The organism is Hassallia byssoidea VB512170, from assembly GCF_000817785.2.
In the GTDB taxonomy this organism is placed as follows: Bacteria; Cyanobacteriota; Cyanobacteriia; order Cyanobacteriales; family Nostocaceae; genus Hassallia; species Hassallia carrinoi.
Genome location: NZ_JTCM02000015.1, coordinates 1 through 57,671, shown reverse-complemented (window position 1 = coordinate 57,671; position 57,671 = coordinate 1). Strand labels below are relative to the sequence as shown.

Annotated in this window: 36 protein-coding genes and 1 tRNA gene (1 of these 37 running past the window's edge); 16 read left to right on the top strand and 21 right to left on the bottom strand. The window is 42.1% G+C overall.

What is annotated here, in order from left to right; genetic code table 11:
• From PI95_RS10060 to PI95_RS10035, 6 genes are all read left to right on the top strand, one after another.
• Positions 1 to 1,366 carry the 3' portion of a GMC family oxidoreductase gene (locus tag PI95_RS10060; RefSeq protein WP_039752448.1) on the top strand. Its footprint begins 197 nt before the window's first position, so only the last 1,366 of its 1,563 coding nucleotides appear in the window; its start codon lies beyond the left edge, outside the window; its stop codon occupies positions 1,364 to 1,366.
• 1,027 nt (positions 1,367 to 2,393) lie between these two features.
• Positions 2,394 to 3,518 (top strand): HMA2 domain-containing protein, encoded by a 1,125-nt coding sequence (locus PI95_RS10055; RefSeq protein ID WP_039752447.1) that lies wholly within the window; start codon positions 2,394 to 2,396, stop codon positions 3,516 to 3,518.
• Between the two features lie 34 nt (positions 3,519 to 3,552).
• The gene (locus PI95_RS10050; RefSeq protein ID WP_052325727.1) at positions 3,553 to 4,365 is read left to right on the top strand and encodes an HMA2 domain-containing protein; all 813 of its coding nucleotides are present in this window, start codon (positions 3,553 to 3,555) and stop codon (positions 4,363 to 4,365) included.
• Positions 4,366 to 4,631: 266 nt separating this feature from the next.
• Positions 4,632 to 6,866 (top strand): heavy metal translocating P-type ATPase, encoded by a 2,235-nt coding sequence (locus PI95_RS10045; protein WP_039752445.1) that lies wholly within the window; start codon positions 4,632 to 4,634, stop codon positions 6,864 to 6,866.
• Between the two features lie 71 nt (positions 6,867 to 6,937).
• Entirely contained in the window at positions 6,938 to 7,246 is a 309-nt protein-coding gene (locus tag PI95_RS10040; protein WP_039752444.1) for a DUF5132 domain-containing protein, read from the top strand.
• 130 nt (positions 7,247 to 7,376) lie between these two features.
• The gene (locus PI95_RS10035; protein ID WP_039752443.1) at positions 7,377 to 7,979 is read left to right on the top strand and encodes an HMA2 domain-containing protein; all 603 of its coding nucleotides are present in this window, start codon (positions 7,377 to 7,379) and stop codon (positions 7,977 to 7,979) included.
• Positions 7,980 to 8,268: 289 nt separating this feature from the next.
• Here the strand turns inward: PI95_RS10035 and PI95_RS10030 are convergent, their stop codons facing one another.
• On the bottom strand, positions 8,269 to 10,617 hold the full coding sequence (locus tag PI95_RS10030) for a WD40 repeat domain-containing protein (RefSeq protein ID WP_039753878.1): 2,349 nt from the start codon (positions 10,615 to 10,617) through the stop codon (positions 8,269 to 8,271).
• Positions 10,618 to 11,254: 637 nt separating this feature from the next.
• On the opposite strand from PI95_RS10030, the gene PI95_RS10025 reads away from it, so the two are divergent.
• Both PI95_RS10025 and PI95_RS10020 read left to right on the top strand, forming a co-directional pair.
• The gene (locus tag PI95_RS10025) at positions 11,255 to 11,878 is read left to right on the top strand and encodes an HMA2 domain-containing protein (RefSeq protein WP_039752441.1); all 624 of its coding nucleotides are present in this window, start codon (positions 11,255 to 11,257) and stop codon (positions 11,876 to 11,878) included.
• A gap of 100 nt (positions 11,879 to 11,978) precedes the next feature.
• Positions 11,979 to 13,049 carry a phosphatase PAP2 family protein gene (locus PI95_RS10020; RefSeq protein ID WP_039752440.1) on the top strand — a complete coding sequence of 357 codons (1,071 nt, stop codon included), beginning with the start codon at positions 11,979 to 11,981 and terminating at the stop codon, positions 13,047 to 13,049.
• Positions 13,050 to 13,480: 431 nt separating this feature from the next.
• Here PI95_RS10020 and PI95_RS10015 read toward each other — a convergent pair whose 3' ends face one another.
• The 6 genes from PI95_RS10015 to PI95_RS09990 form a co-directional block, all read right to left on the bottom strand.
• Positions 13,481 to 14,602 (bottom strand): DNA methyltransferase, encoded by a 1,122-nt coding sequence (locus PI95_RS10015; protein WP_039752439.1) that lies wholly within the window; start codon positions 14,600 to 14,602, stop codon positions 13,481 to 13,483.
• A complete protein-coding gene (locus PI95_RS10010) occupies positions 14,599 to 15,972 on the bottom strand; it encodes a DNA double-strand break repair nuclease NurA (protein ID WP_039752438.1) in 1,374 nt (457 codons plus the stop codon). The genes PI95_RS10015 and PI95_RS10010 overlap by 4 nt, the downstream gene beginning before the upstream one ends.
• Before the next feature lie 3 nt (positions 15,973 to 15,975).
• The gene (locus PI95_RS10005) at positions 15,976 to 18,093 is read right to left on the bottom strand and encodes a helicase HerA domain-containing protein (protein ID WP_039752437.1); all 2,118 of its coding nucleotides are present in this window, start codon (positions 18,091 to 18,093) and stop codon (positions 15,976 to 15,978) included.
• Positions 18,094 to 18,255: 162 nt separating this feature from the next.
• On the bottom strand, positions 18,256 to 18,708 hold the full coding sequence (locus PI95_RS10000) for a MerR family transcriptional regulator (RefSeq protein WP_039752436.1): 453 nt from the start codon (positions 18,706 to 18,708) through the stop codon (positions 18,256 to 18,258).
• Positions 18,709 to 19,033: 325 nt separating this feature from the next.
• Positions 19,034 to 19,105: transfer RNA gene (locus PI95_RS09995), tRNA-Cys, on the bottom strand.
• Between the two features lie 365 nt (positions 19,106 to 19,470).
• Positions 19,471 to 20,061 (bottom strand): chromophore lyase CpcT/CpeT, encoded by a 591-nt coding sequence (locus tag PI95_RS09990; protein ID WP_039753877.1) that lies wholly within the window; start codon positions 20,059 to 20,061, stop codon positions 19,471 to 19,473.
• Positions 20,062 to 20,437: 376 nt separating this feature from the next.
• Between PI95_RS09990 and PI95_RS09985 the strand changes: the two genes are divergently transcribed.
• Entirely contained in the window at positions 20,438 to 21,682 is a 1,245-nt protein-coding gene (locus PI95_RS09985; protein WP_039753876.1) for a tetratricopeptide repeat protein, read from the top strand.
• Here the strand turns inward: PI95_RS09985 and PI95_RS09980 are convergent.
• From PI95_RS09980 to PI95_RS09940, 9 genes are all read right to left on the bottom strand, one after another.
• Positions 21,664 to 21,903: a hypothetical protein gene (locus PI95_RS09980; protein WP_163518758.1), complete on the bottom strand. Its 240-nt coding sequence runs from the start codon at positions 21,901 to 21,903 to the stop codon at positions 21,664 to 21,666. The two genes, PI95_RS09985 and PI95_RS09980, sit on opposite strands and share 19 nt — an antisense overlap.
• A gap of 3 nt (positions 21,904 to 21,906) precedes the next feature.
• Positions 21,907 to 23,172, bottom strand: coding sequence for a glycosyltransferase (locus PI95_RS09975; protein WP_039752435.1), 1,266 nt, complete (start codon positions 23,170 to 23,172; stop codon positions 21,907 to 21,909).
• Positions 23,173 to 23,546: 374 nt separating this feature from the next.
• Entirely contained in the window at positions 23,547 to 23,735 is a 189-nt protein-coding gene (locus tag PI95_RS09970; RefSeq protein WP_039752434.1) for a hypothetical protein, read from the bottom strand.
• 202 nt (positions 23,736 to 23,937) lie between these two features.
• Positions 23,938 to 25,191, bottom strand: a complete 1,254-nt coding sequence (locus PI95_RS09965; protein WP_039752433.1) for a glycosyltransferase family 2 protein — start codon at positions 25,189 to 25,191, stop codon at positions 23,938 to 23,940.
• A gap of 26 nt (positions 25,192 to 25,217) precedes the next feature.
• Positions 25,218 to 25,685, bottom strand: coding sequence for a DUF2141 domain-containing protein (locus PI95_RS09960; protein ID WP_039752432.1), 468 nt, complete (start codon positions 25,683 to 25,685; stop codon positions 25,218 to 25,220).
• 98 nt (positions 25,686 to 25,783) lie between these two features.
• The gene (locus PI95_RS09955) at positions 25,784 to 26,773 is read right to left on the bottom strand and encodes a glycosyltransferase family 2 protein (RefSeq protein ID WP_039752430.1); all 990 of its coding nucleotides are present in this window, start codon (positions 26,771 to 26,773) and stop codon (positions 25,784 to 25,786) included.
• Positions 26,774 to 26,787: 14 nt separating this feature from the next.
• Positions 26,788 to 27,792 carry an NAD-dependent epimerase/dehydratase family protein gene (locus PI95_RS09950; RefSeq protein ID WP_039752428.1) on the bottom strand — a complete coding sequence of 335 codons (1,005 nt, stop codon included), beginning with the start codon at positions 27,790 to 27,792 and terminating at the stop codon, positions 26,788 to 26,790.
• Between the two features lie 180 nt (positions 27,793 to 27,972).
• Positions 27,973 to 29,151 (bottom strand): ABC transporter permease DevC, encoded by a 1,179-nt coding sequence (gene devC / locus PI95_RS09945; protein ID WP_039752427.1) that lies wholly within the window; start codon positions 29,149 to 29,151, stop codon positions 27,973 to 27,975.
• 163 nt (positions 29,152 to 29,314) lie between these two features.
• Positions 29,315 to 30,517, bottom strand: coding sequence for an ABC exporter membrane fusion protein (locus tag PI95_RS09940; RefSeq protein ID WP_039752426.1), 1,203 nt, complete (start codon positions 30,515 to 30,517; stop codon positions 29,315 to 29,317).
• A gap of 1,644 nt (positions 30,518 to 32,161) precedes the next feature.
• Here PI95_RS09940 and PI95_RS09935 point away from each other — a divergent pair.
• The 7 genes from PI95_RS09935 (at position 32,162) to PI95_RS09910 (ending at position 48,930) form a co-directional block, all read left to right on the top strand.
• Complete coding sequence (locus tag PI95_RS09935; protein WP_039752424.1) at positions 32,162 to 37,627, top strand: type I polyketide synthase; 5,466 nt, start codon at positions 32,162 to 32,164, stop codon at positions 37,625 to 37,627.
• A 103-nt stretch (positions 37,628 to 37,730) separates the two neighbouring features.
• Positions 37,731 to 39,464, top strand: coding sequence for an SDR family NAD(P)-dependent oxidoreductase (locus PI95_RS09930; RefSeq protein WP_039752423.1), 1,734 nt, complete (start codon positions 37,731 to 37,733; stop codon positions 39,462 to 39,464).
• A 388-nt stretch (positions 39,465 to 39,852) separates the two neighbouring features.
• Positions 39,853 to 41,220 carry a beta-ketoacyl synthase N-terminal-like domain-containing protein gene (locus PI95_RS37155; RefSeq protein WP_039752422.1) on the top strand — a complete coding sequence of 456 codons (1,368 nt, stop codon included), beginning with the start codon at positions 39,853 to 39,855 and terminating at the stop codon, positions 41,218 to 41,220.
• Positions 41,213 to 44,569 (top strand): PfaB family protein, encoded by a 3,357-nt coding sequence (locus PI95_RS09925; RefSeq protein ID WP_039752421.1) that lies wholly within the window; start codon positions 41,213 to 41,215, stop codon positions 44,567 to 44,569. Before PI95_RS37155 ends, PI95_RS09925 begins: the two co-directional genes overlap by 8 nt.
• Before the next feature lie 78 nt (positions 44,570 to 44,647).
• Positions 44,648 to 46,315, top strand: coding sequence for a PfaD family polyunsaturated fatty acid/polyketide biosynthesis protein (locus PI95_RS09920; RefSeq protein ID WP_039752420.1), 1,668 nt, complete (start codon positions 44,648 to 44,650; stop codon positions 46,313 to 46,315).
• A gap of 8 nt (positions 46,316 to 46,323) precedes the next feature.
• Positions 46,324 to 47,844, top strand: a complete 1,521-nt coding sequence (locus PI95_RS09915; RefSeq protein WP_039752419.1) for a thioester reductase domain-containing protein — start codon at positions 46,324 to 46,326, stop codon at positions 47,842 to 47,844.
• An 84-nt stretch (positions 47,845 to 47,928) separates the two neighbouring features.
• On the top strand, positions 47,929 to 48,930 hold the full coding sequence (locus PI95_RS09910; protein WP_039752418.1) for an NAD-dependent epimerase/dehydratase family protein: 1,002 nt from the start codon (positions 47,929 to 47,931) through the stop codon (positions 48,928 to 48,930).
• Between the two features lie 16 nt (positions 48,931 to 48,946).
• Here the strand turns inward: PI95_RS09910 and PI95_RS35795 are convergent, their stop codons facing one another.
• The 5 genes from PI95_RS35795 to PI95_RS09870 form a co-directional block, all read right to left on the bottom strand.
• Positions 48,947 to 55,018, bottom strand: a complete 6,072-nt coding sequence (locus PI95_RS35795; protein ID WP_236117013.1) for a GAF domain-containing protein — start codon at positions 55,016 to 55,018, stop codon at positions 48,947 to 48,949.
• Between the two features lie 217 nt (positions 55,019 to 55,235).
• Positions 55,236 to 55,445 (bottom strand): hypothetical protein, encoded by a 210-nt coding sequence (locus tag PI95_RS37455; RefSeq protein WP_507236759.1) that lies wholly within the window; start codon positions 55,443 to 55,445, stop codon positions 55,236 to 55,238.
• Between the two features lie 93 nt (positions 55,446 to 55,538).
• Positions 55,539 to 55,982: a XisI protein gene (locus tag PI95_RS35785; protein WP_039752415.1), complete on the bottom strand. Its 444-nt coding sequence runs from the start codon at positions 55,980 to 55,982 to the stop codon at positions 55,539 to 55,541.
• Positions 55,970 to 56,386, bottom strand: a complete 417-nt coding sequence (locus tag PI95_RS09875) for a XisH family protein (RefSeq protein WP_039752414.1) — start codon at positions 56,384 to 56,386, stop codon at positions 55,970 to 55,972. The genes PI95_RS35785 and PI95_RS09875 overlap by 13 nt, the downstream gene beginning before the upstream one ends.
• Before the next feature lie 9 nt (positions 56,387 to 56,395).
• Positions 56,396 to 57,671: hybrid sensor histidine kinase/response regulator (locus tag PI95_RS09870; protein WP_236117012.1), on the bottom strand; the 1,276-nt coding region annotated here is incomplete at its 5' end.

The following is a 57,671-nucleotide window of genomic DNA, read 5'->3' as shown; positions in this document are numbered from 1 at the left end:
AGAACCGTATATAAATAACCGCAAAATCTATTGTCCGCGTGGGAAAGTTTTGGGTGGCACCAGTTCGATTAATGCCATGATTTATATCCGAGGCAACCGTCGCGATTTTGACCAATGGCAAGAGTTAGGCAATCCGGGTTGGAGTTACCAAGATATGTTGCCATACTTCAAAAAATCTGAAAACCAGCAACGCGGAGCATGTCAAGTTCACGGTGTCGATGGAGCGTTGAGCGTTACCGATGCAATTGCCCCTGCTGTGACTTCACACAAATTTGTCGAAGCTGCTGTTGCAATCGGATATAATAACAACCCCGACTTCAACGCAGAGCAACAAGAAGGTGCGGGGATTTATCAGTTAACTATTAAAGATGGTAAGCGACACAGTACGGCGGCTGCGTTTTTGCTGCCAATTCTCAATCGTCCCAATTTAACAACCCAAACAGAAGCGTTGGTGACTCGGTTATTGTTTGAGAAAACGCGCATCGTTGGGGTAGAATACATGCACCAAGGGACGCTGCACCAAGTCAGAGTAAACCAGGAAGTGATTTTAAGTGCTGGTGCTTTCGATTCACCAAAATTACTAATGCTCTCCGGAATTGGCAATGCAGAACACCTGCAAGCATTAAGCATTCCCGTAGTAGTTGATTTACCAGGTGTCGGTCAAAACCTCCAAGACCACATAATGGTAGCTGTGGCACACCAAGCAACTCAGGATTTGCAACCTGCTGCAACTAGTAATATCGCTGAAGCTGGATTATTTTTGCATAGCGAAAGCAATTTAGATGCTGTACCAGATTTGCAGTTGTTCTCAGGTCCGGTTTTGTGGGCGCCTCCTGCTTATGCTCGTCCTGGTTCGGGATTCGCTAGTACAGCTTGTCTGACCCATCCCCAAAGTCGCGGTAGTGTAAGTCTGCGTTCTGCTTCTTTTAAAGACGCACCTGTAATTCGGATGAACTTTCTTGAAAGTGAATCTGATGTGCAAAAGCTAGTTGCAGGGATAAAAATAATTCGTGAATTGTTCGGTACAAGTGCTTTTGATGAATTTCGAGGTGAAGAAGTCGCTCCCGGTGCTGACAATAAGAGCGATGAAGCACTGCAAGCTTATGTCCGAGAAACTTGCGATAGTGATTACCACCCTGTCGGCACTTGCAAGATGGGAATAGACCCAATGGCGGTTGTAGACCCGGAATTGCGAGTATATGGGGTTGAGGGATTGCGTGTTGTCGATGCATCAATTATGCCAAATATTATTACGGGAAATACGAATGCACCAACAATTGCGATCGCTGAAAAGGCAGCTGATTTAATTAAAGGTGCCAGTTATGTCTCACAGCAAGAATTGGAGTTAACAAAGCTGTCATCCTGATGGCGTATAAACTTAATTTACGTAGGGGCAATTCATGAAGGGTCCCCTACTTTAGTTTTGCGCTCATTCCTGTGTAATATCATGTCCGCATAATTAGTTATGATTCACACAGTCATTGCACCCCACCCCGATCAGCCCCTCCCCGCTTGCGGGGAGGGGAGACGAAGCGTAGCTTTGGCGGGGTGGGGTTCTTCTGGTTTAATAAGTAATCAACCGGACACGATATAAGTAGAATACATCGACCTGTTATGCTATAACATCGCGATGTTATGTTATTGCATCGCGATGTTATGTTATTGCATCGCGATGTTATGTTATTGCATCGCGATGTTATGTTATTGCATCGCTGTGTTATGTTATTGCATCGCGATGTTATGTTATTGCATCGCCCTGTTATGCTATAACATCGCCCTGTTATATCATGTCGGGTTAGTTGCCTATATTGTAGAGACGTTCCACTGGAACGTCTCTACGACGGTTGCAATGTTTTTATTAATATTAATTAAGCGGACATGATATTATGCTATGGCATTGAGGCGAAATTTGATGAAAAGGCTTTAGCGATCGCCACTTTCTCCTTCTGCGATCGCCTGAAATAGTATTCGGACTTACGCACTCATGTTGCCTTACCAATTGAATTTACGTAGGGGCAATTCATGAAGGGTCCCCTACTTTAATTTTGCGTAAGTCCTAAGTATATTTGCATTTAATAACTCGCAACTTCGGTTAATATCAAAACTGAGCCGCAAACCGAATTAAAACCTCTTTCTAAAGAGTCTCAAGATTAAAAAGTAGAATTATCAGGATATTCAAATAATAATAGTTACAGCTTTACTAGATCTACACCATTTTTTGATTAATTGAACACTACTTTAGACATACTTACTGAGCAAGAATATCAACAGCGAATTCTTAATAATTTTTTATATAAAATAATCCGGAAGAGATAGATTTAACCTGAAAGTTACGTTACATTTAATTTATTGTTAACCTATTGGCTTGATTTAGCTATTGGGTAATGGGGTAAATGACTAAAAGTATCAGCAATCACAAAAAATTAAATCTGTCCGCTAAAATATCACCTGACATCTCTACACAACAAAGCAATGAAGTTAATCAGAGTACAACTAAAACTATAAAACAGTCAACGGGGTTACAGCCCTCAGGTGGCTTGCAAATAGTTCATGTAACTACCGGACGGGTGCGACTTTGCACTACTGACAGTAGTCTTAACTCGATATTAGACAGCATTGCCCAAGATTTACGCTGCTTAGATGGAGTCAGAGAAGTTTGTGTGAATGAGCAAACGGGCAGTTTGATAATTAATTTTGATGAAGATAAGCTGTCATTGCCGCAAATTTTAGCTAAAAACTCGAATTTTGACATCCAACCGCAAGCAAAGTCTGATTCAGCTAGCAATCTAGATCCTTTTGCCGCTTGGAAATCGCTTTCATTTTGGAAAGAACAGGGCATTTCCTTAATTCCCATGATGACAGGCTTGGCGGTAACAAGAGGGTTGGGAATTTATGGCTGGGTATCGATTCCAGTCTACATGATTGCAGCGGATGCAACTCGTGGTGTAATTGGTTATCTTGGTCAACTTTCGACATCAGAAAAAAACAAAAATTATCATTCCAGTTCTGCGATAAAAAGCGACATAAAAGACGAATCGAAATTATCAATCCAAGAAGAAAAGTCAACAAATGTTGATAAACCTAATGAAGTGATAGCACCTGCAAAGATTGACTACAGCGTAGTCCATGCAATTAATGGACGAATTCGGTTGAATGTGCCGAAAATCGCTGTCGATCGCGCTTATGGACGGCGACTTGAGAGATTAGTAAAAAGCGATGCTCAAGTTACAAGCGTGCGAGTAAATTATGATGCAGCATCGATCGCGATCGCTTATCAGCAGAGTGAGATACCATTATCTCATTGGGTGAGTTTGATAGAGTTGGCGCTAGAGACAAAGCCGCCAACATACCAACAATCAGAAATTAGTCAGACTGCGGAAATTACAGAGACAACAACGGCAAATCAAACAAATTTAAAAGTTAGTCAGTCAACATTATCCAGTCCGTGGACTAACCTAAAACCGCCAGCGATGTCTTTCTCCTTAGGTATTATGGCGAACTTACCTTTAGAAACGTAAGACACAGTTTGAAGCGGAATACTCAAGGTAAATTATGGCTGGTTTAACGTTGGAAATGCGATCGCATCTAGATAAAAAACAAGGGCAAATAGTCACAGACGAGATTAATTGCCCAGTAACGCCGCCTGCAAAGGTAGTATATAGCATTACTTATGCACTTCCCGGACAAGTGGGATTTTGCATACCTCAAATTAGCGAAGATCCAAAATATCTGCAACGCCTTCTAACTTTACTTGCCGATGAACCTTTGGTAATAAGTCAGCAAATCAATATCAATAATACTACCGCCGGGTCAATTGTCATTACTTACAATTGTGGTGTAATGTCAGATGTTGAAATGCGATCGCATCTTTGCAATTTGATTCAGTTTGCTGGTAATGTAGAAGTGCTACCAGCAACTGCAAACCAATTCAAATTATACCCAGTTGCCAAGAACCTAGAATCCAGACAGGATACAAAGCCAAAGTCCTCTTTGGATGCGTCAGTGTCTAAAACTAAAAGCAACTCGGTATCCTCTACTCATTCTCAGCCCGTAATTCAACAAACAAAGCAACCGGCAAAAGTAGCTTATAGCGTTGCTCATGCAATTCCCGGAAGAGTGCGGTTTCGCATACCTCGAATTGCCAGCGATCCAAAATATGTCCAACGCTTAAAGGCATTACTCAAATCGGATTCTACAGTTACGAGTGAGCGAGTTAATAGCGCTGCTGTGTCGATTGTCATTACCTATAAAACTGCAATGATGCGGGATTCCCACAAGCGAGTGCAAAGCTTCTTGTCAGCAGCAGTATCCCATCTAGCCAGTCTAATTCAATCTGCCAACGATCCCGCAGCTGCGATAAGTTAGCTAACCCTACTAGCAAAATTTGACAAATAACCTGTTTATAGCTACTCCCTTCCCGCTACAAAATTACCTATCTTCTTTTCCTTCCTCCTTCGTGTACGAGCGTGTCTAGCCTGCGGCAACGGCAAAGCCGAACGCGGTTCGTTAAATAGGTATTCTTCGAGCGGGAAGGGAGTAATCAATCTTGCGGGATTGGTGGCTAATTTGCTTTCTTTACCTCAGCAAAGAGCCTGATTTTCAGTTTCACAATATTGTATCAAAGAAAACTAATGGCAAAAGTAACACTGGAACTACCATCACCCCCAACTCAAGTGACTGTGGTGGAAGGGAATGGTAAAGTTTCTTCAATTGACAGTAATGGACATCAAGGACAGTTTCCCAACGTTACATACAGCGTTGTTCATACAATTCCGGGAAGGCTGCGGTTTCGCGTGCCTCGCTTACGCTGTGATGCAGATTATGCCAAGCGTCTAGAAGTATTGTTAACAGCAGATGCGCTGGTAAAGAATGTCCGTGTCAAGCCGGCGGCAATGTCAGTTGCAGTTACTTATAAATCTGCTAAAGTTGACGATGCGAAAATGCGATCGCACCTTGACGATTTGATTCAGGCTGCAAGTGAAGTAGTCGTGAAAAATACCGTCACATCAACCGATAATGAGACATCTTGGCCCGGTTTACAACTTTCTGCTGTTGCGACTACTTTAGCAGTGTTGGGGGGACCTTTGGGATTACCAATCCCACCGTTAATAGTAGCGCTGCCGATCGCTCTTGCTACTTTACCCGTTGTTCAACGAGCATGGCAAGGTATTACGGTAGAGCGAAAACTGAATATTGACTTTTTGGATTTGATGGCGATCGCTATTACTACCTTCCAAGGTCAATTTCTCACACCATCGCTAATGCTCAGTTTAATTGAAGTCGGCGAAAATATACGCGATCGCACCGCTCGTTCTTCCGCTCAACAAACTTTAGATTTACTTAGTTCTCTGGGACAATTTGTCTGGGTAGAACAAAATGGTGAAAAGGTACAAATTCCCATTCAAGATGTCCAGCGCGGGGATACAGTCATTGTTTACCCTGGCGAACAAGTGCCGATTGATGGTAGCATTTTGCGAGGTAAAGCGCTGCTAGACGAGCAAAAACTAACTGGCGAATCGATGCCAGTCTTGAAAAAGAAGGGACAACCAGTTTTTGCATCAACGCTGGTACGGGAAGGACGAATTTATATTCTCACAGAACGGGTAGGCAATGATACCCGCGCCGGACAGAGCATTAAGTTAATGCAAGAAGCGCCAGTCCACGATACCCGCATGGAAAATTATGCCACGAAATTTGCTCAAAAAGCAGTTGTGCCAACTTTGCTACTTGGTGGGGCAGTATTTGCCGCAACTCGCAATCCCTCACGGGCAGCCAGCGTCTTAACTTTAGACTTTGCTACCGGGATTCGAGTATCAGTCCCAACAACAGTTTTAGCAGCGTTAACTTATGCTGCGCGGCGGGGTATTCTTATCCGTAGCGGACGGGCGTTAGAACAACTAGCAGAAGTTGATACAATTGTCTTTGATAAGACAGGGACACTGACTAAGGGAGAAGTCGATGTTGTCAGTGTAGAAAGTCTCAATCCGGCAACTTCAAGATTGCGGGTATTAGAATTGGCAGCAGCCGCCGAACAGCGTTTAACTCATCCAGTCGCAGAAGCAATTGTTCGCTATGCCGAAGCCGAGCAAGTAGCAATTTTACCGCGTAGCAAGTGGGACTATCAACTAGGTTTGGGCGTGCAAGCTTTGATTGATGGAGAGACAGTTTACGTCGGAAGCGATCGCTTTTTGCGCTTGAGTGGCGTTGACACCGAAGCGCTAAACGGTCAGCAAAAATCAGCAGATTCAGCGATTTATGTAGGCAGCAACGGTCAACTTCAAGGTATTATTAAATATAGCGATCTTCTGCGTCCGGAAAGCCGAGAAGTCATTACAGCACTTTCAAAAGAAGGTGTGGAAATTCACATGCTAACCGGCGATAATAAGCGAACCGCTACCGCTGTTGCTGCTGAACTTGGTATATTGCCATCCGCAACTCACGCAGAAGCTTTTCCAGAACAAAAAGCAACAGTAGTCCGCCAACTGCACGAACAAGGCAAGACAGTTGCATTTGTAGGCGATGGCATCAACGATTCGCCAGCATTAGCCTACGCTGATGTATCCGTATCCTTTGCCAACGGTTCTGAAATAGCCCGCGAGACAGCAGACTTAGTGTTGATGCAAAATGACTTGCATGGTTTATTAGAAGCTATAGCGATCGCTCGTCAAGCCAAGCAATTAATTCGCCAAAACACAGGTCTTGTTGCCATTCCTAACTTAGCGGCAATAGCGATCGCCGTTCTCTTTGGTCTTAACCCCTTAGCCGCAACAGTAGTTAACAATGGTTCAACCGTAGTTGCCGGAGTCAACGGTTTGCGTCCAATTCTTAAAAGTCGCAAGAATAAAACTCTACCATCAGCAAGATGATACAACTATCTTGACAAGAGTACCTTAAAAAGCTTTCCCAGATTTTTTAATTAACCAGGAGGAAATTGAATATGGCACCTAAAATTAGTGATTTCGTGGAAGACGCAGGCGCTCCCGGTATTATAGCCGGAATTGGTGCAGTACTTTTAGCACCTGTTTTGTTGCCGATTGTAGCTGGAGTTGGTAAACCCTTAGTCAAGTCAGTCATCAAAGGTGGAATTGGTCTTTATGAAAGAAGCAAAGGAACCATTGCAGAAATGGGGGAAACCTGGGAAGACATGGTAGCCGAAGCGAGAGCGGAACTTGCTGAAGAAAAACAAACCCCAGCGTTTGAAGCTAGTGCCACCCATGCGGATAATGTCCCAGATAATGGTGCATAATTCCTGAAAAAGATAGGGGTGTAAACTCCTCAAGAATCCCGGTTTCTTCAACAATCCCGGTTTCTTGAAGAAACCGGGATTCTGAGACTTGCAAAAAACCCACCATAGTACAAGTCAAAAAGGCAATTGCATGTTAACAAATGGTTATAGCACTTCCAATAAAATGCCGGAAATTATAGACAAAGCCAGCTTAAAAACACCAGTAAAACCGATATCCACAAAAGTTGTCAGTTCGACTCCCGGAAGATTGCGATTGAGAGTAGCTCATTCCCATCGTCAAGTAGAAAAGATGCAACACATCGCCGATGTTTTGTCAGCAAATTCTCACATAAATCAAGTTAAAACTAATGTTTCTCATGGCAGTATTGTCATCAATCACGACGGTGAAGATGGCAGCCTAGAAAATGTGCTAGCGACACTTAAAGATTTAGGAATAATTTTTGCCGATGTTACCGAGGGTAACACCGAAGCAGCAGCAGGAATATCATCAGCGGTTGTTGACTTAAACCAGCGTGTCAAACAGTCAACGCATGGTGCTATCGATCTGCGGTTTCTTTTTCCTTTAGGATTAGCTAGTCTTTCGCTGCGGCAATTACTTAATAAAGGCTTGCAAATAGAAACTATTCCCTGGTATGTTTTAGCATGGTATGCTTTTGATAGCTTTATCAAGTTGCACGGAACTAGCCAAAAACAATCAACAAACGATTCAAAGGGTGTAGGGGGTAGGGGGTAGGGTGTGGGGAACCCACGTTTTAAAACGTGGGATTGGAGCAGTGATGCCGTTTTTCTCGCGCTACGCGTCCCCTTAAAACATCTTTTTTTTAAATGGGCTTTAAACCCACATGCGTAAGTTTTTATTTAAACCCCTACACCCCACACCCAACACCCCACACCCTTGGGCTGAACCTGGACAAAAATGGACAGCCAACATCTGTAAAATGTCGTGGGGGATCGAGGATCTAGTAAACAAGGCTGTCCATTTTTGTCTATTGTTTGTGAAACCCTATTCTTTGTAAAAAAGCTTAGTTAAACCGCCAAATTTTGATGGTTTTATCAGAACTACCACTAGCAAGAAATTGACCATTAGGACTAATAGCAATAGAGTTTACTGCCCCAGAGTGTTCTGTGAGAGTTTGTAGTAACTCTCCCGTGCGTAAAAGCCAAATTTTGATGGTTTTGTCTGCGCTACCGCTAAAGAGAATTTCTCCATCAGGACTAACAGCTAACGATCTTACCTCTTGTGAATGTCCAGTCAAAGTGTGCAGCACTTTACCTGTAGCTAGATGCCAAATTTTGATGGTTTTGTCTGCGCTACCGCTAAAGAGAATTTCTCCATCAGGACTAATGATTACTGATTTCACCTCACCTGAATGTCCGTTAAGGGTGCGTAATGGATCTCCGGTGCGTGGGTTCCACAGCCTAATTTTGTTGTCAGAACTAGCACTAGCGAGGATTGTACCATCGGGACTGATAGCAGCGGCATTAACTGCGGATGAATGCCAAAGGGTACAAATGCGATCGCCTTTATGTAAGTTCCAAATTTTGATTTTATTACTGCCGCTAGCCAGAATTTGTCCGTCAGGACTGATTGCGATGCAGTTAACCGGTTTTTGATGTCCTAAGAGAGTGTGAAGTAATTTCCGAGAATTGAGGTTCCATACTTTGACATTACTTTTGGGATGTTGGCAACTACCAACAGCGAGAAAATGTCCATCGGAACTAATAGCAACAGAGGAAATTTCTCCTAAATCTTCTGTGAGGGTGCGGATAAGTTTGCCGGTGTTGAGATTCCATACTTTGATGGTTTTATCCGCACACCCGCTAACTAAAGTCTCATTATCAGGACTAATGACGACAGATGTCACTTTTTCTGAATGTCCAGTTAAAGTGTGGCTGAGGATAACATGTTCTAGTGTAACTTGGTGTTTGAGGTTGGCGACGCAATTCAAAATTGACTCAACATCAGCAATACTCTGACTATCACCGACTGCGATAAAATATTCTCTTAACTTTTTGACATATTCCTCATCTTTAATGCTGACGGCTGATTGCATTGCCTGAAGCGGATTGATAGAATGTTGTGGTGATATTTGGTGTAGTTGCAACCATGTATTCACAGAATAATTGAGCTGTTCGTTTGCCCAAGAGCGTAGTTTACCGCCGTAGGCATCGCTTAAATGAGATAAACTCTGAGCTAATTGCAAAGCCAATTCTGGAATCCAGTAACAACGCTCATTTTCCAGAGCTTGGTAAACTTGTTTGTAACCAGAGGCGATAACCTCTACTGATTGTAAATCAAAAGTATCTGACAGCAAACTCGGCAGCAACTCTGGTAGTAGCGGAGGTACATCGCGATCGACCAGGTGGTAAGCATCCGCTACCCACCCAGCAACCAAACAGTGATAGGTAATCAAAACTTGGCAAAGTTTTTCAAAGTCTTGACGATTGACTTGATATTGTAAGGATAACTTACTAATATCAATTCCTTTAGCATTCCATTTTTCTACCTTCTCTAAAATTGCTAAATTAACAACATTATCCTTACCAATATGATTAATATCCTCTAAACTTTCTCCTAATGCTATCAGTTCATCTCTAATTTTTTTCCATTCTAAGGCTCGGATTTTAGCAGACTCTTCCAAAATTTGTCGATAAGGTAAACGAGCGATCGTTTTATAGTAATAATTATTTTGTCCCAAACCCCAGTAAGCGATACGAAAATTTAAATAATCTCCATCCTTTTCTGACTCTAAAATCAAAATAGGCTCTGTTTTCAACATTCCAAACAGAGCCTTAATACTTGATTCACTGTGAAAACGTTTACTGTCCCAAGCTCCTGCTAAAAACTCTGTTGGTCTAACTGGACTGTGTAGAGAGTAATGCTTGTTGAGGAAATCTCGTAATCCTTCAGCTAACGTTAACTCAATTTGAGGAATTCTTTCATCTCTATTATCGTCAAATTGGTCAAAATGTACTTGAGGAGGAGCGATAAAGATTTTTAGTGGAGTCCGTCCATAATTGGTGCGATCTAAAATTTGTGAAGGGTATAATCTTAAAGACCAGTTATCAAGAATTTTATTGACTTCTGGCAACTTGAGTGCTGTTTCTCGCTCTTGCGCGGCTATTCTTAATCGCGTCTCGCGATCGTAAGCTACTAATTGCTGTTGGAGAATTCTTTCTTGTTCAAAATCTTCAACATCACTACTTTTTTGAACTGAAGTATTTAGAGCTTTAAGTAATTCGGGAATTGCCTCAATCGGTTGATATTTACTCAAAGATAGACTCGCTTGACTTCTCTTTTGTACTAACTCTGCAAGAACAGGTGCAAACTCTACTACCAGTTGAATTAGTAACCCTAACCCTTGTTGCATAAACATATACCTAGGCATTAAATAAAATAAATAAGCAACGCTTGCATGAAATCAGGACAATACTCTTATCCAGGAAATTCATACATACTCTCGATCTTACTACTTGAGAGTATAGTAACCCAACCGTGAAAAGTTAAAAGCCTTACATGTCAATCCGTTTATGTACTGAACTATCTGTAAATAAAAATGATAATTATCTAAGAGGGGGAGATACGAGCATTTATCAGAAAGGCAGCTATGCTGAGAGGATGTTTGGAAAGTCGCAAAGTTTACAAAAAGATCCCTCTCCAAACCTCTCACGCCACATCGCTCAACGGGGGGGAACCCCCGCACGCGAGTGGCTCCCCCACGGGGGGAGAGGCTTTGAAACCCCCCTTCCCTCTTAGGGAAGGGGGGCTAGGGGGGTTAGGTCTCTTTGTCAAATCTAATACTTTCACTCGCATCCTCTGAGGGCAGTGTTAAAGAAACTTAATTAACCTAATAGCAGCGACTAGATTCACTACGGGGATAGATGTTTTCACACAGAAGAATAGCTATGAATAAAGTGAACTGAATGCAGTTCAATAAAACGTCTTAGAACATCAATCAAAAACTTTATAACCCTCGGTTATGTTTTTTTAAATAAAAATATGACAGTATGACTTCTAGAAAACGGTCTAATTCTGACAAAAGTGCTATTGTTAACCTGCCTTTAGCACCGGAAAGAACAACTAAAAGCGTAGCTAATAAAACAGTGCCACCCCAAAAGATTTTCTATAGCATTGTCCATGCAATTCCTGGGCGCATACGTTTTCGTATTCCTCTGTTAGCCATAGATTCTGAGTATGCTAATAAACTCAAATTAGCGATCGAATCTGACCCAAGGGTTACAAATGTCCGTGCTAACCCGGTAGCTGCATCGATTGTCATCAATTATCAAGTAGGCGTAATTTCAGATAATCAAATGCGCGAGCATCTGATCAGTCTGATTCAAACTGCCCAAGATGTGGTTGTGCCAAAACAGGTAACGGCAAAATCAATTATCTTAACCATCTTTGATGCTGTAATTAACTTAATTGACAGTACACGCAACATCAACCAAGCGCGTAATGCCATTGTACATCAAAGGTTTAGGACAGACGTTTGGGAACGGATACTTTCTACCTCAAGAACCATAATCAAGAGGCTAAAATCTGCCACCATATTTATCTTGCCCAACAAGCGAAGGCAATTGCACAGCAATGTCAAGGTGGACTCACAGCGTTTGAAACTGCAACCTTGAGCGCGAAGCTGACGTTGTGTAGCTGCCAACACAGCGATCGTTGACATTAAGGTATCACCTGTTAAATTCAGATACGGTTTGACATCAATTAAGTAAAAAAATGGGTACTCCTCATTTGCATAAACTTCTTAATCAAAATCATTTGGTTCAAGCAATACATACTGCTGTTAAAGGAAGAGCTAGATATAAGGTAAATGGGCTTCATTATTCGGAAGCTTTCAAAAGATATCTTGAATCGAGATTATTAGAGCAGGAAATAATCTTGCAAGCTCGTGCTAATAGTTACACAGGAAACGTTCTTGTTATTTTCCATCCAGATAAGAGTTTAAAGGCGATCGCGCTGCTCATTCAAGAAATTGTCTTAGATTATCGGAAAAAATGCAGTAAATCACTTGCTGCCACACAAAGCCAATCAGTTGCCGCAGTCATTAAAGACAGTAATTTGCATTTTTTTGATACTAAAGAAAATACTGCTTTCCAAAAGGGTAATAACCGAAACATATTTGATTTTGCCAGATATCAAATATCCATGCAACGACAATTAGACCAAACAGGCAGTCAATTTATTCCGGTATTGGGGGCTGTTTGCGCCCTTGTATGCGGCACCGGACTGTTGTACGCATATAATCTTGACGAAGCCATTTTGCTCTCGATCCAGAAGCTGCATACACCACTGCTCGATCGCCTGTTGCTTAGTATCACTTTTCTGGGCGATCCGCTCTTTATGCTGATATCTTCTTTCGGGCTAGCAATTAGTCCCTTATATCATAATCGTCGCTGGCAAGCAACTATCTTGGGTATAGCTGGAGTCGGTGCAATCTTGCTAAATTGTTTGATGAAAATATTATTTGGTAGAGCGCGTCCAGCACTGTGGAAGCATATTATTAATGTGGGTCAACACAGTTTCCCCAGCGGTCATGCAATGGTTTCAATAGTGATTTACGGTTTTACCGGCTATATTCTGGCTCTTGAGTTTCCTCAATGGCGCTTGCGGATTTATGCTTTGACAGTTGTCTTAATTGCTGCGATCGGTTTCAGTCGGCTTTATCTTGGAGTACATTGGCTGACTGATGTGACAGCTGGCTATGCGGCAGGTTTAGTGTGGTTGATTGTTTGTATTCTTAGTTTGGAATCGCAGCAAAAAAAGCGATCGTTACTAGAAGCAGGCTGATCGGTAGGTTCTCCCCCAAGGCTATTTCATTATTTCTACCCGATCAAAAGCTTGCCTTGACTTTTTGAATTAAGGCGATCGCTTTTGTTTTTGCCTTTCGTACCAACTTGCGCTCAAAATCTGGCGTTTGATAAACTTCCTGGGGGTTGATGCTGATAGGTTAGAGCAAATCAAGCACCTGCTGGGGTGGGAATGAAAATGGAGCCAATTCGGTTATGTGCAGCTTATTATGCCGAGTCGCCTTGTCACAAAATTGAATAGCAGTTTAAGGATATCCAGGGGTGTAAGCGGCGTCAGTTACGGCTACTTTCGGAATGTCCAAATTGTAGTGCTAGGTTCAAGGTTCCGGCGTTGTGGGTGGATGGTTGGTGTCAGCGGTGTTTTATGCCGTTTAAAAATATGCCTTACTTGCAAAAACCTTACTAAATATCTCAAGACTGCATAATAATATCAATTTCACCAGGTTTTTTTGATTTATCACCAAATAAGGCTGTTTGTGTATTCTTTTTATATGGTTGAGACACTATTTGAATAGATTTTTCAGGGAATACTTCACGCAATACTTCCAATGTAGTTTGTTTGGTAAAATCCCTCGCATCAGTTCTGACATATACCGTTGCTTTGCTATCCATAATTTCAGCACATTGGCTGAATACTTGTTCCAATAGTTCACGATATGCAGTTTTGGATTCAAATCGATTTTGCCATTTATCACTAATCCAAATAGGTGTATCTGGGCTACCAAGCATCCACAAACGTAGCCATTGGTCATAGTGGTAATTGGTTAGCTTGTAATATGGAGGAGATGTAAATAGAAGATTAAAAGGTTTTTGTATACTGCAAGAAACTTTATTTTTTAGTTTATCAATTAGAGAAGTGCTATCTCCCAGTATAACTTTGCCATTTATTAAGTTAGGAATTCCCTTAGCATAACGCCATTCAACACGTTTTAGTAAATACTCAACTGGGTCTAGTTCTGGAGGTGTTAGCTGTTTTTTTTTCCACCAATTGATTGAATAATCTGGACTCATAGATTTGCCTTGGCGCATCTGATTTGATAGTGATTGCTCTCTCCTTCCATGTAGGTGAACTAATATTATAGACATGAGCGTTGCGTCAACTCTACTACTCTTCCAACAAAGTTCATCACGAGCAGCCAATAAATAACCCAGTACATTTGGCGAATAACAAAAATGAAAAAACTCCGGCAGAGCTTCTAATCGTTGCCTTTCAATAGAACTAGCTAAACTACCAATATTTTTAATTCTTTTAATGACATTAACTTTTAATGCTGGTTTCAGTTTTACAAAACCATAAAGCCAACCAACAGGATTGATTTCAATACCAATACCTGAGCGTTCCATTGCTGCTGCTGCATAAACACTTGATGCACGGCCTGCGAATGGATCTATAATTGCATCTCCAGGCTTTGAATAGTTTTCAACAACATGAAATGCAAACTCTTTAGGAAACATAGCGTAGTATGGGCCTAAGCCCGACCATCTACCTATGGCTGTACTTAAGCTTAGTTTATTGGTGGCTTCATTAATCATCTTCCATTGTCCGCCATAAGTTCTTTTGCAAGTTTTTCTAAAACTTTATTACCAAGACGGAGAGGAATAGCAGCTTCTGCATTTGCTGAAACTAAAGGAACCAGTGCATTAGGGAAACGAGAAGAAACCAACTTATCTAAAAGTCCTACTGCATCTGCAAGACGTGGATAATGAGATTGTTCAGCTTGAGTCAAATCTCTATGTTGAGGAGCAAGAAAAGGTAAAGTCACTACAAGACGCGCTCCACATTTAGTTTTATAAAAAAACTTGCGTCCAAAGTAAGTAGCATCACCATAAGGTCTTGTGCTATCAGAAAAAATAATATTTTGTTTGATGTATGAGTCTGTTAATAAGCCAACTGATTGACAGGGAAAGTTCCCAAAGCCACCATTTTCTTTTCTGTCCAAATTTTCAAAATGTTCTACAAAGGTTCCTGTTTTTTCTACTCCAAGGATAAGAATATCTTTTCCCTCTGTAAATCGCTTGGCTACAGTATTAATCCGACATAATTCTTGATATATAGCTTGACTAATCCATGCTGGTTGTCCAAAAACAGCTAATTGTCCATCTAAGATAATTGCTAACCTACGTAAACTAGAAAGCCATTTTTTAGACTCTAATGTTCTTAAAATATGTACCATCCACAATCGTTCCCAGACTTGCATTATCTCACCAAATATAGCACCATTAGTCCCTGCCGGATTCATCCTTTCATGTATACGTAAAGCATCAGTAGAATATAAAGAACGTGCTAGTTCACATGAGCAAGTATATTGACCGTCCCCTCGCAAATAATCATTTTTTTGTGGACAATCTTCGTAAGGACACTTTTGAGTTTGCCCTGTTTGGTCTGTTGTGGGTTTATATTTTAAAAGGGCTTCATAAGTATCTAGTAAAGATTCCCCATCTTCACACATTCTTACTGCGCTTAAAACCTCAAAGATTGATTTTCTTAGTGAGTCTTTAGCTGATTTTTCGCCTTCACTAATCACATTACAACCTGGCAAAGCGCAATCAATAGACTCAGCTTTTTCTATCGTTTTAAATTCTTTGGGATTAACAGGGCGCTGTTGATCAAGCTTTTGCATCTTGGCAACATCCAAAATTACGCAAGCTACCGTAACATAAGATGCTTCTGCTCCAGGAAAGCCATTTTTGATATTAACCTCAGCATGGCTACCATCTATTGCTATTAATCGCTCTGGTATCCAATCACCTGCTTGAATTTGTATTGGTTGGAGTATTTGTAGAGAGTTGGTATTATCAGATGGAGTTCTAACTTTGTAGCTACCGAGTAACTTTTGAACACGTTCACTTTCTACAAGACGACGTAAAGGTTTATATTGTGCGAATTCTCCTTCGTATGGCACTGTCTATACCTCAAACTTTTTAATTTGTACTGGAATAACAAAAAGATTGCTTAGTGTTTTAACTCGAAGAAATCCTTTGTCTTGAGCGCGACGTATTGATGACTCAAAATCTTCAAAGTCGTAGTATTTACGGAGTTCTCTAGTCTCGTCTGTATTATTGAGATGTCCAATAAACCAGTTTGCTGTATTCTTGAGAATATTCTTTTGGATACTACTCACTTCTTGAGTAGCGTATACCATGCCAATGTGATATTTTGCTCCCTCTTTTGCTGTGCGTACCCACACATCTTTCAAATCCATATCTGTTCCTGCTGGCAAAAGGTTATGAGCTTCTTCTAAGTAAATAATTATTTCGGGTATATTTTTGTCTGCTTGGCGAAAGAGGCTTTGGTTTTCACGAAAAATATGCCACATTAATCTATCAGCAGATGATTTATTAATATCTGGTTCGCCACTGGATTGGTCAATAATTACTAATTTTCCATCTTTCAAATGTTGATATATTTCCACTACATAATCAGTGGTTGTAGTACTGGTGTGTTGATTACGGACTTTGCCAATTTGTCTAGAACCGTTAGGACGAACAAACATTTCGAGCAGTTTTTTTAAATCTTCATCTGCCCAAGGATCTCCAGAGGCTTTTGGGCGTTCTGTTATATACCAGTTCTCAAACTCCTGATAACTACCACCTTTATCAGTCATGAAATTGTAAAGATACTCAAATGCTGTTGCCAACTCTGACCATGTAGGTTTTTCTTTCTGAAGAATTTTCGCAGCTGACTCATAATTAGCATTTAAAATGTGTCTCTCACCAGTATCACCTACTATTACTGCACTTTCTTCTAAAGCTGATATCAGTTCTTGATTAAATAACTTTTTAGTTTCCGGTTGAATATTTTTAGGCGCTTCAAAACCTGCTTTTTTGAGCAAAGCCCGGTAAACTAGTACACGACGTTTATATCTTGTCATAGCCCTGTAGTCATTTTCATCAGGTTGCTCAAAAACTACCTGTCGAAAATTTTGAATGTATTTTGAACCATCAGAAACTAAGGTAGCATCAATAATTTCCTTGCCGATTTTAAGATTTTGTTCAACAAAAAAATTCAAAAGCATCAACTTACGTTTTGGGTCGTTTTTATGCGGCAAAATTCCATATGTTACAACATCTTCTTCTTTGCCAAAAAAATGAGACTTCCATACGTTCTTTATTGCTGAAGGATTTTTCTGTTGGTTTGCATCTTGTTCATTTTCATTCGCGTATTCACCATTTGGGTCAAAAACTATCTGACCTATACGAAGTGGATGCTCATTTGAAAATCTCAAATTAAAAACAGACTGAATAATAATTTTTGTAGTATTCGATTTCCCAGTTCTAGTCATACCAAACAAAGCTGTTTTTTGCCCAAGTAAATCTTCTGGGATAAGCTCAACTTCTACATCTGACACACCCTGAAATGAACGATTAGTTGATGCGTAACGTATTTTACCCACAATAACGGATTGATTAGTTTGTTGTTTTTTACGGTCTGGCTCTCGATAATTGACTATAAGCGATAAAGCTTTGCTATTAGGTTTGTAAACTTTCAAACCTCTATTTGGATAGTAATTAGAAATGTCACTACCAAAACGCAAGACTAAAGAATCATCTGCTCCCATCTCAGATGCTTGATCTAAAAAGAAAGTACCAATGACTTTGCACTTAACACCAGCAAAAGACAAGAGATTATTAGTTTGTCCATCCATCATATTATCCCAGTGTGCATACTCTTCTGCACTCGCTCTTTGAGCAGCCTCCACTCTAATCCGTTCAGCTTCTGGAGCGTTCGGAAGTGGAGCTGCATCCATAACACGTAAAAGCAGAACAGATGCGTCTTCCGTTTTATAGTCAATAGATTCTTCTGGATTGACACGAGTAGCAATGAGAAAGCTTAGACTAGGAATTCCCCCTACTTGCTGGCGGTAGTGATCGTGTATTTGAACTAAGGCAGTTTCGTAGCTAATGGAGTAAATTTCTCCCACATATTGTTTCGTCTGAATTATTGTTGTAAAGATTTCTTTCGCTGTTTTTTCAGCAGATTTATCTTGGTCTTCTTGAAATGCCTTTTCTAATTCTGAAGTCATGCAGTTACAATTCCTCTTTTATTACAGAACTAAACAATTCATCCGGGAGTTTACAAGTTAAACGTAAGCTTTCCACTTTCTTAGTCTTCCCATTAAACTATTTCTAGATTTCATTCAGATTAATTAAAATTAACAGCTAACCATTGAAATATGCAATTATTTTTACTTTTTCAACCTGCTTGCTACCAACTGATAAATCACATCTAACCATACAGGAATGACTGGTTTACCTGCAACTACGGAAGCGATCGCTTTTTCTCTGTCAAACTCCACAAGGGAAAGCATCAGCCCTGTTCCTCCCTTAGCAGCTTTTTCTCCCACTACTCCCAACAACATAAAACGCTTTCCCTGACCAGATTTAAACAACTCCGGCTCCTTGTCTTTCAGGGTTTTGACCGTTTCACCAGCTAAATCAAAACTCAACCCAGCAGACAAAAAATATACCATCACAGCCAATTCCACCAAATTGGCTTTTGAGTAATAAATACTACGCCCAGTTCCCGTTTCACTGATAACAGGAACAATAACTCCCTTCTCTCGCCAGTATTGTAGCTGACGCAGGGTACAGCCTGTTATTTCAGCCGCTTGTTTGCTCGTAAAAAATGTGTCCTGCATGAAATAATTTTACATATGGCTTTTTATAAAACAAAAATGTTATTATTGAACATAAAATGTTTTAACAGGACATGAGCCAAATCACGATTCAGTGCCGTTTGGTTGCCATTGAGACGCGACTCAGTTTTCCCAACTTCGCGTTCGCGTCCTTAATGTCCGAGTCGTTAATCATTAAAATGTACTTAAAACTGTCTGCGCTTATATGCGCTTTCCTGCTCGGTATTGTGTGAAAATGCACTTCATAGCAAGCGGTGGGAGGACTTATAACAAATAAGCCACAAATAAAATTATGGCTCAAAATGCTTGTGCGTTGGTTTTTCTTAAAAGGCGCCACCCGGATTTGAACCGGGGGATAAAGGTTTTGCAGACCTCTGCCTTACCACTTGGCTATGGCGCCGCATTTATATTTACTGCTTGTCTACTATATATGCTTTTTTTTGAATAGCAGTTGAGTAGCCATGCGAAATCAGTTTTTAACCATTGTAGTGCAATTCTACATCTATAACAACAGCAGTTGCAAAGAGGATTTGGCTAAGAATAGCTAGTCGCTACTCGAATTAAGGCGATCGCTCTCTTAAGCCGACAAGCTTTGCGTAAGTCCTATTCTAATATGTTTCGTGCTGCGTTCTATATTTCTATCGCAGGCGGGAGGCGCAATCAGCACAACTATGTCTTCTGGACGATAGCGACTTCTTGACGACATAAAAGTACCATCGTGCGTACAAAGTAGAGACGCGAAATTTCGCGTCTCTACATAACTTTTTATACTTTCACCTCATCCGCAAAACTGTCCCAACGGACAAAGTGAAATGGTCCTGCGACAGATCCCCAGATATGCTCATCGGTTTCTGGGTCTCGTCCTCGGTCAAGGCTAATAAATTTCTCGGTGTCAATCTCAAATTCACTATCAAGATAGGTGTTTTTGTTGTAGCGAAACACCATGCAGCCTTTACCTGGTTCAACTTTGCCTTTGAAGCTGTTACCAGTCCACTCAACAATCATGTTGCAGCCTGGTAATTTTTCTAAATCGTTGATGGTTAACTCTTTGAGGAGTTGTAGGTTACGGGAAGCACCGTAAAACTTTTCTTCTTGCTTAACAGTATAATTTTCGATTTCGATGCGCGAACCTGCGTTCAGCAACTTCAACACCCGCAAGCGATAGGGGTCATTGAGCGTATAATTGTAAGCTTGTTCGACAAACAAACTTACCCCTGATAACAATTCTAACGGGAGGGGACGCATACACACGCGAATATGAGCAAAAAAAGGCGGATTTTCAAAAGCTTGTTCTTGATTACTAAAATCAGCCGCCATCCAGCGAGCTAAGGTGGCAATATCAGTAGAATGTGTCATTACAGATGATAAACCGATTGCTTGAAAATAAGAACGCGAGTTCTTTAAATATTGTAAAACTTGTGGTTGCCTATATTTGTGGAGAATACGATCGCTTATTTTCGTCAATGTCACAGATTGGGTAATGGGTAATGGGTAATGGGTAATGGGCAATGGGCAATGGGCATTTTGAGGAGGGGAAAAGGTTAAAGGGGAAAGGGGAAAGGGAATGAGTTATTTAAAATTCACACAGATGTTTAAAATTACTTCTTCCCCCCTTTACCCTTTCCCCTTTCCCCTTTCCCCCAAGTCTTCCTTTCCCCTTTCCCCTTTCCCCTTTTCCCCTCTTAAAAAAGCCCCATGCCCCGTACAATTAGCAAGGCGAGATAAAACAATGATGCTACGGCGCTTAAGTGTGACAATTACTGCTGCTATAATTTGGCAGTTTTGCAGTTCTTTGACTTTGGCTGAGACAAAAAACCCTGCACAGGCGGATAAATTTCCGCCTAGTCCGCTGGAGCTTACTATACCCGATCCACTGCTACCGCGTAAACCTAACAAACAGCCGTTATCTGTTCTTGAACAGCAAGATTTGACTGTGGCGGTGGATAATTTGAATCAAGAAGCAGCAGCTAAACTGCAAGCTGGAGATAAGATAGGAGCGTTTGATATTTGGAATCGGGAACTGCGTTTGCGTCGCTATTTAGGTTCGTTGGCAGAAGTGCAAGCGCTATCGCGGGTGGGTGCGATCGCCTGGAATGAAAACAATCGCCCAGAAATATTTTATATTATGCAGCGATTGCAAAAAATTCAAACATCTTCCTTTCAAAAGCAAAAAAAACTTGCCAAAACAACACCATCTACAACAGTTGATGTAGAACTTTGGCGATCGCTGGCGATCGCGTATACTAATTTGCGATCGCCTAAAGAGGCAGTCGCAGCTTACGATCAAGTTTTAGCGGCAGTCCGACAAAACAATGATGTTGCAGCCGAAGTTGAAACCCTCAAAACAATGGGGGAACTGCACATGAGTTGGTTTGATTACACCAAAGCTGCCGACACTTACGAACAACTGTTAAATTTTGCGGCAAAAAGTGGCGATCGCATCAATCAGTTAGCATACCTGCAACAACTAGCTTACATTTACGAACAAGGAAGACAACCACAGCAATCAATAAAAATACGCAATCAGTTGATAGAATCTTACCAAAGTGAAAATAATTTAATTCAGATACCAGAATTAAAGCTAGCGATCGGCTCAGATTACCAATCGCTAGCCAAAGAAAATCCAACTTTACTTCCAGAAGCTTTCAAAAACTATCAAGAAGCTTATACCACAGCTTGGCAACAAGAACAATACGTTACTGCTGGCGAAGCTTTACAAAAATTAATCGCCCTATACCGTTCCCAAGGACAAACAGAAGAAGCTTTGCAAACTGGGCAAATTTTGGTACAGACACAAGAGAAAGCCGTCAACTTTTACGGCATGATGAAGGCTTACGACCAAATAGGGCAAATTTATCTAGAACGCAAAGAGCCGACTCTTGCACTAGCAGCCTTTCAAAAAGGGCTGGAATTAGCGCAACAACTCAAGCATGACGAAACTTATTTTACCGAGCAGATTCAGAAGTTGTCAAAGTAATGGGGAATGGGGAATGGGGAATGGGGTAATGGGTAATGGGGAATGGGTAATAGGTAATTGGTAATGGGTAATGGGTAATGGGTAATGGGGGAAAAATTCCTCTCACTCTGCTCCCTGCCCCCCCTGCTTCCCCTGCCCCCAGCTCCCCCTTGTCCCCCTCTCCCCCACTCTCCCACTCCCCCACTCCCCCACTCTCCCACTCCCCACTCCCCACTCCCCACTTTCTAGGCAGCCTTTACCTCAACCCGATTCGATGCTTGAACAACTTCATAGAGTTTATCTTCAAATTTTTGCGAACATGCAGACCAATCGAAATCAAGTATGGATGGGCGTGCCTGCCGTGTCAATTCTTCTTTGAAAGCGGGATTTTCCAGGATTGCAATTACCTTTTCGGCTAAATCTTCTGTGTCATTAGGTTCGGCTAGCAAACCGTTGACACCGGGAAATATCTGCTCTGTAGTTGAAGGTGCATAGACTGCAACAACTGGGGTTCCGGAAGCTAGAGCTTCGTTAGTGGTGGTGCAGAAGTTTTCTGTGACGGAGGGGTTGACAAATATATCTGCTCGTGCAAACCAGCCTAACAGTTCTTTTCCGTGCGACTCACCCCAGACGGTAACACCAGATTTAAACTTTTGGGCGCGTCTTTTGACTTCCTCATCAGCCGGACCGCTACCAACGATGACTAGATGAACGTTAGGAATTTTAGCAGCAATGAGGGGAAATGCATCTAAAAGTTGAGTGACATTCTTTTCTGGGGTAATGCGTCCGACAAAAAGTAGCGTTGGGCGATCGTCGTTAGGAATCGGGTTATAAATAATGTTTTGGGGGTGAAATTTTTCGCAATCAATACCTTGATAGGGAAGATATTCACTGCGTTGAGAATTCAGGCTTTGATATTTTTTCAATTGTTCCCGCGAAGAGAAGTAATTGACGTCATAAGCCTCACTCATTTGCTTAACCAAAGTGGGAAGAATTGGACGAAATAAGTTGAAAATTACGTCTCCCAAGTAATATCGAATATAAGCAATGATATCGGTATGGAAAACAGATATGATTGGTGTGCCGGTTCGCTTTGCATATTCGGTTCCAATCGGACGACCGTAACCTTGCAAGAAAAGCGAGTAACATCCTCTCATTTGCGGTGCTTCTTCAACCACTACAATGTCAGGCTGAAATTTTTCCAACAACTCAGTATCACTCCAATACCGATTGTGCATCGGTTGCGGAAGAGACTTATATAACATCAACGGTTGTGATGGAAATGCGTAAGAAGAAAATTTGGGAAAAATTCTTAATTCTTCTAACCCAGCCATCGGACGCGAGCCAACATTTTTTGGGTATTTGTCGTTAAATTCTGGATGAATAAGAAAAACTTCGTGTCCTTGCTGTAACAACCAGCGAACTCGTTGGTGTACTGCAATGGAAACTCCTGTCAGGAAGGGAGCATACAATCCTGTCAACAGCGCAATGCGAAGCGGTTGCTTTTTCATAATTCCAATAAAGAAAGGGTATTTTTTATTAGAGAGAAATACTACGATCGCTCTAATAAAAGTTGGACTTAGGATTTACGCATTGACACAGATTTGAAGTTGTACAGAGTATTTGTACTCTGCTCCCCTGTAATGAGGGTTTCAGCGTTTAATTATTGAGCGCTGAAGCGCTCACTACAAATTCAATATTTCTATTTTTATCGCGCTTACTACCGTATTGGCATCAACTAAGGCAACTACTTTGTAGGAATTATTTAATTCTAAGACGGTTTGGACGATAGAACTGCATTTGAAACTGCAATTTTTGCGTACTATTGTCAAATAACTAATTTGGACGTGGTTGCTTGTTGCTTTTGAATAATATTGCCAAACCTCTACACAATTGATTTTGAGAGGTGAGTTAATAGTGCGATATTCAGCGGTGTTGTGAATGCATTAGCGGAAAAATTAGGGAAAGACTGTAACAACCATAAAATCCACTGGTGTACAGCGATGTAAATCCCCAATAACAAAATAATAGCCAATCCTGTAAAAATCGCCGTGCGAAGAGATTGCTTTTTCATAGAAGGAAATATTTCATAAAAATGCTGCTTTTGGTGCGGATAAATTGAGGATTTACGCAGCAAATATTTGATGAAAATCCTGATGTATCTGCGCTAAAAATTACAGATACATTTAGATTTATAAAGTAGGCGTTTACAAATAGGGGAAGTTATGATTTGATTTGGGGCGTTTTCACGTTTATTTTAAGCACTTCAGTGCTTACTACAGAGAAAGTTTATTCTCATCAGATTGATCGGAAAGTTGATAAGGGTGGTATTTTACTAAGCGGATGTTCCAAGGTCCTTTGACTTCATAAGAAATGCCGCGCCAATTGACTGTTGATGTCCGCAAAGATGATAAAAAGGCTAATCCATAAACCCACTGTGTTAGGGGAATTGCTATCAGCATTTTCATGAGGATGAAAAATGATAGTTTTGTCGTGGTTTTATCTGGAAAATAAATTACTTGGTGTACGCCTTTTTCTAATCCCAGCATGAGAAAAAGTAAACCGATGGTATAGATAGCGAAGCTGCTAAAGCACAAAGATGCTGCATCCGATTCTCCACTCAAAAACGCCATTAAACCTAACAGGATGACGAGGGTAGGAACTAAGATACTAGAAATAACATCACCAATCACCGCTGACCATAAAGGATGATAAAGTCGAGAAGAAAGTATTTGGCGTTGAAGACAACTGAGTAAGCTGGGTAAATCGCATTCTTCTCGATTTAACATCAAAGAAGGAACAAATTTAACTTGCATTTTCTGTTTTTTTAAAACTTTGCATAACAGCTTATCTTCGTTTAAAGCTTGTCCCCATTTATCTAGCAGTCCTGTTTCTCGAAATAGTTCTGTTTTTAGCGCCAAATTACCACCCCAAGGAATGCGGAAGAGGAACATCTGCACAACGGTGGATATGTTGCCTTGGTAGCGTACCATAGATCCCCAATAATTACCTGTGGGTACGTACCAACGGTTCCCAGTTGTGACGCCTATTTTGGGATGAGTCAGAGGAGTGACTAATTCACGCAACCAATTGGGATGGGGTATTGTATCGGTGTCGATGAGGGCAACAAATGAGTAGGAATCGTCCAACTCAGAGATAGCTTGCACTAGGGAACTGCATTTGAGACTGCAATTGTGACGCCGCATTTTTAAAGGGCTGATTTGGACGTTGATTGCTGCTTGTTGGCTGATATCAGTGGCGATTTTCCAAGCTGGATCTTCGTAACTATCGACGATTAACTTTAAATCATACTGTGGATAGTTTTGGTTCAAGAGCGATCGCAAACAATTCGACAAAAACGGATCGACTCCGCGCAAGCAAAGAATTACCGCTGTTTTCGGCAACTGGTCATCTGCTAAGATGTTTTTGCTCTTTGAGTGCAAGTCAAACAAAAAAGCAACTCCTAAAAACATCTGTATAGTTAACCAACCTAACAAAGATTTAGACAGGAATATCGCCAGTTCTATCATTAAATTTATCGCTTTTAAATGCAGTTTTATGGATCTAGTCCATATTTCATGTCTATGTTGACTGTGGTATTTTTCGAGAGCGAAAAACTAGCTTTGCTAAATTTTGGGGTACCCGTTGTGATTGATACTGTCGGATTATTGGAAATACCAAAGCCTTCTTTAGGGATGCCGAATAAGTCTCTATTAAGTTGGCGATCGCCATTTTGATCGTCAACTACAGCAACAGCATAATTTCCCGGCTTTAAGCCAGTAAATTTTTCTTTTAGAGAACTTCCTGTAATTGGTTTGCAAGCGCTTTTGACAACATTCTTTGTACTTAAAGGAAATCCTTTTTCATTTGAGTAAATTCCTAAGCAAATCTGACCTTTTTGGTGTTTAATGCCATTAACTACTACAGTTAGTGTTGTAGTTTGTTGGGCATTTGCTGTTTTAGCAAAGCTAGCGCTGACTAAAATAGCGAGTAACAAAGAACTGATTTTAGATAACTTCAACATCAGTTATCGCTCCTGAATAGATAATTTTTGCAATTATTTTGTAGAGACACAATATGCTGTGCCTCATTGCTTTTATTACACGCAAACAAAAACCGCTATTAATTGAAAGTTTTTATTTGCTGTTTTTGACTTGAATAGTTTCTCCAACGAATCCAAAACATTTGAGCGGCTTTTGTCAAATCTTTAATTAAAAAAGATTCGTTTCCTCTGAGTTTTTTGTATAAACTAACATGACAACATATTCGTTGATACAAATTCATTGGAAACAGCCATACGGAAAGAGTATATTCCCATAAGATTCGCCAATGTGGAAATATAATTTGTCCTTCATTCGCCGAATCTAACCATACTGACCACCCGTAAAAATCAGGTATCATACTCGATGAGTATTGTGTATTGTTGTTAGTAAACGACAAGTAATCGGGGAAAAACATACTCATTGATTGTTGGGGATGGATTCTGGCAAAAAACAGGCGATCGCCTATTTCATAAAACTTGCCAAGAATCCCCAGTCTTAACAAGAAAATTCCATCTGCAAGACCGTAACTTCCCATCGGGGGTGTAATTCTTAAAGCACTAGCACGTATTACCCCGTAACATTGATAGCTTAAGTGCTTAGTCAGAAGCTCATGAAAACGCTCTTGGGGTTTTGGTGAATCTGTTTTCAGTTTGATATCATATGTGCGTAAGATATCACTGTTTTCGTCAATCAAATATGCTTGAGAGTGACACAAAATTATTGACGGGTCTTTATCAAGTATTTCAATGCACCTAGCGATAAAATCTGGAGCATGTAAATCATCATAAGCTGCCCACTTAAAATACTCCCCCGTAGACAATTCAAACACTCGATTGAAGTTAGGAGCGCACCCAATATTTCTTTCATTACGGTAATAACGGATGCGTTTGTCTTTGGTTGCGTATGTTCTACAAATTTCCTCTGTCTTGTCTGTTGATGCGTTATCGCAAATAATTAACTCGAAATCAGCAAACGTCTGAGCCAAAAGTGATTCTATCGCTTCTTTGAGAAATTTTTCCCCATTATATACAGGTAGTCCAATACTCAATCGTGGCTGATTTTTGGTCATAGGATTACGCTCGTTTATTTCACGACTTTTTGCAGGTCTGTCTGTTCAATCCATTCTTGTGTGCGTCGCATTCCTTCTGCTAAGTCAATTGTTGGTTGATAATTTAACAGAGTTTGTGCTTTAGTAATCGAATAGCCATAGGGACGGCTCATAAAATCTATAGATTCGGGCAGAATATCTGGTTCTTTACGAAACAGTTTCTGTCCTTGACAGCGCAACTTGACAAATAATTTAATTTCATCTTTGGACATAGAAAAGGGTGCAGGTGCTTTGGCTATTTCTGCTAAATGCGTGAAATAGTCTTTCCAAGAAGTTTCTTGTCCGTCAGTGATATTAAATATTTCTCCGTGTGCTTCTTTTTCTATAGCTAAAAAGATGGCATGAATCAAGTTATCTAGATACACATGATTCATAATTCCCTGACCATCGTTTACATAAGCAAATAGCTTCTGACGCATCAATAAAAGTGGTCGAACTATCCAAGGAATACTTCCCGGTCCATAAACTTCACCTGGTCTAATGATGATGATGCCAAAATCTGGGGGAGAATTCAGTTGTAAAAGTGCTGTTTCTGCTTCTATTTTCGTTTCGCAGTAGGGATTTTTTTCCCCACAAAGCGGTCCATCTTCGGTGACGCGATCGGGATAGTTGAAACCGTAAACTAAACCGCTAGAAAGATGCACAAAGGTTTTAACACCAGCTTTTTTAGCGGCTTTAGCTATGTTGACGGTTCCGCTAACATTTATCTCTCGAAAACGGTCGATTGCACCAGCTTCTTTGGCAAGTTCGGCTGTATGAAAAACTATGTCAACTTCTTCGCAAGCAACTTCGGCAACAGCAGCATGATTAATATCACCTACCATCACCTCTGCACCCAATTGTTGCACTTTTTTCAGGTTATCTGGAGAACTTTGCAGTCCCCGGACTTTCATACCTTGGGCTATGGCTAATTCAGCAGTACGCAAGCCGATAAATTGGTCAATACCGGTGATGAGGATGGTTTTGTTTTGGAGGTTCATTGTTAGTTTTGGGTGTTAGTTGATGGTTGATAGTTGATAGTTGATAGTTGATAGTTGATGGTTGTTGGGTATTGTATTAACCACTAACCACGTACAGACGCGATGTTCCTCGCGTCTCTACTATCCACTACCCACATACAGACGCGATGTTCCTCGCGTCTCTACTATCCACTATCCAATTTAAAAAATGTCTGCTGGGTCGGCGGAGCGGAGTTTATTAATTGCAAGTGTTCCCGAAGTAATACACATTAAAACTGTTGATACCAATACAATTAGTGCATTATTCAAAGTCATCCTTATTGGCAAATTAGTAGCTTTCATTGCAAAGTCATATAAACCTAAGGAAAAAGCAAATCCCGGAATATAACTGAGAATTGCTAATATTAAAGCTTGTTGAAAAACTACAATTAATAAATAATTATTCGCATAACCTATAGCTTTTAAAGTGGCGTAGGCAACGAATTGAGTAGCAATATTGCTGTAAAGAATTTGATAGACGATGACCACACCAACAACAGAAGCCATTGTTAGCATAAGGTTAAGGATAAAGCCAATCGGTGTTCTAATTGACCAATAATTTTTCTCAAAGTCAATAAAGCCTTGGTGAGTAAATATTTGGACATCATCAGGTAATTCTGCTCGCAAATGTGCTAAAACGGCTTCTGCATCAACACCAGGTTTAAGGGTAACAACACCCATATCTATCATTTCTGATGTACGGCTATTTGGATCTATTCTGAAGAAAGTTGAGTCACTAACAAGTAAACTTCCATCTACTCCAAAAGAGGGACCAAGGCTGAATAAACCACCCACTCTAACTCTGTAACCAGTTAATGCATTAAAGGGAAATATTTCAATTACTTGTTCTTTGTCTGATTTCTCAAAATTTGCGGCGATCGGTCCAAACTCTGGGCGAGAAAGTCGGTCAAAAAGCATCACGTCTGGAATTTTGAGTTTATCTAAATTTTGGTCAACTTCCGGTATATTCAAAACATTTCTACCTGGATCGATACCAATAACATATATTGAGTATTTCTCTCCGGTTTCGGGGTTTTTTAATTTAGCAAATTGTACATAGATAGGGCTAACTGACTCTACACCATCAAATCCTAGTGCTTGAAACAAACGAGTGCGAGAAAAGCTTTGAGCCGATGTCAAAGATTTATATTGAGAACTAACTAAAAATAAATCTCCTCGCAAACTTTGATGTACTGCGGTAGCACTTGAATAAAGTGCATCTTGGAATCCAAGTTGGACAAACATCAGCAGCACAATAAATGCGATACCTGCTACAGCTACTAGAAAACGAACTTTTTGTTGAGCTAGCTGTAGCCATGCTAAGGGAATTTTGAATGCCATTATTAGTTGTTAGTTGTTAATTGTTAGTTGTTGGTTGTTAGTTGTTAGTGGGCATTGGGCATTGGACATTGGGCATTGAACATTGGGCATTTCCTCTTTTCCCCTCTTCAAATTCCCACTATCAACTAACCAATAACCACTAACTACTAACCAATAACTAATGCTAAATTTTAATAGCGACATCTACTTGTAAGTTGGTTAAACGAGCAACTCGTTTACTATCTGCTGGATTGTCGAGGCGAATTTTTACTTTAACTATTTTCCGGTCTGTATCCGATCCGGGATTGAGACTAAAGATATTTTGTTTGTCAATTTGCCAACCAATTTCACTTACAGTTCCCTGCAATGGTTGAGAAATTGCAGGACTGGTAATGGTGGCTTTTTGACCGAGACGCACTTTTTGAATATCGGTTTGATAGACTTCTGCGACGACAAACATTTGCGATATTTTGCCTATTTCCGCAAATCCAGAAGTGCTGATTACTTCTCCGGTTCTGGCATGGATTTTCAAAATCTTTCCATCTATGGGAGCTTTGATATAAGTTAAATCCATGTCTGCTTTTGCTTGAGCGATCGCTGTCATTGCACTTTTGACTTCGCTTTGTGCCAATTGCACATCTACAGGACGCACTTCTTTTATGCTTCCGAGTTTGGCTTTTTCCTGTTTTAGCTGGTCATTGAGAGTGTTGGTAGTGCGGTTGAGCGTTGCTTGAGCTTCTTCAAGCTGCTGTTGTACTGTCTTGAGTTGCAAAGTCTTGCTATCTAATACTGAAGCAGCGATCGCACCTTCTTTATATAATTGCTGGTATCGATTGTTCTCAGTTTCCGCATTTTCTAACTGCGCTTGAATGCGAGCAATGGTCGCTTGTTGAGTTGCGACTTCTCCTTTTAATTGCGACTCTAAACTAGCGATCGCTGCTTTTTGAGCATCGACATCTCCAGATTTAGCTCCTGCTCTTACCTGCCCTAATTTGGCTTGAGCAATTTGCAGTTTGTCTACAGATTGTTGCAAAGCTGATTTACTGCGAGCATAATCTTCTAGCAATGCCAACACTTGCCCTTTCTTAACCTGATCTCCTTCTTTCACTAACAGTTTTTCAACTCGCACACCATTAATTGAATGAGGAGCAGACAAATAAGTCACTTCACCTTCAGGTTCTATCCGTCCTAAGGCTGTAACAGCCACTCTTGCAGGGGCAGTTTTTGGCGGATTTACTGGCTGAGTTTGTGCTTTATATTCAGACGCAAATCTTGAAGAACCATAGAAAAATACTAGCCCGGTTGTTGCAGCAATCGAAGCTGCTAAAATTACTCGCCACCGACTTTGAGGTTTTTTAAATAAGTGGCTTTCTTTGTCTACTGACATATTTTCATCCCAATTTTGCTACGCCAGAGAATAGCCTAAATGGCTACATCAATTAACTGAAATCGACTTATCCAGAAATTAACTTTTATGAGCTTACATTGTCTGGTTTTAGCTTAATTTACGAAAATGTCATATTGTTGTATACGTAGACAAGGCAGTATCTTACTTTCGTAGTTTGTTACCTTTCATCGCATCCGCCACTAAGTAATATATTAGCGGCATTAAGAAGAGCGTTATCGCAAAGTCTCAATCAACTTTATCCTAAGTTTGTATTAGATAAAAAAATGTGCCCAAAAGCGCGTTCCTAAAAAACCTAAATATCAATCAGAACGAAGCGCCGATGAAAGTAAAAATTACAAACTTGTTTTTCACTTTCGCAAAATTTCTTGATTTTGTCAACTTAATTATTCTCTATAACCCTCAACTGAAAATGTCGTCCAAAATACTAAACGTATTTTTTGCAGTCTTCATTTAATGACAAGAAATATTTAATTTTGATGATTGGCATCTGTAAATAATTTGCTTGCTTTTCCCATTGTAATTGATTCATCAACTTCTCAATCTCCGATAGCCGTCCTAGAAATATAGCAATTATTCAGAAATATTATGTTTATTGTGTACTATCAATAAATTCCTAATTGTTTGATAAATAACTTTTTAAACTTGTAAGTTTATTTTTATTTAAACTTGATGATACTCGACTTAATTATGATGTTGTTTTGAAAATATCGAAAAAGTGAGTATGCATGATTTGAGTGTATTCATTGAATCTTTATATTAATTAACGAAAAGTTGTTATTTATTTTTTAATCTAGATAAAATAGATGGATAACCCAAAAATGGCAGAATTATCTTATTATAAATACAAGTTGTAAATTATACTTATGTGTTCTATTTGGTTCAAAATTGACATCAGGAAAAATCTATTTATTTTCTAAAATTATCCAAAACGAACTATTCAGTTTATTCAAGCTGTGCTAGTGTTTGTATTAATTCAAATGCTTCAAAGCAGTGAGGCGCATAAGTTACTTTCTGAAAATATAAAAAGTAATAATTACTAAAAAAAGCCTCATTGCCATCACCGAAGCGATAGTTTTATTGTTTTTCCGAGTCTTAGATAAATCCCGATTAAAGGTGATGTTTTTTGTAACGTAATTGTCAACTTTTTGAAGGTGAGTTCTATAAAATGTATTATCCGGGACGTTGAAACTGGCTATGACATTTATCAATCATAAGAACGTGGTTATTAACACCAGCTACGTTGCTGCAATTGAGCTAGATAATCAAACCAGGTCTGAAAAAAATGCGTTATAGCTACTGCTCAATTTTCACTCTTTCCATTCATTAGTCAAGCAGAAGGGGCACTGCAATTAGGCTTAGACTGATTTCAACAATGTAATCGACATAACAACACAATATCATTCATTGTATTGCTGTATAGTTTTGTTGCGGCATCGCCTGTTGTGTTATGTAGTGTTGCCAATCGATAAAAGCATTTAGAAGAAAGCGAACACTTCTTTTGATAGCGATCGCCCTTTAAGGCGGCTTTTGATCGCTGCTTAGAAGAGATAGTTCCTGCATTGGTAGGCAATAGAAATTGCTGTAGCTTCACACTCCACAGTACTAAGAATCAGGCTACCTCCTATGTCTGCTTATTCAATTGATACTGCACTTCAGCAGTTGAAAGACCAGATAAACAATTGTGAACAGGCTGTGCTTAAGGTTATAGAGGAGAAAAAAATGAAGTCGGAAAATAAAATGTCAATCAACAAAATTAACAGACAACTTCAACACAATCCTATAGCCATTATTGGCATGGCTTCTCTTTTTCCGCAATCGCGAAACTTACAAGAATACTGGGATAATATCGTCAACAAAATTGACTGTATCACCGATGTCCCCGCTTCACACTGGAACATAGATGAATACTACGACCCAGACCCCAGAACAACCAAAGATAAAACTTACTGCAAACGAGGCGGATTCATTCCCGAAGTTGATTTTAACCCGATGGAATTCGGATTGCCTCCTAACATTTTAGAAGTTACAGATGTTTCTCAACTGCTAAGTTTAGTCATTGCCAAAGAAGCAATGGAAGATGCCAACTACAACGAACTTCGCGAGTTTAATCGCGAGAACGTTGGTGTAGTTTTAGGTGTCGCGCAAGGTGGACAATTAGCAATGCCACTAGCAGCCAGATTGCAATATCCCGTCTGGGAAAAAGTACTCAAAAGCAGCGGTTTATCTGATGAAGATACTCAAAAAATCGTCGATAAAATCAAAAGCGCCTATGTAAATTGGAACGAAAACGCCTTTCCCGGCATGTTAGGTAATGTAGTCGCCGGCAGAATTGCCAACCGTCTCAACTTTGGCGGGATAAATTGTGTAGTTGATGCTGCTTGTGCGAGTTCTTTCGGTGCTTTAAAACTGGCAATTAGCGAGTTGACAGAACATCGCAGCGACATGATGCTAACTGGTGGAGTTGACTTAGATAACTCCGTCATGGCTTATATCTCTTTCAGCAAAACACCGGCGGTTTCTCCTGGTGATAAAGTCAAACCTTTCGATGCTAAATCGGATGGGATGATGCTAGGTGAAGGTGTCGGGATGATTTTGCTCAAACGGCTGGAAGATGCGGAACGAGACAATGACAAAATCTATGCAGTCATTAAAGGTATCGGCACATCTAGCGATGGACGGTATAAAAGCATCTATGCACCGCGTCTAGAAGGGCAGGTAAAAGCCTTAGAACGCGCTTATGAAGATGCCGGCTTTGCACCCGAAAGTATCGGTTTGGTGGAAGCGCACGGTACAGGTACAATGGCAGGCGACCCCACCGAATTCTCATCTTTGAGAGAGTTTTTTGGTGAAGACAAAAGACAGCATATCGCTCTTGGTAGCGTGAAGTCGCAAATCGGACACACCAAAGCAGCAGCGGGTGCGGCAAGTTTAATTAAAACTGCTTTGGCGCTACATCACAAAATATTGCCCCCGACAATCAACATTACCGAACCGAACCCGAAACTAAATATCAAAAATTCTGCGTTCTATTTGAATACCGAAACTAGACCTTGGATTCGCGCAGAAGGAGAACCCCCAAGACGTGCGGGTGTCAGTTCTTTCGGCTTTGGCGGGACAAATTATCACGTTGTTTTAGAAGAACATACAGCCGAACACAATCGTGCTTACCGCGTACACAATACGCCGAGTGAGGTGGTGCTGTTCGCAGAAACTCACGCGCAATTGGTGAGCAAATGTGAAGAGATTTTAGGTAACTTACGCTTACCTGATGCTGACAAGCATTATGCTGCACTAATTGAAGAGTGCAAATCTACAGAAATTCCTTTAAATGCGCCTAGAGTCGGATTTGTTGTTGATTCTCTGACACAAGCTGCCAAATTTCTGCAAATTAGTCTCGATTGTCTGAGAAATCGCGCTTCATCTCCAGCTTGGGAACATCCCCAAGGAGTATATTACCGCGCTTCTGGTCTTAACCTCAAAGGCAAAGTCGTCTCTCTCTTCTCTGGACAAGGTTCGCAATACCTAGAAATGGGTCGAGAACTGGCGATGAATTTCCCCAGCTTGCGGCGTCTTTATGGCTACATGGATAGTCTGTTACTCAAAGACAATTTGCAGCCACTTTCAGAAATCGTCTTTCCTCAACCGGCATTTGAGGAAGCAGAGAAAAATGCTCAAGTTGCCGCATTGCAACGCACAGAATATGCTCAACCTGCAATTGGCGTGTTGAGCGCAGGTATGTATAAAATCTTGCAAGAAGCCGGGTTTGAGTCAGATTTCGTTGCCGGACACAGCTTTGGAGAACTCACCGCTTTATGGGCTGCGGGGGTTGTGAGTGAGGAAGATTACCTATATCTCGTAAAAGCTAGAGGACAGGCAATGGCGGCTCCCCAAGACCCCGATCATGATGCGGGAGCGATGCTGGCTGTCAAAGAAGATATCAGTAAGGTGGAAGCTGTTTTAAAGCACTTTCCCCAAGTGACGATCGCTAATCAAAATTCCCCAAATCAGATTGTTTTAGCGGGACTGACGACCGAAATCAACAAAGTGCGGCAAGCTTTGCAAGAAAAAGGATACGCGGCTGTTTTGCTACCTGTTTCTGCGGCTTTCCACACACCACTGATTGCCTTTGCTCAAAAATCCTTTGCGATCGCTAGTAAAACTGTCACTTTCCAAAGTCCGAAAATACCTGTTTTCACCAACGTGACAGGTAAGCAGTATCCTCAAGAACCGCAAGCAATTCACCAAGTTTTAGAATCTCACCTTTCAAAATCGGTGCTGTTTAAGCAGGAGATTGAAAATATCTATGCTGCGGGTGGTTATTGCTTTGTGGAGTTCGGACCGAGGAGAATTCTGTCTAACTTGGTGAAAGATATTTTAGGCGATCGCCCACACTTAGCGATCGCTTTGAATCCCAGCGCTCAAAAAGATAGCGATCGTTCTTTGCGAGAAGCAGTTGTGCAGTTGCGTGTAGCTGGTTTGTCTCTGAAAAATCTCGACCCCTACCAACTTACACCGCAAGTTCCCCCAACCCAGAAAAACAAAGCGTTAAATGTCCGCTTAAACGGCACCAACTATCGCTCTGAAAAAACAAAAAACGCCTTTGCTACAGCTTTGCAAGACGGACATCAAGTAACATTACCCGTCAGCCAATCTGAAGATAATGCGCTTGTCGTTCCCGTCTTTACCACTGAAGAAGGAGTGGAAGTGAAGTTAGAAGTGACTACTCCCACACCAGCAGTTATCAAAAGCAACGGACACAACAAAAACGCCGTTATCGATACGTCTGCGGTAAGTAATATTACCATAGAAACTCCTGAGATTCAACCTGCGCCATCTCATCCACCAGTTCTGGAGTCGCATATGCCCAAGCCAGAAAAACCTTTAAATTACCAACAGGTTTTAGAAAGTTTAGAGTTCCTCCTGACACAGTTTCAACAAAATCAAAGCGAAAATTTACAACTTCACGGAACTTATCTGAATCATCAGATGGAATATGCGAGAACATTTTTCCAACTGATGCAGCAACAGAATTCTGTGTTTGCTGGTAACTCTTCACAGTCAGCGGCAGAACTTTTACCAGTTCTCAAGGCAAGTTTAGAGCGTAGCATGATGCAGTTTCACTCTCAACAAGGTGAAACCCTACGCATTCATGAGCAGTATCTCAAGGATCAGGTAGAGTATACCAAGAGCTTTTTCCAACTGATACAGCAGGAGTATGCACAGTTAGTTTCTGGGGGACTGGAGACTAGGGACTGGGGACTAGGTTCTTCAGATACCGTCAACGATCAGCCTGTTGTAGAAGCACCCGCACCTGTCGCTAAGGTATTGGAAACAGCACCCCAACCTGTTGTGGAAGCACCCGTTGTCACTACCCCAGTAATACCGCAACCTGTTGTGGAAGCACCCGCAGTCACCGTCAAGGTAGTAGAAACACCTCAGCCGGTTGTTGAAACACCCGCAGTCACCACCAAGATTGTAGAAACACCACCGCAGCCTGTAGTTGAAGCACCCGCAATCACCGTCAAGGTAATAGAAACACCTCAGCCTGTAGTTGAAGCACCCGCAGTCACCGCCAAGGTTGTAGAAACACCACCGCAACCGATTGTCGAAGCACCCGCAGTCAACGTAAATGTAGCAATCAGCACACAATCTACATTAGCAACTACTTCTGATGCGACGGTAAACTTGACTGAGTTGGGTAACAACCTTTTAGCCATTACCAGCGATAAAACAGGCTACCCAGTCGAGATGCTGGAAATGGATATGGATATGGAGGCTGATTTAGGAATTGACTCGATTAAGCGGGTAGAAATCCTCGGTGCGTTGCAAGAAATGTATCCCGACTTGCCTAAGCCAAATCTTGAGGAACTAGCAGAAAAACGCACTATCGGTCAAATTGTCGAATATCTGCAATCTCATGCTTCGCAAAAAGTTTCCGTAGAAATAGCTATTCAAGAAGTACAAACAACTACGGAAGTTCCGGCAATTGTTATTTCTCAGCCAGTAGTTACGGAAATCGAAATCACAAAAACAGTTGAAACAATAGATGCATCAGCAGCTAGTGAGATTGCAGACTTAGGTGCAACTTTGTTAGCCATCACCAGTGACAAGACCGGCTATCCAGTAGAGATGTTAGAACTCGACATGGATATGGAAGCTGATTTGGGGATTGACTCAATCAAACGGGTAGAAATCTTGGGTGCGATGCAAGAAATGTATCCCGATTTACCCAAGCCGAATGTAGAAGAATTGGGAGATTTACGCACCATCGGTCAAATTGTCGATTATCTCCAGAAGCTGGTTGGAGGTGAAAAAAAAAAGTTTCAGTATGAGTCAGACGAGGAATTAGACAACGTTAAACATAATGTGCAACGTCGTCCCGTCCAACTGAAAATTCTGCCCCCACCCGATTCTTTAGACTTCAATTTACCAGAGGGACACATCTGTTTAATTACCGATGATGGTTCCCTCACTACTTCTCAAGTGGCTGAATTACTGATAGAAAAAGGCTGGAAAGTGGTTGTATTAAGTTTCCCTCAATCGGTTGTTTTCCAAACATCGGTTTTACCAGCAGGAGTGATTAATGTCAAGTTGTTGGATTTAACCGAGGAACATTTGCAACAACAATTGAGTGCGATCGCTCTTAATTATGGCACGGTTGGAGCTTTTATCCATCTCAATCCAGCCTTTCAAGTCAGCCACAACGGGAAAATTCCTTATCTTGCAGAAGAAAAGGCGATCGTGAAACACGTTTTTCTGATAGCAAAACATCTGAAAAAATCCCTAAATGAAGCCGCACGTTATGGACGCAGTTTGTTCTGCACCACTGCGCGTCTTGATGGAGCATTTGGACTGGAACACAAAGTAAATTATGGTCCCATCAGTGCCGGTTTATTTGGATTAACTAAGACCTTGAAATGGGAATGGCAAAAAGTATTTTGTCGAGCGATTGACTTGCATCCAGCTATTAGCGCTCAAGAGTCAGCACAACATATCATAGCCGAACTTCACGACCCGAATAATTGTATCAGTGAAGTTGGATATGGTTCGCAAGGTAGAGTAACTATCGTCAGCGTTGGGAGTTGTTAGTTGTAGGGGCGGGGTTTCCCTGCCCTGTAGTAGGCGTTTCAACGCCTATTTCAAGCATTTCAAGCACTGAAGTGCTTACTACGTAATAATTAACAGGAAATTTATGACAACACAAACACAAAATTCTACAACATCAGTTTTTCTAGTTAGTGGTGGTGCAAGAGGGATTACAGCGCAGTGCGTTATCAAATTAGCACAGCATCAATCTGGAAAGTTTATATTACTTGGTCGAAGTGCGATCGCTCAATCTGAGCCAGAGTTTGCTCAAGGTTGTTTTGAAGAACCTGTACTGAAAAAACGCATCATGGAAAATCTTCTTTCTCAAGGAGAGAAGCCTACACCCATGAGTGTACAAAAGGTGTATAACAGCATTATTTCTAGTCGAGAAATTAAAGAGACAATTTCCAGCATTGAAAAGGCAGGAAGCACGGCAGAATATATCAGCGTCGATGTCACAGATCCTATCGCTTTACAGGAGAAAATTGCCGCTGTTGTCAAGCGTACAGGTGCTATTACTGGCATTATACATGGTGCTGGTAATTTAGCCGATAAGTTGATTGAAAAGAAAACTGAGCAGGATTTTGAAAAGGTTTACACGGCAAAAGTTAAGGGGTTAGAAAATCTTTTAGCTTGCGTGCATCCGAGTCAACTGCAACATTTAGTCTTGTTTTCTTCCGTAGCTGGTTTTTATGGGAATATTGGACAGACTGATTATGCGATCGCTAACGAAATTCTCAACAAATCGGCTCATTTAATTAAACAAAAATATCCTGCTTGTCACGTCGTCGCTATCAATTGGGGTGGTTGGGATAGCGGAATGGTGACACCAGAACTCAAAAAAGCCTTTGCCGAAAGAGGAATTGATATTATTCCCGTAGAAGTCGGCACAAAAATGTTAGTTAAAGAGCTCAATGCTGTTAATCGCGCTACCACACAAGTTGTCATTGGTAGTCCAATTACTCCACCTCCAGCAGAGTTAGATTCCGAACTACGCACCTATCGCATTCGTCGGAAAATGACACTAGAAGCTAATCCCTTTTTAGTGGATCATACAATAGCTGGTTCTCAAGTTTTGCCAGCAACTTGCGCGATGTCATGGATGATTAACGCTTGTGAAGAACTCTACCCAGGTTACACATATAACAATTGCCGAGAATTCAAAGTATTGAAAGGAATTACTTTCAATCAAACCTTAGCTAGTGAACATATTTTAGAACTGCAAGAAGTTGCTAAAGTTGGTTCTCAAAGTATCGAATTTCAAGCTACAATTTTGAGTAAAACTCCACAAGGAAAAACTCACTATCATTTCAAAGCTTTTGTAACCCTTCTGCGAGAAATGCCAGCCGTTCCTATCTATGATGGACTTAATCTGGAAGAAGATAACATCATTACCACCACTGGTAAAGCTTTTTATCAAAATGGAGATTCCACATTATTTCACGGACCAGCCTTTCAGAAAATCACCAGAGTTTTAAACATCAATCCCCAAAAAATTACAGTAGAATGTCTTTGGGAAAACATCACAGAACAACAACAAGGACAATTTCCAGTTCGCTGGCACAATCCTTACACAACTGACTTGAGTACACAATCCTTATGGATTTGGTTAAGCCATTTGCATCAAGAAGTTTGTTTACCCGGACAGTTAACTCATTCCGAACAGTTTGCAGTCACACCATGCAACGAACCTTTTTATGTTTCGTGCGAAATCGAAGGAAAAACACAAACCGGCGTAACAGCTAATTTCATTCTCCACAGTCGCGAAGGTGAAATTTACTCACGCATTATCGGAGCAAAAGCCGTAATTTGGCCCATGCAATTATCCAAGCGTAAGTAATTTTCCTTCAACTAACATACCTCTAATTACTCCCTTCCCACATCTTTCTCTGCGTCTCTGCGGTTTTTTAAACAGTATTTCTTAAGTGGGAAACGAGTAACATTACTTCTAGTCCGACAACAGCGTAAATCCTGATAAATCCTTTTCAGTTTGGGGAATAGCGTAAATCCTTTCAAGTTCGGGGATTCAGTAATTACTGATACCAAGTTGCATAAACGTAAAAAAGTTATCTCACAGCAGTTCGTAAGAAACGAGAATCCCGGTTTCTCCAAGAAACCGGGATTCTAAAAGGACGCTTTGAGAATGACATATTTACTCGCAACTTGGTATAAGACAATTCAAATTTGAATTGACCCCCTTTAGCTAAACCCAAACGAGGATATCAGCAGTGGAGAAAATCGCCATAATTGGCTTATCATGCCTTTTTCCTGGGGCTAAAAATCCAGAAGAATTCTGGCAGAATCTTAACGAACAGAAAGATTCAATATCATCTGTAACTATTGAGGATATCGGAGTAGATCCGGCAATCTTTTACGATCCAGTAAAAGGGAAACCCGAAACAATCTATAACCTCAATGGAGGATTTGTCCGTAACTTTAAATTTGAGCCAACTGAATATAATTTACCACCCGAACTACTTGCTAGTTTGGATAACACTTTTCAATGGTCGCTGTACGCTGCTAAACAAGCGATTCAGCAAAGTGGTTATTTGGGCAATCAAGCTGTACTCTCTAAATGCGGCGTAATTTTAGGTACTTTATCTTTACCTACAAAAGCTTCTAATCAATTGTTTGCTCCTATTTATCAGCAAACAATACAGCCAGCAATTCAGGAACTTTTGCAAGAGAAAGACTTTCATTTGCCTTCTTTAGCGACATCTATCAAAGCGTCTCCTTATAACGCTATGATATCAGGCTTTCCAGCAGCGATGGTCGCTCAAGCTCTGTCTTTATCGAATATTCATTTTTGCTTAGACGCAGCTTGTTCTTCACCTTTATATGCGATTAAACTGGCATCTCATTATTTGCGATCGCATAAAGCTGACTTAATGCTAGCTGGGGGAATTAGTTGTGCCGATCCGCTCTTTTTGCGAATGTTCTTTTGTGGTATCCAAGGATATCCCGAAAATGACATCAGCCGTCCTTTAGACAACACATCCAGAGGGCTAATTACCGCCGACGGTATAGGAATGTTTGTCTTAAAAAGACACAGTGATGCTATCAGAGATGGCGATAACATTTTAGCGACAATTTGCGGCATTGGACTCTCAAACGATGGTAGGGGCAAGCATTTATTAAGTCCTAATTCTCAAGGGCAAATTCTCGCTTTTGAGCGAGCATACACTGAAGCTGAACTCAGCCCCAAAGATATCGATTACATGGAGTGCCATGCTACCGGCACATTATTAGGAGATACCACCGAATTTAACTCTGTCGAAACATTTTTTGGTGAACATCAAGCAACACCTTTAGTCGGTTCTGTGAAGGCAAATGTCGGACACCTAATGGTTGCTGCCGGTTCGGTGAGCTTAATGAAAGTCATTTTGAGCATGTGTGGAAATATAATTCCCGCAACAATTAATGTCACCGATCCTATCGGCTCTGATGACAATGTAATTGCACCTAAAAGAATTGTTATAAATGCCACTAAATGGCGGGGAAAAGCATCAGTTAAACGTGCAGCTCTAAGTGCTTTTGGTTTTGGTGGAACTAACGCTCATTTAATTCTCGAAAGAGGGGAAAAAGACAATGACTGAACAATCTGCAAAAATTGCCCTCGTCGGTATGGATGCCTTTTTTGGTGAGTGCAATGGATTAGATGCTTTTGAACGTAGCATTTATGACGGAACACAGCATTTTATTTCTTTACCACCGAAAAGATGGCAAGGTATCGAAGAGCAAGAAACCTTACTTAAGAAGTACGATTTACCAGAAGGGAAAGCACCAATAGGAGCATACATTAAAGATTTTGAAATCGATACTTTCGCTTACAAAATTCCCCCAAATGAAGTAGAAAAGTTAAATCCGCAACAATTATTACTGTTAAAAGTTGCCGATCGCGCTTTGAAAGATGCACAAATTAAAGAGGGTGAAAATGTCGCAGTAATTATTGCTGCTGAAACCGAACTATCTGTTCATCAGTTACAGCAACGATGGAATTTCTCCTGGCAAATAAAAGATGGTTTAAACGCTGGGGAAATTTCCTTACCTAGCGAAAAAGTTACTCAATTAGAAACGATTGTTAAAGACGGACTTCACCATCAAGTTGATATTGGTGAATATCTCAGTTACATCGGTAACATCATGGCGAGTCGGATTTCTTCGCTATGGAATTTTAGCGGTCCTTCCTTCACCATCACAGCGGTAGAAAATTCTGCTCTCAAAGCGCTGGAAGTGGCAGAAATGCTACTTACTTCCGGAGAAGTTGATACTGTGCTAGTTGGCGCTGTAGACTTAGCTGGCGGTGTGGAAAATGTATTATTGCGGAGTCAATTAGCAAAAATTAATACAGGTGTCCCAACTCTCAGTTATGACCAAAAAGCCGACGGCTGGATGGTTGGTGAAGGTGCGGGAGCAGTTGTCCTCAAACGTCACGACACCGCGCTAGAAAAAGGGGAACGCATCTATGCAGTCATTGATGCTCTTAGCTTGGGGCAAGGTCATCATACTCCAACTCAATTAAATAGCGGTATCGTCACCGCAGATACAGAGACCGTCAACTCTACCTGCAAACAAGCTTTCCAGATTGCAGGTATTGAACCGAAAGAGATTAAGTATCTGGAAGTGTACGGTAGTGGGGTTCCCCAAGAAGACGAAGCGGAAATTGCCGGGTTACTGCAAGCTTATCCTCCGACTGGGGATGGATTAGATTGTGCAATTGGTAGTGTTAAAGCTAACATCGGTCACACCTTTGTGGCGTCGGGAATCGCCAGTTTGATAAAAACCGCTCTGTGTCTCTATCACAGATATATTCCCGGATGCCCGAAATGGTCTGGAGTGAAAACGCCGCAAGTTTGGCAAGGTAGTCCTTTTTACGTCGCTACCGAATCTAGACCTTGGTTTCTCGGCAAAGAAAGCACGCGCAGAGTAGCAGCAATTAACAGCATGGGCATAGATGGGACATTTGCCCACGTCATCTTGTCGGAACAACCGAACCAGAAAGAACGCAGCAGCACATATTTACAGCAAACCCCATTTTATTTGTTTCCAATTGCAGCAAGCGATCGCACCGAATTACTACAGCATCTTACCGCACTCCAACAAAGTATCGAAAAGTCTTCTTCTCTGTCAGCTACAGCTAACCATAGTTTTACTGCTTTTAAACAGAATCCTGATGCAAAATATGCTCTCTCCATTCTCGGACGTAACAAAAAAGAATTAACCAGAGAAATCGAATCTGCACGCAAAGGTGTAAATAATGCCTTTGAAAAAGATATAGATTGGCTAACACCTCTTGGTAGTTATTTTACGGCTAAACCATTAGGTAAACAAGGCGGTATTGCCTACGTTTATCCAGCAGCAGTTAACGCTTATGTTGGTTTAGGTCGGAATTTATTCCGCTTATTTCCCAAAGTCCACAATGACGAGATTGTTCAAAGTCTTTACAAGCGTGCTGCTGACGTTGAGAGATTGGTATTTCCCAGAAGCTTGAATAAGTTGACAACCAGACAATTAGAAACTTTGGAAAAGCAACTCTTAGATGATTCTTTGGCATTATTTGAAGCAGAAATGCTGCATACCAGACTCACCACAACTATCATCCAAGACGATTTTCAAATCAAGCCAAAATTTGTCTTTGGATATAGTTTGGGTGAAACTAGTATGATGGTTGCTCAAGGAATTTGGAGCAATTTTTACCAAGGAAGTAACAACTTTAATTCATCACCTTTATTTGGTGAAAGATTATCTGGTGCAAAAAACGCCGTTCGTGAATATTGGGGATTACCAAAAGCAGCATCAAACGACAACAATTTTTGGAGTAACTATGTATTGATAGCCTCAGCATCTGAGGTGCAAGAGTGTATTAAAAACGAGAACCGCGTTTATTTAACTCAGATTAATACACCCGAAGAAGTTGTAATTGCTGGTGAAACAGCAGCTTGTGAGAGAGTAATTAAAACTTTGGGTTGCGATGCTTTCCGCGCTCCCTTCGACCACGTAATACATTGCGAACCGATGCAATCGGAGTACGAAGAACTAGTTAAAGTTAACACATTACCGACAAGTCAAAACCTTCCTGATGCTACTTTTTACTCAGCATTGGAGCATAAACCGATCGCACTTGAAAGTCAGGCGATCGCTCACAGTGTCGCCAAAGTCCTTTGTTCACAACTTGATTTTCTCCAATTAGTTAATCAAGTTTACTCCGATGGAGCGAAAATATTTATCGAAGCCGGTGCAGGTAGCGTTTGTTCTCGGTGGATTGACAAAATTCTCGATGGTAAAGAACATCTCACCGTATCCCTAAATCGAAGAGGTGTAGATGACCATACATCTTTTGTTAAAGCATTAGCTAAACTCGTCAGCCATCGAGTTGAACTCGACTTATCACCACTCTACATTCAGGCAAAAGAAACTACAAGTCAACGATTACCAACAATTAGAAATATCACCTTAGGTGGTAAACCAATTCTTTCTACAATCCTGAGTGAAGAAAACCGGAAACTTTTCCAAAATCAAGCTCAGAAAAAAGTAGTAAAACGTATTTCCATCCAAGAACAAACTAGAGAACTGATAAATTCTTCCAAGGCTGGTAGCAAACACAACAATATTCCGCCATCTCCAACAAAACAAGAGGAAGTTCCCATGAAAAATATCATTGATAACAGTTTTCAGCCTAGAGAAATATCACAATCTTATCAGTCTACCACCACGAAAGAGAGAATTACTCAATCGATTCCTCGTCCACCTGTTGCAACTGAGATAAATCATACAGTAAATCTAAGCGATTTACGTAATTCTCAGTATCAAAAATTGAGTAAGAACAATTCAAGCATTACAAAAACCCACACCGCGTTTCTACAAGCTAGACAGGAATTTAGCCAGCAAATGAGCGAAATCATTCAATTACAGTTAGCCTGCGCCGAAAATTTGCTTAATCAGTAAAGAGATGTAGTAAGCGCTGAAGCGCTTCAGCGCTTACTACATAATAATCTATCACTTCTATTTTGAGGGTTAACCACATTGAAAACTGTAGATACGCTATCGAATAAATATAATGATGGGCTTCGTTTTTCTGCCTCATCTTACAACCAAAATCAGCTTTGGAAATGTTCCTTAGATTGTGTATCTTTTGACCGCCAAGGTATCAAAGAAAAACTTTTGGCTATAGATAAACCTTGTTATATCGTTAGAGTTGAAGGCAGAATCGGTGTCACTAACGAAGGTTATTCTTGTCCTAACGAACATAGCGGTAAACCAGGAACAGTAGAACTGCTGATGGCTGTTCCACCAATTTCAATTCAAAACTTAGGCGACCCCACTTTTCTCTCTTTTCATAATGTTAAATATGCCTATGCGACTGGCGCAATGGCTGGGGGAATTGCTTCTGAAGAAATGGTCATCGCACTAGGAAAAGAGAAAATTTTGAGTTCCTTTGGTGCAGGTGGATTAAGTCCAGAACGTCTGGAAGTAGCCATTAAACGCATTCAAGAAGCTTTACCTTATGGTCCTTACGCTTTTAATTTAATTCACAGTCCCAACGAACCTGCAATTGAACGTCGTGCAGTAGATTTATACCTTAAATATGGCGTAAAAACTGTAGAAGCTTCGGCATTTTTAGACTTAACTCCCAACATTGTTTATTACCGTGTTGCTGGATTAAGTTTGAATGCAGCAAATGAAATCGAAATAAAAAACAAAGTTCTTGCTAAAATTTCGCGCCGAGAAGTTGCTAGCAAATTTATGCAACCAGCGCCAGCAAAAATTATCAAAGAATTACTTCAACAAGGATTAATTAGTGAATTGCAGGCTAATTTAGCAGCCAAAGTTCCAATGGCTGATGATATTATTGCCGAAGCCGATTCTGGTGGTCATACAGATAATCGTCCCCTAGTTTGTCTGTTACCTTCAATTATTGCCTTGAGAGATGAAATTCAAGAACAATATCAATACGAAAAACCGATTAGAGTTGGTGTAGCTGGAGGAATTGCCACCCCAGAATCAGCGTTAGCTGCCTTTATAATGGGTGCTGCTTTTGTAGTTACTGGTTCAATTAATCAGTCGTGTATTGAATCTGGAGCTTGCGAACATACTAAGAAATTGTTAGCTCAAGCAGAAATGGCTGATGTCATCATGGCACCGGCAGCAGATATGTTTGAAATGGGGGTAAAACTTCAAGTCCTCAAAAGAGCAACTCTCTTCCCCATGCGAGCGCAGAAATTATATGAGTTATATAGAAGCTATAACTCGGTTGAAGAAATTCCTCTTGCTGAAAGAGAGAAATTAGAAAAACAAGTTTTCCGCAAAACTATAGCTGAAGTATGGGAAGGAACTGCTGCTTATTTATCGCAAAAAAATCCGGAAAAATTGGCGAAAGCAGTCAATAATCCTAAATTGAAAATGGCTCTAATTTTTCGTTGGTATTTAGGCTTATCTTCGCGTTGGTCTAGTTCTGGTGAAAAAGGTCGAGAAGTCGATTATCAAATTTGGTGCGGTCCCGCTATGGGTAGCTTCAATGACTGGGTACGCGGTTCTTATTTATCTGAGCCAGAAAATCGCCGAGTAGTTGATGTAGCTCATCACATCATGACAGGAGCCGCATTTTTATATCGCATACAAAACTTGAAAATTCAAGGATTGCAAGTAGCAGATTTTTACAGTCAATATCGTCCGGAAGTTTCTAAATTTTAGGTGTGTAAATGAGCTTATCAAATACCGCAAATCAGCCTCATAGTGCTGAAGATATCCAAACCTTTTTAGTGTCAAATATTGCTGAATTGCTCAAAGTCGAAACTGATGAAATAGATATCCAAGAAAACTTGGAAAACTACGGTTTGAGTTCAGCACAGGCAATGATGATTGTGAGTAGATTGGAAGATTTACTCGGATTTCAACCGTCTCCAGTTCTACTGTGGCATTATCCAAATATTGAATCACTTTCACAGCGTTTAGCTGAAGAATCAGAAGATACAAAAGTTATCGGTGATTCAAATTCGGTTATCAAGAATACAACTCCTGTCGTAGATTTGAAAGCTGAAGCTGTTCTCGATTCTAGCATCCGTCCTGTTACATTATCTTTTCAGCCTGTAGTTGAACCAGAACGAATTTTTATAACTGGTGGAACTGGTTTTCTCGGAGCTTTCTTAATCGAAGAATTGCTACAGCAAACGCAAGCTACTATCTACTGCTTAGTACGTGCTGCCAATGTAGAGGAAGGCAAAAATAAACTGATAAAAAATCTCCGACAGTATGCACTTTGGGATGATAGTTTTAATTCCCGAATCATTCCTGTTGTTGGTGATTTGTCTCAGCCATTGTTAGGAATTGGTGCCGAACAATTTCAAATGTTGGCGACAAATATTGACACTATTTATCATAGTGCTGCTTTGTTGAATTATGTTTATCCCTATTCAGCACTGAAAGCAGCTAATGTTCTGGGAACTCAGGAAATTTTGAAATTAGCATGTCAAATCAAAGTTAAACCTGTACATTATGTTTCCAGCGTCGCTGTTTTTGAATCTAATGCTTATGCTGGTAAAGTTGTCAAAGAAGACGATGAATTTGAGCATTGGCAAGGTATTCATCTTGGTTATTCTCAAACAAAATGGGTTGCAGAAAAGTTAGTTAAAATTGCAGGCGATCGCGGACTCCCAATTACTATCCACAGACCCCCATTAATAGCCGGACATAGCCAAACTGGTGTCTCCAACACACACGATTTTATCTGTTTGATGGCAAAAGGTTGTCTGCAAATGGGAAGTTTCCCGGAAGTAGATTATATGTTGGATATGTCTCCTGTAGACTATGTAAGTAAAGCTATTGTTTATCTATCAAGACAGAAAGAATCGATAGGTAAAGCTTTTCATCTACAACATCCTCAACCTGTTCCTTTAACTGTTTTAGTTGATTGGGTGCGTTCTTTTGGTTATCCAGTTGATGTGATTTCTTACGACGCTTGGCAAGAAAAATTAATTAACAATGTGACTTCTGCGGAAAATCCTTTATACACGCTGCGACCCTTTTTACTTGAGCGTAGGTCTGAAGAACAATTGACTATTCCCGATTTATATTTGAAAGCAAGAAGACCGGAAATCAGTTGTGAGGATACCCTGAATGCATTAGCAGGAAGTGGGGTTATTTGTGCGCCAATTGACTCCAAATTGTTTATGACTTATACCGCTTATTTGATTGAAAGCGGTTTCTTGAATTTGGCTGACTAAGTATATTGCACTTCTCGTAGTAAGCACTTCAGTGCTTTGAAAACAAGCGCTGAAGCGCTTACTACATCAACACAAAATAAATTTATGAACCTTGAAAACAAAACTTTACTGATAACCGGAATTGGGGGATTTATTGGCTTACGTGCTACCGAGTTAGCGATCGCTCACAATATGCATGTTCGCGGACTCCAACACTCCCTAGCTAAGGCAAAATTAGCTCAAAACCTCGGCGCAGAAGTCGTTATCGGTAGCATCACCGACCCAATTGCAGCCTCACACGCTTGCCAAGGCGTTGATATTGTAATGCATACAGCCGCCCTGGTGAAAGAAGGAGGCGCGTTAGAAGAGTTTCGCGAGGTAAATGTTGGTGGAAGCTTAAATATGGCTCATGCTGCCAAAAACGCTGGAGCAAAAATCTTTATTCACATTTCTAGCGTTATGGTGTATGGCTTTAATTATCCCAACAAAGTGACAGAATCAGGACCTTTTTACGGCGATAATAATCCTTACTGTCAAACAAAAATCGAAGCCGAAAAAGAACTTTTAAAGTTAAATTCGCCCGATTTTGGCGTGATTATTATTCGACCCGCAGATGTCTATGGACCTGGAAGTAACTCTTGGGTAATTCGTCCGCTTTCACTAATGCACAAAAGAAAGTTTTTTCTACCTAACGGTGGAAGCGGAATAATGAATCATATATATATAGATAACTTGATTGATGCAATTTTTCTCGCTATCGAAAAAGAAGCTTACGGAGAAGCTTTTAATGTCACTGATGGGCAAGAAACTACTTGGAAAGAATATGCGACTCGTTTAGCTAAAGTTGCAAATTTACCTAAACCTTTTTCTCTCCCTGCATCTGTTGTTAAGTTTTTAATTAAGCTGCAATGTTTGCAACAAAAAATGTTAGGTCAAGAAGTAGATATTTTGCCGGAATCTATAGATTTTTTAACTCGACGTTATGCTTATTCGATTGAAAAAGCAAAGAATCAGTTAGGTTATACACCGAATGTTTCTTTAGATCAAGGGATGGAATTTGTGCAGGAATGGTTGAAAAAAACAGATATAAAAAAACTGATTTCGTAATAAAAGCTAGGAAGCGCTATATTAAGGGTAATTTGACAATAAAAGTTGCACCCTGCCCAATACCAGGACTTTGGGCGTGGATAGTACCACCGTGGAGTTCTATGAGGTTGCGTGCGATCGCAAGTCCTAACCCCAGTCCTTTTTTAGAGGCTGATGCTTGACGAAAAGTGTCAAAGATGTATGGCAGAAACTCGGCATCTATTCCGCAGCCAGTATCACTTACTGAGATTTGGGCTTGAGTTTCATTAGTTTGAACACAAACCTTAATTCTTCCTCCAGTAGGAGTAAATTTGACGGCATTAGTAAGTAAATTCAAAATAATTTGCTGCAAACGGTCTGGATCGCCTTGTACTATTGTTGGTGAAGGGTCAAGCGTACACTTTAAGCGAATGTTTTTAGTTGTACAACTTTGATGCACTGTGGCGATCGCAGCTTCAATTACTTCTTGCAGTTCAACTGGCTGGAGATTTAGACTGATTTTACCCGCCGTGATGCGCGAGATATCTAGCAAATCTTCAATCAGTTTGGCTTGCAAAGTGGCATTGCGTTCTATCGTCTCCAAGGATTTCGTCAACATCGATTGATTGGGCTGGCTGCTACGCAGTAACCGCGTCCAACCGAGAATAGCGACCAGGGGGGTATTAAGTTCGTCAGAAACTGTCGCTAGCAATTCATCCTTCTTACGATTGATTGTTTTTTCCTGGTGGAGTGCTTGGGAGCGCAACTGTGCCATTTGGAGATGGGCTAAGACACGGGTGACAAGTTCGCTGGCAGAGAAGGGTTTAATTAGGTAATCGTCAGCACCAGCTTGCAGCCCTTCAATTACAGACTCTTCTCCAGCACGGGCAGACAGCAAGATGATGGGTACTTCTTTTGTCCGCGCATCAGCCCGTAATGCTCGCAGTAACTCAAAACCGTCTAACCCTGGCATCATTACATCACTGAGTATCAAATCTGGCACTCGCTCAGTAGCCGCTGCCAGTGCAGTTGTTCCATCTGCGACAGCTTCTACTTTAACGTGTTCGCTTAATATACGTTTAAGGTAATCGCGTATATCGGCATTATCATCGACAACGAGGATATGATCTGGGGGGGCAGTTTTAGTATTTGAGTTCGCCGAAATAGTATTTGAGTTCGCCGAAATAGTATTTGAGTTCGCCGAAATAGTATTTGAGTTCGCCGAAATAGTATTTGAGTTCGCCGAAATAGTTTCTGAGTTCGCCGAAATAGTATTTGAGTTCGCCGAAATAGTTTCTGAGTTCGCCGAAATAGTATTTGAGATAGATGAAAGAGTATCTATTTTCTCCCCTGCCCCCTGCCCCCCTGCTTCTTCCGGCAACCAGCGCTCTGCCTCTTGAACATAAGGTGCAGCACCTAATGCAGTTGATGTCAGCGTGCGTGTTGCTGTGATACGATCGCCTACATCGAGTTGTAGGCGACGTGCGCTATCGCGCCCCGCTGACGCTCCTAACGTCGCTACCGCTTCGCTAACGCTAACGCTTGGCAGGTGGGCTGTACCTAATAGAATTGTGACGGTGAAGCAGCTTCCTACTCCCACGGTACTGCTGACATCTACAGTTCCGCCATGCAGTCGAATTAATTCCTGCACTAAAGCTAAACCAATACCAGACCCTTCATGAGTTCTGGCTTTTGTTCCTCGCACTTGGTAAAATCGCTTCATAAGATGGGGTAATTCTTCAGGTACAATGCCCGTGCCTGTATCTTCTACCTGTAGCGTTACATGACGGTCATCAGCAAGATGCAGCCTGACGGCAATTTCACCTTCTAAGGTAAACTTAAAGGCGTTGGAGAGCAAGTTGAGAACAATTTTCTCCCACATTTCCCGGTCTACGTATACAGGCTCGCTTATTGGTGGGCAATCGACCACTAGCCGCAGCCCAGCCCGTTCAATGGCAGAACGAAATACACTGGCTAACTCAGTTGTGTACAGTGCCAAGTCGGTTGGTTCATAAACTGCTTCCATGCGTCCAGCTTCGATGCGGGAGAAGTCGAGCAGGGTATTAACCAGTTTCAGCAAACGCAAGCTATTGCGATGGACAAGTTCTAGACGTTCGCGTTGTTCTTGAGTTAGGGAATTGGACGAATCGCTCAAAGCATCTTGCAGCAAAGCCAGCATCAGCGTCAGCGGAGTCCGAAACTCGTGCGAGACGTTGCTGAAGAAGTTTGTTTTGGCGCGATCGAGTTCTGCCAGTGATTCAGCGCGTTGACGTTCTTCTTCGCGGGCGGATTGTTCTCGAACCCGCTGAATTTCTGATTCGCGCAATTCTGTTTCGGCACGGGCGCGGATGATGGTTGCCCAGATGCGTTCGGCGGTTTCGCGGACGAGTTCGATTTCCGCCGCCAACCACTCACGCGGCGCGGATTCGGTGACGCAGAGCGAGCCTACCAACTTGCCTGCTTTGATAAGCGGTACGGTGATATGCGCGGTAATCCTGACAGCCGCCATCATCTCACGGTCGGCTTTGGGAATGATGTCCGAGGTTTCCGCATCCGCGACGATGATAGTTTCGCCCCTTTGAAGGAACGGCATAGTCCAGTCGTAATCCGCTACCTGATAAACGCCAACGAGCGAGGGCGAGTCACCGCGCAAATAATTTTGATTGACGCGCGTGTAACTCCCCGCCTCATTGAATTCGACGTAGTAGGCGCGGTCAACGCCTAAATGTTCGCCCAGCAGCCGACTCGCTTCCGCCTGAATTTCAACGGAGTCAGCCAGTGGGCGCAGTGCGTCGCTGAGCTTTAGCAAAAATGCCTGCCGCTCCTCACTCTCGCGCAGCATCGCGTCCGCTTTCTTCTGGGTCGTGATGTCGTCGTAGAGCACGGTGACGCGATCACCGCTGGCGGGGTAGACGAATTGGTCGAACCAGATGTCGAGCGGCGGAAAAAAGAGTTGAGATCGCTGAGACTTGCCGCTGCGGACTACGCCGTCGAAAAGCTCCAGCAAATCAGGATCGACACCCCCGAACAACTCGCTGATCAGCCGACCTTGCGCGGACGCGACGGGTATGCCTGTGTAGCGCTCGAAAGCCGGATTGATCTCGCCGATGCGATAATCGATGGCTTTGCCCGCCTCGTCCCGGACGAGCTCGGCGAGCGCGAAGCCTTGTCCCATCGTCTCGAACAGCGATCGATATTTATCCTCCGATTCGCGCAAGGCTTGTTCAGCACGGGCGCGTTCGACCGCCGCCCAGGTGCGATCAGCAACGTCCTCCAAGAGCGCGATTGCGTCATCCGTCCATTCTCGCGACGACGTATCAACCAGCACCAAGAGCGCGATCAGCCGCCCGTTCTTGACAAGTGGCACGCCCAGAGCCGACTTCATCTTGATCGCGTTATAACGCTCGGCGATGAGCCGATTGAACAACGGAAAAGTGGATATGTCTGGGGCGTTGAACACACTTCCTGCGTGCAGGAAATCGGTAAACTCTGGAACTTCTGAGAGATCATGAACGCCAACTATCGACGGCAAGCCTTCTTTCACAGCATCTCGCAGAATTGTCGCAACCGTGCCAGTCTCATCGAACTCGCCATAGTAGCACCAGCCGACATCGAATTGCTCGCGCAACAGACAAGTTGCCTCACCCTGAATCTCTGCGGGGTCGGAGAGCGATCGCAGTGCATCCGACAACTTGACCCGGAACGCATCCATCTCAGCAGCACGACGCAATTGTGCTTCTGCCTGTTTGCGATCGGTGATGTCGTCGAAAACAATGGCGACTTGTCGGTTGCCCTCGCCGCCGATGCGCGAGACGTAAGCCGAATACCAATGCCCGGTCGGTTCGTGGTAATTTTCAACGCGCTGCGTTTCGCCCGTCCGCGCCGCTTTGTCATAGATTTCGAGCCAGTAGCTTTCGGTATTTGGGGCAAGCTCGCTGCCCAATTTGCCCATCGGATTTTCGAGTCCCGTCTGCCGTCCCCAGACCTGATTGGCTTCCAGAATATGGTAATCAACCGCTCGCCCGTTTTCGTCTCGTATCATTTCGATAAGCGCATAGCCTTCGTCAATCGAATTAAACAGCGATCGATATTTGGCTTCCGATTCGTGCAAGGTGACTTGGGCTTGCCGCTGCTCAATCAAGTCAGCCGCTTGGCGGGCGAGTAAATCGAGAAAGCGCAGTTCCCGTTCTGTCGGTCGATGGTGTTTGCACCAGTGGGTCGAAACCATGCCGATCGCTCTGCCCGAACGGGAAATTAGGGGGGTTGACTGTCCGCAGAGAAATCCTGCCTCTACGAGCTTTTGCAGCGAACCACCGGGGTCCTCACTGGCGGGTACATCATAATTAATAATTGCCCGTTTTCGAGTTGCTAGAGCAATGCCACAGGCAGTATTGGAACTAGCGTCAAGACGATAGAAATACTCGACTGTCTTTTGTTCTAAACCTTGACTAGCAAGCAATAATATGTATTGAGTTTCTTCTTCCAAAATTTGAATTGTCCCAGCATCAGCCTGCATGAGGTCAACCGCAGCAGCCACAATCTCGTCGTAAAGCACCTGAATATTGTCTTCCGATGCCAGGTAGGTGCTCAGTTCGTGTAAGCGTTGAGTATCTCGCAGGTCGGCGGCAATGGCGACCTGGGCTTGTCGTTGCTCAATCAGGTCAGCGGCTTGGCGGGCGAGTAAATCGAGAAAGCGTAGTTCGCGTTCTGTGGGTCGATGGTGTTTGCGCCAATGAGTTGAAACCATGCCGATCGCTTTGCCCGAACGGGTAATCAGCGGTGTGGACTGTGCCGAGAGATAGCCCTCCTCACGGTGCAGTCGCATTTCCGCATGCGGGTCTTCGCTCTCTGGCACATCGAAATCAACGAAGGTGCGCTTGCCCGTTGTCAATGCTATACCGCAAGGCGTGTTTGAACCCGCGTTGACGCGATAGAAATGCTCCGTCAGCTTTTGCCCCGCGCCTTGAGTGGCAAGCAGCACGAGATCCTGTGTCGCTTCATCGAGAATTTGGATCGATCCCGCATCTGCTCGTGTGAGGGCGATCGCCGTTGCCACAATTTCTTGATACAGCGTTTGAATGTCATCTTCAGCCACCAACCGCGTACTGAGTTCGTGCAGCCGTTGCGTGTCTTCGAGATTGGCAGCAGCATCGGCTTCGGCTTGTTTGCGTTCGCTGATGTCATAGGAAACGGCAAGCACTGCATAAACTTCGCCGTTTGGCAACCGTAGCGGCGTTCCGCGTGAGATGAACGAGCGATCGTGTGCATCGTGTTCATGCTCAAATGGCTCGCCAGCAAGAGCCTGACGGTACAGCACCTCGTAATTCACCGTTAATTCCGGCGTCATCACCTCGAAAATCGTCTGCCCCACCAAATCTTCGGGTTTAAATCCGGCTGCGGACAACGCTTCTCCTTCGGCAAGCAGGTAGCGGAGATCGCGATCGACGACAAACGCAGCCCCACCCGGTAGATTCTCGATCAAAGCACGCGAACGTTCTTGGGCTTGCTTGCGTTCAGCAATTTCCGTTTCTAAGGTAGCGTTGGCAGCCAGCAGTTCCTTAGTTTGTCGCTGATTCAAAAGTAGAGTGGCAGCGGTAAAGTCTGCCAAACTCGCCATCACCCGCACATCTTCACTGTCAAAGTGCCGCTGTTGATCATGCGACAAAATCCAGATTGTGCCAAAAGCGCGATCGTCCGCAATTAAGGGTAATACTAAGCTTTCAACGATGGGAGTGTTTACTTCCTGCAAATAGGTGAAATACCGTTCGGGATGGGAATAAAGCACAGGGGCATTGCGATCGAGACAAATTCCACAGGGGCTAAAATTACGGGGTATTGTGCCGCCGTACTGTTCCTCTGTTCCTTTTAATACATGAGCGCGAAAGACTTCTTCCCCACTGGGCAGCACTTCGAGTAAACTGACTCCTGCGGTTTCTGCACAGCATAAGTCTAGTGCAATGTCAACTACAGTTTGGAGCATCGTTTCCGGCTGATTCACCAACTGCCGCACCAATGCGTGCAATGCCTGATTTTCTCTTAGTAAGTTTGCAGTCCGAGGGTTTCGCCGGGACAACTCCTCGGTGATGACAATATCCTCTAGCGTGACTGTTTCTCTTTGAGGTCGTAGCATGGCGCTTATGGCTTTGGCTTTGGCAACAATTTTATCTTACTTAAAGGGGTTTAAAACGCCATCCCAAGATCGATTGCTTGAGCGTGTTGAGGTTGAAATCCCCACCAGAAATAAGACCGCAAGAAAGCAGGGAGCGCTTCGGTGCAGGGGGAAAGAGACTTTTGCGATTTTTGCTCAGACGCGGTAATCATAAGCGATTAACCGGACTTGATATAAACTAATTATGCGGACATGATATAAGACAGTCGCTACCAAAACACTTATGGGAACCGTTTCCCAACTTGTGGGAACTGTTTCGCAACTTGTGGGAACCGTTACGCAACTTATGGGAACCGTTTCGCAACTTATGGGAACCGTTACGCAACTTGTGGGAACCGTTTCCCAACTTGTGGGAACCGTTACGCAACTTGTGGGAACCGTTACGCAACTTGTGGGAACCGTTACGCAACTTGTGGGAACGGTTTCCCAACTTGTGGGAACGGTTTCCCAACTTGTGGGAACGGTCTAATATGGTTTCACTTCAAGGCTTGCTGCCAACATCTGTGTGTAAAGCAGCGGCAAGCCGTTCTCTTACCTTGGGCGATCGCAATCCTAAAACAATATCTTGGGATGCAATGCCCTTCGGGTTCGGCAGTCCCCCATCGACGGGAAGCGGAGCCACTGCGTTGGACGGGTCTCCCGGCATAAAGCAAGTGGCGTCCAAGACGGGGGCTGCCTCACCACGCGAAATCAGTTCTCGATCTATGAAAATTTCAGTGCTGTTGTGCTGAATCCAGACTTTGCCCGAAATCAGGTCTAGCTGCATAGCGCAACCGTAGATACGATATTCGCCGCGCCAGCCATTGTGCATAACGAGATAGCGATCGCGCTCAATATCAAAGATTAATTGAGCTTCTGGATCGTCAGCGGCAAAATCTTCTAAAAAATCCTGTACAATTTGGCGATATTGGTTTACTCGATCCATTGCTCAATCACCTCTCGATCTGAATTGTAAATAATCAATCGAACGTCATAGCGGTCTATCACGGTTTTGGCTGGTTCAAACCGCAAAAAGCTTTGGTGTACATCGCTTGGAACTGCCAAATAAAGAATGCGATCTGGTTCTTCTGAAACTTCTAAGGCAATACGATAATTCAAGAATTGTCCAAGGGCAGTATGAAATTCGGAAATAGCTGAACTTGACACAAAACTTTTGATTTCAACTGCAATTTTACGTCCTGCTTTTTCGGCAGCAATAGCTTCTTCTGCCGCAAGGTCAATGTAAATATCGGCAATGCCATAGCGCAGACGATAGGGATCGTGGGTGATTGTCCAGCCGTCTTTTTGCAGTGCTAGCTTGACAATATTGTGAAAAATGTCTTTTGCCATATTCCCCTATCAAACTAATGGCAGCTTGACAATAAACGTTGCGCCTCGTCCAACTCCCTCACTCGCTACCTCAATTGTACCTTTGTGCAGTTGGACGAGTTGACGAGCGATCGCAAGCCCCAGTCCCAATCCTCCTGGTGAGTGTCTGCTGGGAACCTCTGCTTGAGTAAAGCGATCGAAAACGTAAGGCAGAAACTCGGCACTAATTCCCACACCTGTATCTTTGATTTGCAGCGTCGCTTGAGAAGCGATAGCATCAAACCAAACTTCTATAACTCCCCCCTTGGGTGTAAATTTAATTGCATTGGCAAGTAATTCTCTGACAATTTGCTGCAAGCGATCGCGATCGCCGAAAACGGTGTCATTTTGTTGACAAGTTGCCTGGAACGTTTTTACAATATGAATCTTCTTTTCCTTAGCATTTGAGGACGTATTGATAACTTCTTCAATAATCTCCGTGAGTTTAACTGGCTGGCGAGCCAAGCAAACATTACCTGAGATAATAGTTGAAATGTCTAGCAAATTCTCAATTAGCTTTGCCTGATTCTTAGCATTGCGTTCAATTGTATCTAAAGCACGTAAAACAGTAGCCTCATCAAGCGCCTTGGAACGTAGTAAACGAGTCCAGCCAAGAATAGCAACTAAGGGAGCATGAAGTTCGTGCGTAACTGTTGCGATAAATTCATCTTTGAAGCGATTAGAAAATAGCTCCTGGCGCAGACGATAAGAGTGTAAATGAGATTCTACACGAGTTAGCAGTTCACGAGCCGAAAAAGGCTTAATCAGGTAGTCATCAGCTCCTGCTTGCAAACCCTCAATTGCCGCTTCTTCCCCTGCACGAGCCGACAGTAGGATGATGGGTATACCTTTTGTCTTTGGGTCAGCACGCAATGCACTCAGCAATTGAAACCCGTCCATTTCTGGCATCATCACATCAGTAAGTACCAAATCTGGCGGTTGCTCACAAACAGCAGCTAGTGCAGCTGCTCCATTAGCTACAGCTTGTACTTGCCATTGCTTTTGTAGCAGACGCGCTACATAGTCTCGCATATCGGCATTATCATCGACTAACAAAATGCGTGCAGTCGATAACCCAGAGGGCTTTATGGGGGGTGGGTTTGGGACCGCCATAAAATGGCGGTCCCAAACCCACAAATTTTTTTCTTTTTGCCACTGTAACGCTTCCTGGACGTAGGGAGCAGCACCTAGTAATGTTGATGCTAGTGTAGGTTTGGTACTGATTTGTTCGCTTGGCAAGTGCGATGAGCCTGTAGGCAGTGTTACT

Coding starts and splice junctions, on each gene's coding strand:
- PI95_RS09955 (WP_039752430.1), bottom strand. CDS start 26,773: ATGACCAAAAATCAGCCACGATTGAGTATTGGACTACCTGTATATAAT.
- PI95_RS09990 (WP_039753877.1), bottom strand. CDS start 20,061: ATGACACATTCTACTGATATTGCCACCTTAGCTCGCTGGATGGCGGCT.
- PI95_RS10025 (WP_039752441.1), top strand. CDS start 11,255: ATGACTTCTAGAAAACGGTCTAATTCTGACAAAAGTGCTATTGTTAAC.
- devC (WP_039752427.1), bottom strand. CDS start 29,151: ATGGCATTCAAAATTCCCTTAGCATGGCTACAGCTAGCTCAACAAAAA.
- PI95_RS10045 (WP_039752445.1), top strand. CDS start 4,632: ATGGCAAAAGTAACACTGGAACTACCATCACCCCCAACTCAAGTGACT.
- PI95_RS09935 (WP_039752424.1), top strand. CDS start 32,162: ATGTCTGCTTATTCAATTGATACTGCACTTCAGCAGTTGAAAGACCAG.
- PI95_RS09960 (WP_039752432.1), bottom strand. CDS start 25,685: ATGTTGAAGTTATCTAAAATCAGTTCTTTGTTACTCGCTATTTTAGTC.
- PI95_RS09910 (WP_039752418.1), top strand. CDS start 47,929: ATGAACCTTGAAAACAAAACTTTACTGATAACCGGAATTGGGGGATTT.
- PI95_RS09875 (WP_039752414.1), bottom strand. CDS start 56,386: ATGGCAAAAGACATTTTTCACAATATTGTCAAGCTAGCACTGCAAAAA.
- PI95_RS10015 (WP_039752439.1), bottom strand. CDS start 14,602: ATGATTAATGAAGCCACCAATAAACTAAGCTTAAGTACAGCCATAGGT.
- PI95_RS09915 (WP_039752419.1), top strand. CDS start 46,324: ATGAGCTTATCAAATACCGCAAATCAGCCTCATAGTGCTGAAGATATC.
- PI95_RS10005 (WP_039752437.1), bottom strand. CDS start 18,093: ATGACTTCAGAATTAGAAAAGGCATTTCAAGAAGACCAAGATAAATCT.
- PI95_RS10000 (WP_039752436.1), bottom strand. CDS start 18,708: ATGCAGGACACATTTTTTACGAGCAAACAAGCGGCTGAAATAACAGGC.
- PI95_RS09930 (WP_039752423.1), top strand. CDS start 37,731: ATGACAACACAAACACAAAATTCTACAACATCAGTTTTTCTAGTTAGT.
- PI95_RS09970 (WP_039752434.1), bottom strand. CDS start 23,735: ATGAAAAAGCAATCTCTTCGCACGGCGATTTTTACAGGATTGGCTATT.
- PI95_RS09975 (WP_039752435.1), bottom strand. CDS start 23,172: ATGAAAAAGCAACCGCTTCGCATTGCGCTGTTGACAGGATTGTATGCT.
- PI95_RS10035 (WP_039752443.1), top strand. CDS start 7,377: ATGTTAACAAATGGTTATAGCACTTCCAATAAAATGCCGGAAATTATA.
- PI95_RS10055 (WP_039752447.1), top strand. CDS start 2,394: ATGACTAAAAGTATCAGCAATCACAAAAAATTAAATCTGTCCGCTAAA.
- PI95_RS09925 (WP_039752421.1), top strand. CDS start 41,213: ATGACTGAACAATCTGCAAAAATTGCCCTCGTCGGTATGGATGCCTTT.
- PI95_RS09985 (WP_039753876.1), top strand. CDS start 20,438: ATGCTACGGCGCTTAAGTGTGACAATTACTGCTGCTATAATTTGGCAG.
- PI95_RS35785 (WP_039752415.1), bottom strand. CDS start 55,982: ATGGATCGAGTAAACCAATATCGCCAAATTGTACAGGATTTTTTAGAA.
- PI95_RS10040 (WP_039752444.1), top strand. CDS start 6,938: ATGGCACCTAAAATTAGTGATTTCGTGGAAGACGCAGGCGCTCCCGGT.
- PI95_RS10020 (WP_039752440.1), top strand. CDS start 11,979: ATGGGTACTCCTCATTTGCATAAACTTCTTAATCAAAATCATTTGGTT.
- PI95_RS09965 (WP_039752433.1), bottom strand. CDS start 25,191: ATGATAGAACTGGCGATATTCCTGTCTAAATCTTTGTTAGGTTGGTTA.
- PI95_RS09940 (WP_039752426.1), bottom strand. CDS start 30,517: ATGTCAGTAGACAAAGAAAGCCACTTATTTAAAAAACCTCAAAGTCGG.
- PI95_RS10030 (WP_039753878.1), bottom strand. CDS start 10,617: ATGCAACAAGGGTTAGGGTTACTAATTCAACTGGTAGTAGAGTTTGCA.
- PI95_RS09950 (WP_039752428.1), bottom strand. CDS start 27,792: ATGAACCTCCAAAACAAAACCATCCTCATCACCGGTATTGACCAATTT.
- PI95_RS10050 (WP_052325727.1), top strand. CDS start 3,553: ATGGCTGGTTTAACGTTGGAAATGCGATCGCATCTAGATAAAAAACAA.
- PI95_RS35795 (WP_236117013.1), bottom strand. CDS start 55,018: ATGCTACGACCTCAAAGAGAAACAGTCACGCTAGAGGATATTGTCATC.